This is a genomic window from Paraburkholderia solitsugae, assembly GCF_013177695.1.
GTDB lineage: Bacteria > Pseudomonadota > Gammaproteobacteria > Burkholderiales > Burkholderiaceae > Paraburkholderia > Paraburkholderia solitsugae.
In genome coordinates this window covers 1-56,748 of sequence record NZ_WOEY01000066.1, presented here as the reverse complement: position 1 = coordinate 56,748, position 56,748 = coordinate 1, and the positions used below count along the sequence as shown (strand labels likewise).

The window sequence follows — 56,748 nt, the reverse complement described above, 5'->3', positions numbered from 1 at the left end:
TGCTGCCATTTGCGAAAGCGCGAAGCAGACTGTCGAGCCTGTCGATACCCGATCGACAACGTCACGCTTCGTACGCGTTCGGCCTGAACTGTCTCGGGGTTGCGCCGACAAGTTTACGCATCATTCTTCTTAGGGCCGTTGCGTCGCTGTAGCCTACTTGTTCAGCAATCTGCTCGACGGTCATTCGACTCGTGGCAAGCAGCATGCGCGCCCTGCCAAGCCGAACGCTTTGCAACAGATCCTGCGCGCTACGCCCCGTAGCGGCCCGCACGTGACGCGTGAATGTTCGCTCCGACATGCAAAACTGCGCCGCCAGCTCCGCCAAACCGGGCAGTTCAGGTAGCGCGGCCTCTGCATACGCGATGACCTTGCCGATGAGCTCACTCCCGCTGGCGAGCAAAGACGGAGAGATGAACGGTGCCTGCGCCTGCCGGGCATCGACAAGAAGCACACGAGATAAGGCATCCGCTAGCGCCGGACCGAACCTGTCACGGAGCAAATACAAGAGCAAATCGGTTTGCGCGAGTGCTGCGCCTGCTGTCACGACTTGGCCGTCTTCAATCACCATGCGGTCTGCATCGACAGTGCAGCCTCTATCCAAACGTTGAAGTAGCGGCGCTAGCCACCACGACGTTGTCGCCCGGCGTCCGGCTAGCAGACCCGCCGCCTGCAGCAGGAAAACAGCAGAACAGGACGCCGCGACGATGCCGCCACGCCGCGCATGAGCCCGTAAAGCCTTAATTGCCGTCAGCGCGTCGTCTTGTCCCAAACGGCCCGGAATATCGAGCGGGCTTTCCAGCCCTAGCCCCGGCACGATCCAGATCGAGCCTTCGGCGCGCATGGTCTTCGGCAAAGGTTTCGCATCGATTGCGAGGCCATGCCCGAGTTGCACCCTGTTGCCAGCAGTCGAGTAGACACGCCATCGAGGGGGCGCGACGCCGACGCGTGCTGCCACCGACGCCGCAGCCGACAGAATGTCGAGTGTTAGCGCGACGCTCGAGGGATAGGCGCCGCCAAGAACGAGAATCGTGAAATCACAGAATGGCTGGATACGCATGAAAGATGTCCTGACAGACACTCGGATTCTGCGCATCCCCGGGCTTTAATGCAAGCTCCTGTACACAAATCATAAATGAAGAGGTTCAGTTGCCAAACATTCTCGTCAAGCTCCCCAAGGATTCCTTTCCCGACTCGCATCGCGACACGCTAGTACGCCTGCTTAATGACGCGGCTGCACGTGCAGAACAGATTCCCGACGACCCGAAGAAGCGCAGCTTATGCTGGGTCGTGATAGACGAAGTCGCGCCGGGATTCTGGACGTGCGGTGGCACAGATATGACAGCACAGCTTTTGCCGTGCATTGCGATGATTTATCTACCGGCTGGCGTACTTGACGCAGCCACCCGCGCCCACTACGTCAGCCTGGTCCACGATGCCTTCAGGCAGGCCTTACCCCCTGCGGACCGACGCCGGCTGGTTACGTCTGTGATCGTGCACGATGTCACGGAGGGCTCATGGGGAGTCAACGGCGCAATCTGGCGCCTCCCGGACTTCGCGGAAGCGGCCGGCTTTTCCCACCTGAAATCACTTTGTCATGCTAACTGACAATGCGATCGGGCGTTGCCGGCAAGATGATCATCCTGTGATCTGTTGCACTGTCATTCGGTAGCCGGTCAACGTCCGACGTGAGCGGCTAGCCGAAGAGTCTGCTTTTCCCTTGCACGCTCACGCCCCTATCCAGATTGCTACGCTTCGTGAAATAGCGGCCTGGTGACTCGCCGAACGCCTTGCGGAACATCGCGATGAAATTGCTCGGTGTCGCGTAGCCGAGTGCCTCGGCTACGCCCGCAACGGCCTCCCCGTTTGCGAGCCGTTCGAGCGCCAGCGCGAGGCGGGCCTGTTGGCGCCATTGCACGAAACTCATGCCCGTCTGCGCAAGGAAGTGCCTGCGCGCGGTTCGCACCGGGAGGCCGGCCCACAACGCAAGCTCGGCAAACGTTCTCTCGTCATCCGGATGCTCAATCAGAAGGTTCGCTATCGCGAGGAGCCGCCGCTCGGCCGGCATGGGCAGATGGAGCACTTCGTGCCGGGAGAGACGGATTTCGTCGAGCAGCACCGCAACGAGGCGTTCCTGCTCAGGCTGCAGAGGGTTCCGGCTGGTCCAGCTTGCCGCCCGGCGCACAAGCGCGCGCAGCATCTCGCTGACACCGATGGCGCATGGATCTTCCGGCAAGCCGGCGGTCACGTCCGGTCTTAGCATCACGCCCCAACCACTCAACGCCCCGCTCACGCTCGCCTTGTGATCGACGCCGGGCGGGATCCAGCCGGCGCGATGTGGCGGCAGCAGCCACGACCCGCGCGCGGTGCGAACGCGGACCAGGCCGCTCTCGATGTAGAAGAGTTGACCGCGCACGTGGCGGTGCCAATCGTATTCCCGCGTTCCAAGCCGGAACTCGTTTTCAGGCTCATCAGCGCCCCAGAAAGCAAAAAGCGCTGGGCCATCCGGACGATCGCTCTGATCTGACATGCGCTCACTTCCCCCGTTCGAAATTGGCCATTTTTCATTGTTTATCGTCCTACTGTCATTATCAGGCTACCACGGTTGGCGGTTAGCCTTGAAAGCATCCGAGGAGTGGAATGGCCGCGCTTGATCCGACTGGGAGGACGGATGCAGCATGCGCATTTTCTTCGTCGCATGTTTGTCAGCCAATAGCCATACAGCCCACATCCCCAACAGAATGGGATATGCCTGCCGTACAGGGAGGCATGCGTGGTTGCCGCAAGCAGCCGTTCCTGCAAAAGGAAAATCGTATGTTGATGCGTGACACAATCCCGACCGCCCTGAACCGGGGATCCGCCCTTCTTTCCGAAGACCCGCTGGCCACGGCCTCGCTGAAGACCTTCCACCATACGTTCGACATTTATCTAAAGGACTCGAACGCGTTCATGAATACGTATTTCTCGCGTTACTTCGAGTGGCAGGGTGTTTGCCGCGAGCGGTGGTTTCACGAGTGCATACACAATGACCTGCTGGGTTCGGACGGCATGTTCGTGACCAAACGCGCGCACCAGGAATACGTCCACGAAACCTTCCCGTTCCAGCATGTGGATTGCTACCTGAACACGGTGCAGGTCAAGCAGTGCTCGGCCTACCTGCTGTTTCGCTTCTGCGTGGATGGGCGCGAGGTTTCGCAGGGCTACCAGCAGATTCTGTATGTCGGACGGGACCGGAAGATCAGGCGCTTCCCGGAAGGGATCGTCGAGCGAGTCAAGGAGTATGAACTGCCGGTGACGGCACTGGCCGCCCGATAACAACGCCTGACTTTCGCCGTTGACTTTTACTATTAAGCGTAACCACTAACGTGCAACCTTAACTTTCACGCCTGACGCCGGCGCCTGGAACGCGCCGGCGATTGGCTCAGTGCGCGGTCCGCCGGCGAGCCGGGTACCGGCAATCGCACGGTGAAAGTGGTGTGCGCTTCGCGCATCGAAGTGCATTCGATACTGCCGCCCAGAAGCTCTGCCGCGCGGCGGCAGAATGCGAGCCCCATTCCCGCGCCGCTTCCGTGCCGCTTGGTCGAAAAGAAGGCGTCGAAGATATGCGGCAGCACATCGGGCGCGATACCCGGCCCCGTGTCGCGGAATCGCAGCACACAAAAGCCTTGCTCCTGAACCGCGCTGATGACAATCTCGCCCTCGCCGCTCACCGGAATAGCGTGCAATGCGTTTTTCAGCAGATTGAACAGGACAAAAACCGCCAGCGTGTCCGAGCCCGAAAAGCACAGGGTGGCGTCGATCGGTGCCACGGTCACACGCGCACGTTCGTCGCCACGGAACGGATAGCGCTCCAGCGCCGACGCCACACAGTGCAGCATGGAATGAGGGCTAAAACGGGTGCGGTCCAGACGATCCAGCGTAAAAGACGCGAGCGCCATTTCGACCATCGCGCTGGTGCCCGACACCTCCCGTCTGATCGCAGTGGCAAGCTGGCTGACACGTTCGGACTGGCCGGAATGCACTTGCTCGTCGTAAAGCCCATGCGTGACGGCCAGCCGGTACCCTTTGAATACCTGGGCCCACACGCTGGAGATTTCGTCGGCGTGCATGGCGATCGTCGCCAGCGGCGTCGCGATTTCGTGCGCGATGGTCGCCGCGAGCGCATAGGGGTGAATCAGGTGATAGCGGACAATCGTGATCGCGAGAAGCCCCAGGCTGAGAGCGATGAACAGCACACCCGGCGGATAGAACGCGTAGCCATAGTTGACCGCGTAGTCGACTGCCGCGAACGAGTATAGGCACAGGCTGGCAAAGCAGAGATCGAGGCGCCTGCGCGCCTGGCCGCCACCCTGCTTGCGAGCCGCGAGCAGAAGCTGGCCGCTGCGGCCGGCGAGCAATACGGTCTGCACCACGTGCAAAGGATGCAGCGGCCCGGCGCTCGGATAGTAGCCGAAGAAGTAGTGCCGGTAGCCGGCGATCACTTCGTCGCCGGGCAGCAGCGCGGCCAGCACAAGACACATGCCGTAAGACGCGAGCAATACCGGCTGCTCGCGGCGCCTCGCCGCCACCTCCGTGACGAAGTGATAGAACGTGGTCGGCAGAAAGAGAATGAAGAGATAACCGACCCGGACCAGCACGCTCGCAATGTGGGGATCTTCGGTCTGGAACAGCAAGGTCCATGTGCCCTGCCACGCAAACGTTGCCGCGCACATCAAAAGGAATGGCGCTGACAGACGCGTCACGCCTTGTGTGATGAGTACGTAAAGGCCGAACACCACGAACAGCGCAGACACAAAGGCAGTCGGAATGGCGTACATGTGGCTCAATGTGTCTGCAAACGTTGGTCTATTCCGGCATTGTTATAGTGGCGTACGCGAAGGGGCCAACCCGTCATCCGCGAGTTGGCTGATTCCGGTCACTCCGCCATTGCGCAAACGTCCGTGTGCTCAAACCCACGTCGGCCGGGTCTATGCGGGTCCAGCAATAGAAAGCGTCGTCCCAGTCCGGGATGGTTTGCGGTTTGACTGTCCTGAAGTGCGTTTCGGGACGGAAGGCCAGGTGCGGCCAGAAAACAGGCATCGACTCGCGCACCGCCATTTTCCTCAACAGATCCGCCGGCCCACTCTCATCGGCCAGGATCTCCGCCTGGGAGATCCAGTCATTCTCAGCCCACGCAAGGAAAACGCTCGGATTGCCCGCGCGGTCGAACATCAGGATGGCATTCTGCTCCGGACGCCAGTAATACTCGACGATGCCTTCAGCGGCCACCACCGCGTCGATGACCTTCCTCGTTCGCGGATCGCAATAGGTCGTGCCGTTTTCGCCTAAGCCCAACCAGCCTGCCTCTGAACAATGCCTGCCTTTGGCGTCTTTCAGAAAATGAACCAGTCTGCTGGCTGAATCCGCATCCGTTTTTCTCAGATACAGATCGACGATTCCGGCATTGAAGGCCTTTACCGCGACGGTCTCATCCGCGACGCCGGTCAGGAGCACCTTCGTGCAACGCAAATTGGATATGGACGAAAGGAATTCGACGCCGCTCATCCCGGGCATGTCGTAATCGACGACAACCGCGGCCACCTCCGCGAATCGGGAATCCCGGGCCAGGATGTCGCGCTCCGCCGAGCTTTCGACAAACCGCTCGAGGCCAGTCTCGCTCAGACAGGCCGACGCCGGCGCGAACTCCAGCGAATTCTCGCGGGCATGTTTGCGGATGAAAGCGAGTGCGGTTTGAGGCCGCGTGAAGAACAGATTGGTTGAAATATCCGGAAAGAATCTGCGCAATGCATCAAGATAGCTGTCGTTGTCGTCCACGAAAACGACAGAGGTCGGATAGAAAACAGGGGGGCGAATAAAATTGTTCATGTTTTTACGTGGAATATGTGGCGCGCCTTGCGCCGGCTGACACGCTGGCTCCTCTCACGCTGGCTCCCGGGCCGATTCCCGCTGAACCATATAGTACAAGGGTCTTTGCATGAACAGTGCAAACTTGCGCAACCTTTCCGCCATAGTATGCGAATGGGATAAAAAGGTTTCAGCTGGTCGATAAACGCCGCGCTCGCATCACCAGCGCGGCTTTTTCGCGAGCAGCGGGGTCATGGCAATGAGACCCAAAACGGGGCCTGGCAAGAGCAGCCAGGCGACGTGCACATCGAGCGCGTGATACGCGCTTGTTGACCAGAGAATTGAGCAGGCCGACAGGAAAAAGCCAAAGCTGTTTTGCAGGGTCAGCGCGCCGCCGATTTTGTCCGCGGGACACGCCCGCACGGACAGCGCCGAGAACTGCGGCGAGTCGGCCACCACGCTTACCCCCCAAACGAGCAGCAAAGCGAGTTGCAGCGAAGCGCCGAGCGTCGAAGCCAGCGGATAAACGGCGCATAGCGTACCTGAAGTCGCCAGTGCCAGTGCCGCCGTGCGCGCGCTGCCCGCCGACCGGCTCAACATGCCGCCTAATACACAGCCCGCCGCGCCGATGCCGATGATCGCGAACGACCAGAACGCCACCGCGCTGGCCGATGGCTGCACTGCCCCCGTCAACGCGTGTTGCACGAAGAGCGGCGTGAGCGTCCAGAACGCATACAACTCCCACATGTGGCCGAAGTATCCAAACGCCGCGGCCCGGAACTCGCGGATTCTGATCACCTCCCACACGCCGCCGGACAACGCCGGGCGACGCGCAGCGCCAGCGCGTGCATGCGGCCCTTCGCCGAGCATAAACACCAGCGAGGCGCCGACCACGGCGAGCCCGGACGACGCCAGCACTACCGTCTGCCACGGCACACTTGAGAACGCGGCACGAATCGCATGCACGGACGCCGTGCCGAGCGTCAGCATGGCGACTAGCAACGCAAGCGTTTGCGCCGCGCGCCCCGGCGCCCACGACACCAGCAATTTCATACCCAGCGGATAGATACCGGCGAGCGCCACACCCACGCCGAAGCGGAATACAAGTGCCGAACCGAGCCCCGCACTGCACAGTGCAAAGAGCGCATTCAGCGCCGCGCCGATCAGACCGCAGAGCGCGAACACGCGGCTTGTGGGCACACGATCGGCGATCCCGGTCGTCGCCGAGAGCAGCGTTCCGACAATGAAGCCCGCCTGCGTCGCGTTCGTGAGCCAACCTATGCCGGACGCGCTGAGATGCCAGCTCGCCTGCAATTCCCGCATCGCGCCGTTTGCGCTGAACCACAACGAGGTCCCGAGCAACTGCGCGACGGCAATCACCAGCACCGCGCGGTTCGCGGCGGCCGCCTGCCGGTCTGCCCGGTCGATCTCCAGTTCGTCCCTCACGCCGTCTCCTTCTGACTGCTTGTAAGCTCCACGCCGTACAGCGATTTTGCCAGGCTTTTGAGCGACGCCCAAGATTCGTGAACGTAGGCACGAGCCAATCATAAATTCACAGTCTATTGTCGCCTGCTCCGTTTGCCAGCGGCTCGGGCATGAAACACTCTCCAGGCGATTGGACCCATTCTCTGGATAATCCATCCAGGGCACGGGAGCTTATTTTGCGCCAGATGCCGCGTAGACTTGAATTCCCCGAACATCGAGGACATTCCCATGGCAGACCATTCCATCAAAGGCAAGGTTGTGCTCATCGCAGGTGGCGCGAAAAATCTGGGTGGCCTGATCGCCCGCGATCTCGCAGCCCAAGGCGCCAAGGCTATTGCGATTCACTACAACAGTGCCGGCAGTCAGGCTCAAGCCGATGCCACGGTCGACGCAATCCGAGCTGCGGGCGCCGAGGCGGTGGCGTTTCAGGCAGACTTGACCCGCGCCAGCGCGGTCGAGAAACTGTTTGCCGATGTGGTAGCCGCGGTAGGCAAACCTGACATCGCCATCAACACCGTCGGCAAGGTGCTGAAAAAACCGTTCGTTGAGATCAGCGAGGCTGAGTATGACGAGATGACCGCGGTTAATTCGAAAACTGCGTTCTTCTTTCTCAAGGAAGCGGGCAAGCATGTCAACGACAACGGCAAAATCGTCACGCTTGTCACGTCTCTTCTGGGCGCATTCACGCCGTTCTATGCCGCGTACGCGGGCACCAAGGCCCCTGTCGAGCATTACACGCGCGCAGCCGCAAAGGAGTTTGGCACGCGCGGCATTTCGGTCACCGCGGTAGGCCCGGGACCGATGGACACGCCGTTTTTCTATCCGGCCGAAGGCGAAGACGCGGTCGCATATCATAAGACCGCTGCGGCGCTATCATCGTTTTCCAAAACGGGCCTGACCGATATCAATGACGTGGTGCCGTTTATCCGTCATCTGGTCAGTGACGGATGGTGGATCACCGGCCAGACCATTCTCATCAATGGGGGCTATGCGACGAAGTGATGGTGCTTGCGACGGCCGGCAGCCTGTCGCCGGCCGACTCAGCAACTACCGCAAGACGGTGCCTGCGATGAAGGATGAGATCGAAAGCGGTGTATCAAGGCAATAACGTTCAATGGATAAACTTGATCAATACCGTGTCTTCAGTCGGCGGGTCACTTTCATCGAATGGTTCAAAGCCCTGATGCAACCGCATTTCGAACCGTGACGAGGTATTTCGATGGCGACGACGGGGTCATGACGCGTACGAAGCGTTATTGCGGACCGAAGTCTATGGCGACTTTACCGAAGTGAGACCCGCTCTCGAGAAAGCGGTAAGCAGCCTGAGTGTCTTCGAAGCTGAACGTCCGGTCGATAACGGGTTTGATTCCGCCCCCCTTGATCGCGCGAACCGTGTCAGCGAGATTGGCGGTAGAGCCCGTGTTGCTCCCGATGATGCGCAAGGTTTTCAGATTGATCGGAAGGACCGGAATGGAGAGTTCCATCCCACTGACAAAGCCAACCACGTAGACCGTCCCGGCAAAGGCCGCCGCATTTAGCGAGCGGGCAAAGGTGGCCGGTCCGACTGTTTCGACGATCAGATCAGCCCCGTCTCCGCCAGTCTCGTCGAGGACGACCTCATCCCATCCGGGCGTGGAAACGTAGTTGATCGTCACGTCCGCGCCCAGCTCACGGGCGCGCGCCAGTTTTTCGTCCGATGACGACGTGATGATCACTCGCGCACCCGCGGCTTTCGCGAACTGCAAGGCGAACAGACTCACGCCGCCCGTGCCCAACAGCACCACGACGGCACCTGGCCGGACGTTGCCCGCGACGATCGCATTCCACGCAGTCGTTGCCGCGATCGGGAGCGTGGCGGCTTCGACAAACGACAATTGCTCGGGGATGCGGGCTAAAGAGGTGGCCGGAACCACCGCATAGTCCGCGAGCGAACCCGGCATGGTCACGCCCCGCATACTCCCTGACGTGGAACGAGAGAGAGGACCAGAAGCCCAGTCGACAATCAGGCCGGGCACCACTCTGTCGCCCACCGACCATCCGCTGACATGGCTGCCCACTTCAACGATTTCTCCTGCGCCGTCGGTGCCTGGGATGAACGACGGCATATCGGCCTGTCCCAATCGCCCCGACCCGACCATCAGGTCAAGGTAATTCAGACTCGCGGCCCGCAAGCGGACCAGCACTTCGCCCGCTTCAGGCTTGGGTGTGGGTACATCGGCGAGGTGAAGTGAATCGATGGATAGCGATGTCAGCTGAAAGGCCCGCATGGGGAAAACCTCCGTAAGGGATGACCGCGAGGAGGACATCCTAACAAGGCGCCAACGCTATAATTCGCCGCAGAAACATAACATTACTGCGCACGGTGCATCAATGGACAGTGTTGAAGCGGACCAGAGCGAGGCATTCCTCGCGGTGCTTGAAACCGGCAGCTTCTCGGCCGCCGGACGTCGCTTGGGACGAGACGGATCAGTCGTCTCAAGACGCGTCGCCGCACTGGAAACGCGCCTTGGCATTCGGCTCCTCGAGCGATCGACACGCCGTGTTTCAGCGACAGAAGCGGGCCGCCTTTTCAGGGAACGGATACGCGAGGCCATGGATATGGTGCGTCACGCGCAAGAAACGGTCCGCGCGATGTCGTCCTTGCCTTCCGGGCACTTGCGGCTCAGTTTGCCCGTCGCGTTCGGCCGGATATGGATTGCGCCAAGACTCCCGGAATTTCTGGCCCGCTATCCGGGGATTCGGATCGATGTGAGTTACTCGGACCGGTACGTCGATCTCATCGCCGAAGGGTTCGACGTTGGCGTGCGAATCGGCGAAATGCAAGACAGCCGTCTGATAGGCCGCCGCCTCGCGACGACCCGGCGATTGCTCTGTGCTGCGCCCTCCTATCTCGACGCGCGGCCAGCGCTAACCGAGGCCGACGACCTGCTGCAACACGAATGCACCTGCTTTACGCGACTTTCCACCCATCCGGTCTGGCATTTGCATCGCGACGGCCGGAGCCGCGCGCTCAAGGTCAACAGCAGGCTCGAGATGGATGACGCGCAAGCTGTCGTTCAGGCGGCGCTCGCCGGCTCCGGCGTGATCATGGCAACTGACTGGCTGGTTGGACGTGAGCTCGCAGAAGGCCGACTCGTGCACGTTCTTCCCGACTGGCAGGTTCGGGGGGAGACGGGCGTGAGTGTGGTACGCGCGTCGATTAAACATGAGCCGGCAAAGACGCGTGCGTTTGTCGAATGGATTGCCGGGATATTTGCAAAACCACCGTGGCTTTAGCGGCGCCAGAGATAGCGGCAGGCCTCGCCTGCCTGCTACTTTTGTACGTCAGCGACGACGCCCCTCATCGTTGTGAAAAAGAACGTAACACGCGAACTTGCACCGAATGACGTGTGGCAGGTTTGTGTCATCTGCACGACACCCACGGACTGCACCATGTCAGCCTGGCTGCCACGGCGTCGAGACGGCGTCGATTCACCCAACTCCCCGCCTGCCTTGCGTTAGCCAGATTCTCGATTCCAGATTCGCGCGCCACTGAGAGGCGCATGACGCGTGGCGAAACACGAGTGTGTGGCCCGATAAACTGACGACGTGCTTTCAATCGCCCGTGCCATTGCAGCAGTTCCACAGGGAGCAAATTATGCATGATGTGGCAGATTCCGAGGGCTTGCGGCGCGCCAATGTGAAGTCAGTCCAGCAGTACATTGACGAACGCCCAATGTGGCCCGACGGGACCCATCTTCCGACGGTGCCGATGACGGGCATGCAATGGCGCATCTGGGCGCTCGCGGCAGCCGGTAAGTTCTTCGAAGGATTTGTTGTCTTTATGACAGGCGTGGCGCTTCCGCTGATTTCGCGCGAGTTCGGCATCGGCGCGGCACAGAACGGCCTCATCAGCGCCGCCAGCCTGATGGGCATCCTGGTCGGCGCGGTGGGTCTGGGCGGCATGTCCGACTACTTCGGACGCAAGCGGATGTTCATTGTCGAGATGATCATCTTCGTCGCGTTTCTGGTGCTGCTGGTACTTTGCACCAACTTCACCTCGCTCGTGATCTGCCTGTTCGGGCTCGGCGTGGCGCTCGGCTGCGACTACCCGACCGCGCACATGATCATCTCCGAAAGCATCCCCAGCAGCGCCCGCGGCAAACTGGTGCTGGCGGCATTCGGCTTCCAGGCGTTGGGCGCGCTGGGCGGTACGGCGGTGGGCTTTCTGGTCCTGTCGACGATCCCGACCCTCGACGCGTGGCGCTGGATGTACGGCACCGCGATCATCCCGGCACTGGCGGTGACCGTCGGCCGCTTCTTCATCACCGAAAGCCCGAGCTGGTTGCATATTCGCGGCGCGGTCGATCGCGCGGAAGCTGCGGCGAAACGCCTGCTCGTACGTACGCCGCAGTATCCGACCAGCATCGCGCTGTCGCGCGACATCGATGATGCCGCCAGCGGCCACGGCGGCAAGCAAAGTTTTTTTGCGCTGTTCGCGAAGCGCAACCTGCGCGCCACGATTCTTGCCTCGATCCCGTGGTTCCTGCAGGATCTCGGCACCTATGGGATTGGCATCTTCACACCCACCATCCTCGCCGCAGCGTTCGGCAGCAAACCGGACCATGTGCGCAGCATCACCGACCTGATCCTCAACGATATCCTCGCGGCCAAAGGCGCGGCCCTGATCACGATGCTGCTGATTGTCGGCATCATTTTCGCGGTTGTCCTCGCAGACCGGGTCGGGCGGATCTGGCTGCAGGTGATCGGCTTTATCGGCTGTGCGGCAGGTCTGCTACTCGCTTCGTTCTCCGATGGTTTTGAAGGCTCCACCAAGACGGTGGTGATTTTCGCCGGCTTCATGCTGTTCAACTTCATGACCAACCTGGGGCCTAATGCGCAGACCTATCTGCTGGCAGGCGAAGTGTTCCCGACCGCCATTCGCGGCACAGGTGCAGGGTTCGCCGCAGCAGTCGGCAAGATCGGCGCGGTGGCAACCGCGTTCCTGTTCCCGATTCTCCTCACAGGCATCGGCACGGGACCGCTACTCTACATTCTCGTGGGCACGTCGATTCTCGGCGCCGTGGTGACATGGATTTTCCGCATCGAAACAAATGGCGTGAGCCTTGACGAGATTGGACGCTAACGCGTTCACATCCTGCCGTGACGCTTGCACACAACCGACGGATTCCCCGTATCGCGACGGAGACATGCATGACTGAGCAACCTAAGAACCCGATACTGCGATCGCGCTGGCGGCAACTCGCCGCTGCACCGCTGTGCATCGCAGCGCTTACCTTGATGACGGGCGCGTTGGCCAACGCGCAGGACCTCACACTGAGCGAAACCGGCTCGACCTTGCTGTACCCGTTGTTCACGACCTGGGTGGATGCGTATATCAAGTCGCACCCCGGCATCCGGGTTAGCACCGGCGCGACCGGATCGGAAGCCGGTATCCAGGAGGCGCTGACGGGCAAGGTGCAGATCGGTGCGTCCGACGCCTATATGTCCGATGCCGATATGAGGCAGCACCCGCAGATCATCAACATCCCGCTCGCTATCGCTGCGCAGACGGTCAACTACAACCTGCCCGGCCTCAACGCGACGCATCTCAAGCTGGACGGCCCGGTGCTCGCAGGGATCTACACGGGCGCGATTCGCAACTGGGACGCGCCGCAGATCGCGGCGCTCAACCCGGGCGTGGCGTTGCCCCACCAGGCCATCGTGCCAATCCATCGGGCCGAAGGTTCCGGCGATACGTTCGTCTTCACGCAGTTCCTGTCGTTCTCGACACCGGCCTGGGAAAGCGACAAGGGGTACGGCACAACCATCGCGTGGCCAGCCGTGCCGGGGAGCGCAAGCGCGGTGGGCAATGCCGGCATGGTGCAGGCGCTGCAGACAACGCCCTGGTCGATCGGTTACGTCGGCATCAGCTTTAGCGACAAAGTCGCCGCGGCGAAACTCGGCACCGTGGCGCTCAAGAATGGCGCGGGCGAATTTGTCCTGCCCAACAAGGACACCGTCACGGCAGGCGCCGCCTCGCTCGGCCCGCGCACGCCACCTGACGAACGTCTGAGCCTCGTGTTCGCGCCGGCAACGGGCGCGTATCCACTCGTCAATTACGAGTATGCGGTGGTGTCGACGAAGCAACCCGACGCTACGAGTGCTGCCGCGCTGCGCAGGTTCCTGCTCTGGACCATCGTGCCCTCGGAGACGAACGAGGCGTACCTCGATACGGTGCACTTCATTCCGCTACCGCCGCATACGTGGGAGCTGAGCCAGGCGCAAATTCAATCGATCAGATAGCCCGCTGTTGGCGGCGTGACCCGACAACACGGGTACGTCGCCACACTTAGTCTTTACCCCATCGCCAGCGAGGCGGCTCTCCCTTCAGCCAGCACACGGCCACAAAGGCAAGACTCAACAGCGAGACCAGCAAGGCGAAAGTGAACGGATGATGAGCAGGTTGAAAACGTAGAACGACTACACCAAGCAACAAAACGTATGCGATCAGCGTCGCCCAACCTTGCCAGCGCACGGGAAACCCCCAACCCCAACCATAGCGTTTTGCCGGAAACCAGTATTCATGCGTGGGTGACATCGCGCAACCTCCAAAACATGTAGTGTCTCTGCTCGAACCAGACGCGCTCAGCTTGTAGCTCGAAGCTCGGATGGCTCGAGATAGAAATTCTTGTTCCCCGCGAGGCGCGCGACCATGAAGTCGATAAACGTCCTCACTCGCAGCGGCTGCTCGGTTCGATGGCGATAGTAGATGTAGATGGCCTCACGCTGGGTGACATGCTTAACGAGCAGCGGAACGAGTTGGCCCCGCCTGATAGGCAAGGTCGCCGAAAAGCTGCCGAGTTGACCGATTGCGAGTCCAGCCAGCACGGCTTGGGTCTCCGCGTCCGTGTCATTGACGCATAAGGTTGTCGCGATGTCACGATAGACGATCTCGTCACCAATCAGGAATTCCCACGGCGCCTGCTTGCCTGTATTCGCCCGTCGATAGCCCGTGCAACGGTGTCCGTCGAGTTCGTCAATGGTCCGCGGCGCGCCATGACGTTCGATATAGCGAGGCGCCCCGCAGATGATCAGTTGAATCGGCAAGAGCCGGCGCGCGATCGTGCCGCCCGAGGGCGGCGAGCCGCCACGAAAGCCCACGTCGGCGCGATCGCTGACGAGGTCGGTGAAGTGGTCGTCGAACTGCACATCCAGTTGCACATGCGGATGCAATTCGGCGAATTCAAGAAAATATGGCCACAGCACGGTGTGCCCCATGGCTCTTGGCGCGCTCACCCTTAGCGGCCCCGCAATCTCGTCTTTCGAGCGCCGCGCGTCGTCGAGCGCCGACGACAGGATCGCCAACGCAGGTCTCACGCTGTCCAGAAGCCCCTGCCCCTCCTCAGTCAAGCTCAGCTTGCGGGTGGTTCGATGGAAAAGCCGGACACCCAGCTCCTTTTCCAGTTGCATCACCGCGTGGCTCGCGGCCTGCGGCGAGATGCCCTGATCCACGGCTGCCTTACGCAGGCTTCCCAGCGCCGCGGCCCGGACGAATATCGTGATCGCGCGAACTTCGTTCATGGCCACCCGGATTAGCAAATAAAAGTTGATTATCAGTCTACCAATCGGCGGCTAGTTTGTGCCAATCGCTGCTCCTACTATTCGTTCACTTTCACTCGAAACGCAGGAGCAACATCATGGCCAACAACACAAACAACGGTTTCAAGCGAGTCTGGTTCATCACCGGTGCATCGCGCGGGCTCGGCGCCCTGATCGCCCAGGCGGCTTTGGCTGACGGCAACGCGGTCGTTGCTACCGGCCGCAATGCCGCAGCGATCGCCGAGCGCCTCGGTCACTCGCCGGCACTCCTCCCCGTGGAACTGGACGTGACAAACGAAGCTCAAGCGAAGGCCGCGGTTCAGGCGGCAGTTGAACAATTCGGCCGGATCGACGTTCTGGTCAACAACGCGGGCTTCGGTTTGCTTGGCGCCATCGAGGAGTCCAACGATGCCGACGTGCGACGCATGTACGACACCAACGTATTCGGTTTGCTGAATATCACGCGCGCCGTTCTGCCGGTGATGCGCGCGCAGCGGGCTGGCCACGTCATCAATATGTCGTCGATCGGCGGCTATCGGTCGGCACCCGGATTCGGCGCCTACAGTTCGACCAAGTTTGCCGTCGAAGGCTTGACCGAGGCATTGCGAGGCGAACTGAAGCCGCTCGGTATTCACGCAACGGTTGTGGAGCCCGGATACTTCCGTACGGATTTCCTGGATGCGTCATCGCTGGTTGTTGCCGGCAACGTGATCGCGGACTACGACGAGACGTCAGGAAACGTTCGCCGGGTCGCTGCCAGTCTGAATCACAAGCAGCCGGGCAACCCGGAGAAGCTCGCGGCAGCCATGATCGAACTGGTCGACGCACCAACGCCTCCGCTACGGTTGCCGCTTGGCACTGACACGCTCAGGGCCATCGCTGAGAAGAACGCCTATGTCACGCAGGAAACCGAAACCTGGAAGGCGTTGTCGGCATCGACTGACTTCCCCGCTTGATCGCGCTCAGATCGGATAGGCCGGCACCGGGCTTGCGTATGCGGCTTACCCCGTTGACCGGCCAAACAGGGAAAAACGCTTCGATGATTTGTGCGGTACGTCCTCACCGATGACGCCGAACTCGATGGGAAAGCGCATGTAGAAAACGTGTACGTTTTCGGCGCGCACGAGATCCAGGATCTGCCCGGCTTCCTTTTCAGTCACGGCAAGAATGATCTGCACCGGCTGATCGTCGAGCCTGAGCATGTGCGCCGCATGATGCGAGCCCGCGTGGCCGATGCCTTCAGCGCAATTGATCACGGTCGCGCCACCGATACCGAGTTGGTGAACCTCATGCAGCAGCCATTCGCATACGGTCTGATGGCCGTGCTTCCTGTTCTGCTCTGTATAGAACGTCAGTTGATAGCCGTTCATCGTGCATCTCCGCCGCCCAACGGGTCCTTGCGGCTCTGAGCGGCGCGCACGTGGCTGCGTCCACTACCCGGAGTCACTCCACCTTGCTCGACCGGGGCAGGCCCGGTCATCCACAGCTTGATTCATTCTAGTTCACCGCCGCGGCGACATACTCACGGCCGCCGCGACATACGATTGTGCCGCGCAGCAAGGGACCCGTCCGCTACTCGCCGCCCTCTCCCGCGTCGGCGCCAAGCACTTCATATTCGATCGGACAGCGTGTGTAGAAGAGTTGAACACCGCCGTGCCGGAGGCTATCGAGCAAGGCATCGATGCGACCATCCTCCGCGGCCACCGTGACCACGACGGGCTGGTCGACCAATTCAAAAAAGCGCGCCGCGTGGTACTTGCCATGCGCGTCGATGCATTCACTCACTTCGATCACCGTGGCGCCCTGAATGCCGGCTTTTTTTGCCGTGTGCAGAATCCATTCGACGACGGTCATGTGACTCTTGCGGTGGCTCTGATTGGCTGCAAACACTGTCAATTGACTGCCTTTCATGAGGCGCTCCGATGGGTTCCAGAAGAATGCATGAACCGTCGCTGCGTGGCGGACGGGTCAATATACGCACGGACACCTCGCGTGACAGGCACGTCCAACCTTGTCGTCATGATGATAAGCATAGGCAACCAGATTCAACGACGCCACGACCCATGCGGCAACTCGACGTCCCGCTTCGCCGCCGCCAATCCTTCGACGATGCCCGCGCGATCCAGCGCAATGCAGTAGACCGGCTTCGCACGCTCGAAGCGCCAGCTGTCGGCGAGCGCCCCGGCATCAACCGGATCGAAGCCTAACTGATCGAGAAGCCCGCTCACGATCTGTTTGGCATGCGCGTCGTCGCCGGCGAACGGCAGCGCCCGACGGTTCGGAGTACCGGCCGGCTTGCCGTCCGTTTCCAGGTCTTTCGCCAGAATCGCGTTGAAGGCCTTGACCACTCTGGCGCCCGGCAACGCGGCGGCCAGCATCTGACTGGTGGTCGTCGAGCGACGGTCGAGCGCTGCAATCTGGCCATCGCGTTCGGGATAGTAGTTGCCCGTGTCGATCACGATCTTGCCGTCGAGCGCCGCGACCGGCAGCGCATCGATGCTACTGAACGGCACGGCCACTATCACCACATCGCCAAACTTCGCCGCCTGGTCCGCCGTGCCGAGCGCACAGCCAATCGCCGCGGCCGTGCTGATCAAGGTTTGCGGATCACGGGAGTTGCTGATCATGACTTCGTGACCACCGTTCCTGGCGAGCGTCGCCATCGCGCGGCCGATAAAGCCGGCGCCGAGAATGCCTATTTTCATGTTTCACGACTCCATGTCGTTCTGGGGATCGCTCGGTTGAGCACGCCCCTCGGTGAGAAACACTATGATTCAAAACCTCAACCGGATAAACAGGCATAATTTGACGACTGTCGAAACCACTAGTGGGGAATAATGGACCGTTTGACCAGCATGGCCGTGTTCGTGAAAACGGCCGACAGCGGCTCGTTCGCCGCGGCCGCGCTCGCCTTCGGCATCTCCTCGCAGATGGCCGGCAAGCATGTCAGCACACTGGAAGAGCGCGTCGGCGCGCGTTTGCTCAACCGGACCACGCGCCGTCAGAGCCTCACCGAGATCGGTCAGATTTTCTACGAGCGCTGCAAGGCGCTGCTGGCGGATGCCGAAGCGGCCGAATCGGTCGCGCAGGAACTGTCCGCCTCACCGCGCGGGCGGTTGCGCATCACCGCGCCGGTTACCTTCGGCGCCTGCTGTCTCGCGCCGATGATTACGCGCTACCTGAAGGCCCATCCCGAAGTGCGGGTCGAGTTGGCCGTGACCGACCGCTTCGTCGATCTGATCGACGAAGGGTATGAAGCCGCGATCCGTCTCGGCTCGCTGTCGGATTCGTCGTTGATTGCGCGGCCGTTGATGCCTTACCGGCTGATCGCATGCGCGTCGCCCGGCTACCTGGCCGAGCGTGGCGAACCGCTTACACCGCAAGCGCTGGCGGAGCACGAGTGTCTGAGCTTCGTGTATACGAGCTTGCCGGTTGCGACCGAATGGCGTTTCGCCAATGCGCAAGGCGAACATGTTGTGCCGATCTCCGGCCGCTTTCAGGCCAACGATATGAAAGCGCTACTGACCGCCGCGCTCAATGGCGGCGGCGTGATACTCGCGCCCGAAGTGGCAGTGAAAGACGAACTCGCCGCAGGCCGGCTGGTGCGCCTGCTGAACGGCTATGAAGCGCCCGCGCGCCCCATGCATCTGGTCTTCCCGGCAAGCCGCGCCACCCCGAAATTGCGCGCGTTTATCGACCAGGTGGTGGCCGAATTCGGGCCGCACGCCGCGTGAAATGAGCAGTCTGGCTCGCCTGGCAGGCACCCTTCGCCGCCCGCCAATCTCCACCCATTGACCGCTAGAATTGCCGGCTTTGCCCGCTTTGGGCGCGCGACAAGGCAAAATACGGGTTTGCGCGCGCAAACGCGCCGCAAGACCGGATGAATCAGATCTCGGCGGCATGCTTGCCGCCGACCCTCGCAAAGACGCATGACAACGGCCCAGCAAGCCAATCTGGCACCTCTGGACCGTCGCGTGCGGCGCAGCCAGGACAGCTCGTCCTTTAACAGAGCCCCTCAGGAGCATTCATGACAGATTCGAACCCGTCTTTCCTCGGCAGGATTTCACTTGCCGTCAGTACGTTTTTCAGCATCCTCGGCGATGGCGAATTCGCCGCCGGGGTGCTGCGCCTGCGTAAGAGTGGCGCCGCTGCCGCGAGCGCCGCAGCGGCACCCACGCCTGCGCCTGCCGCCGCGCCGGCCCCCGCGCCGCAACCGGCGCCCACGCTGAAGGAAGCAACCCCGGACGCCGCGCTCCAACTGCTCGGCCTGTTGCAACGCGACGCGCGCTTCATCGATTTCGTCGAAGAAGACATCAAGAACTATAGCGACGCCGACATCGGCGCCGCCGCCCGTCTCGTGCACGAGGGCTGCCGCGCGACGCTGCGCGAGCATTTCACGATCCGTCCGGTGTGCGACGAAGCCGAAGGCAGCCGCGTGACGCTGGCCGAAGGGTTCGACGCCACCTCGGTTCGCCTGACCGGCAATGTCGTCGGCAAGGCGCCGTTTAACGGCAGCATCAGCCACCGCGGCTGGCGTGTCGACGAAGTGCGTCTGCCGAAGCTGACCGCCAGCCACAACGCCAAGGTGATCGCACCAGCCGAGGTGGAGCTATGAGCGACGCACGCTTCTCAATCGGGATCGACCTGGGTACCACGCACTGCGCACTGTCCTACGTGGACACGACCGCCAGCGACGGCGAGAAAACCGCCCAGGGCGTGCTGCCGATCGCACAACTCACGGGCCCTGGCGCGATCGACAATCTCGATCTGCTGCCCTCGTTCCTCTACCTGCCGCATCCGGACGAACTTGCCTCGGGCGACCTGTACCTGCCGTGGACCGGTCAGCGCGAATTCGCGGTCGGCGAGTTCGCTCGCAGCCGCGGCGCGGCCACGCCGATCCGGCTCGTGTCGAGCGCCAAGAGCTGGCTGTGCCATCCTGGCGTCGACCGTCGCGCGGCGATTCTGCCTAACGACGCGCCGCCTGAAGTCGCGCGCGTGTCGCCGCTCGAAAGCTCGGTGCGCTATCTGACGCACCTGCGCGAGGCGTGGGACCACGCACATCCGGACGCACCGTTCAGCGAGCAGGACATCACGGTGACGATCCCGGCGTCGTTCGATCCGGCCGCGCGCGAGCTGACCGCCGAAGCTGCGGAAGCCGCCGGCTACGGCCGCATGACGCTGCTCGAAGAACCGCAAGCCGCGCTGTATAGCTGGATTCAGAAGAGCGGCGGCCAGTGGCGCAAGCAGGTCAAGGTCGGCGACATCATTCTCGTGGTCGACGTGGGCGGCGGGACAACCGACCTCTCGCTGATCGCCGTGATCGAGCGCGAAGGCAATCTCGAACTGCATCGCGTCGCGGTCGGCGAGCACATTCTGCTGGGCGGCGACAACATGGACCTCGCGCTGGCTCACGTGGTGGCACGCAAGCTTGCCGCTCAAGGCACCCAGGCCGACGCATGGCAACTGCGCGCCCTCACCTATGCCTGCCGCTCGGCGAAGGAAACGCTGCTCAGCGAGCCCAACACGGATACCGTGCCGCTCGTCGTGCCGAGCCGCGGTTCGAAGCTGATCGGCGGTTCGATCCGCACCGAGCTCACGCGTACGGAGTTGACCCAAACGATTCTCGAAGGCTTCTTCCCGCAGGTAGAGAGTGCAGCGCGTCCGGTGAGCCGCGCGCGTGCCGGTCTGACGCAACTCGGCCTGCCGTATGCGCAGGACGCGGGCATCACGCGGCATCTGGCGGCCTTCCTCGGCCGTCAGGTAGGCGCGCTCGCCGAACTCGAAGGTTTGCGCGATATCGCCACCGGGGAAGGCGCGAGCTTCCTGCACCCCACCGCCGTGCTCTTCAACGGCGGCGTGTTCAAGTCGCCGCTGCTGGTCGAACGGATCATGGGCACGCTCAATGGCTGGCTCGCCGCCGAAGGCGCGCCGCAAGCGCGCCTGCTCGAAGGCGCGGATCTCGATCTCGCCGTCGCGCGCGGCGCGGCCTACTACGGCTATGTACGGCGCGGTCAGGGTGTGCGCATTCGTGGCGGCACCGCACGCGCGTACTACATCGCGATCGAGTCGGCGATGCCCGCCGTCCCCGGTCTCGAGCCTCCGATCCAGGCACTGTGCGTCGCGCCGTTCGGCATGGAGGAAGGCACGGACGCCGAATTGCCGGCGCAGGAGTTCGGACTCGTCGTCGGTGAGCCGGTGCACTTCCGCTTTTTCGGATCGTCGGTGCGTCGTCAGGATCAGGTCGGCACGCTGCTCGACTTCTGGAGCCCCGACGAGTTGCAGGAACTGGAAGAAATCCAGGCGACGCTGCCGTCCGCCGGCCGCACCGCCGGTGAAGTCGTGCCGGTGAAGCTGCATGCGCGCGTGACGGAGGCCGGCACGCTCGAACTCGAAGCGGTGCCGCGCGGCACCGACGAGCGCTGGAAAGTCGAGTTCGACGTGCGCGGCAGCGCCAATGCATGACTGAAATGAAGCGCTACAGCGTCGGTATTGATCTCGGCACCAGCAACACGGTGCTGGCCTACGCCGCGGCGGGCTCGCAGGAGATTCGCGTCTTCGAGATCGATCAGTTGGTGAGTCTCGGCGAGGTCGCCGCGCGGCCGCTGCTGCCTTCGGTGCGGTATCACGCGGCACCGGGCGAACTGAGTGCTGGCGATCTGCAACTACCGTGGAGCGCGACTGACAGTTCGATCGGTAGCGCTGATGGAAGTCAGCAGGATCAGCCGGTGGTGATCGGCAGGCTCGCGCGTGCGCTCGGCGGGCAGGTGCCGGGACGTCTCGTGGCAAGTGCGAAGAGCTGGTTGTCGCACGCCTCGGTGGACCGCGTCGCCCCGATTCTGCCATGGGGCGCCGCGGACGATGTCCGCAAGGTCTCGCCGGTCGAAGCCAGCGCGAGCTATCTGGCGCACGTGCGAGCGGCCTGGAATCAACGCTTTCCGGATGCACCGCTCGAAGCGCAGAACGTCGTGCTGACGGTGCCCGCTTCTTTCGACGAAGGCGCGCGAGCGCTGACGGTGGAAGCCGCGCGGATGGCGGGCCTCCCCACGTTAAGGCTGCTGGAAGAGCCACAGGCCGCGTTCTACGACTGGCTGTTTCATCATCGCGAGCGTCTGGCGACTGAACTGTCGGGGACACGGCTCGTGCTGATCTGCGACGTGGGCGGCGGCACCACCGACCTCACGCTGATCGAAGTCCAGATGCGCGACGGCGAGCCGGCGCTCACCCGTATCGGTGTGGGCAACCATCTGATGCTCGGCGGCGACAACATGGACCTCGCGCTCGCGCACCGGGTCGAGGCGCGCTTGCCTCAAGCGGGCAACGAACGCACGCGTTTGTCGGCGGCGAGTCTGTCGCAACTGGTCGAGCGTTGCCGCGGCGCGAAGGAACAACTGCTCGGTCCGCACGCGCCGGAGTCGGCTTCGATCACCCTGCTCGGCGCGGGCTCGAAGCTGATCGGCGGTGCGCGCACGGTGCAGGTGACGCGTGAGGAAGTCGAGCAGATCATCGTCGACGGATTCTTTCCGGCGGTGGCATCGAACGAACGGCCCGGCAGGCCGCGCGGCGCGATCGTCGAATTCGGCCTGCCCTATGCCACCGATGCAGCGGTCACGCGTCATATCGCGGCGTTTCTGAGCCGTTTCGCGGCGCAGTCGCGCAAGGCGCTGGGCGCCTCTCCAGGTTCATCTGACGCGTGCGAAGGTCAGGAGGAACCTTTGCCGGTGCCCGACACGCTTCTGCTAAACGGCGGCGTGTTTCGCGCTGAGGCGCTCACGCAACGCCTGTCCAGCACCCTGGGCACATGGCGCGGCGAACCGCTCAGCGTGCTGCACAACGACAATCCCGACGTCGCCGTGGCGCGCGGTGCGGTCGCTTATGCCCTCGCCCGCACGGGTCAGGCGCCGAAAATCGGTGGCGGCTCGGCGCGCAGTTACTTCCTCGTGCTGGACGAAACCGGTCGGGGTGAAAGCGACACCGAACCGGCGCAACGCGGCCTCTGCCTGCTGCCGCGCGGCACCGAAGAAGGCCAAGAGATCCGGATCGAAGACCACACGTTTGCGCTGCGCCTCGGGCACCCTGTGCGCTTTCACCTGGCCTCTTCAAGCGCGGACACGGTCTATCGACCCGGCGAATTGGCTGATCTCACGCAAGGCGATTTCGTTCGACTGCCACCCATCGCGACGATCGTGCAAGCGCGTGGCGCGAGCACCGTGCGCGGCGAAACCGCGGTACAAATCGCCACCTCCCTCACTGAAGTGGGCACGCTCGAAGTCCACTGCATCGAACTCGACAATCCTGCGCAACGCTGGCTGCTCGAATTCCAGTTGCGCCGCGAAGATGCCCAGGTGAACCTGTCGGCGGATCCGGCACAAGCCCGACACCCCGCGCTCGACAAAGCGATCGAGCAGATCGACCGCTGCTTCGGCTCGCGCACGCAAAACGTCGACCCCAAGGAAGTCAAGCGCCTGCGCTCGCAACTCGAACAGTTGCTCGGGCCACGCGAGGGTTGGAACAGCGCGCTGCTGCGCGAACTGTTCGGCGCGTTGTGGGAACGCGCGCGCCGCCGCCGGCGCTCGGCGGATCACGAACGGATGTGGCTGAATCTGGCCGGCTATTGCGTACGGCCGGGCTTCGGCTATCCGCTCGACGAATGGCGCGTGGAACAACTCTGGTCGCTCTTCGACGACGGCATCCAGTACGTCAACGACAGCCAGGTCTGGTCGGAATGGTGGACGCTATGGCGCCGCGCGGCGGGCGGCCTCGACGAAAGCGCGCAACTGCGCGTGCTCGACGCGATGGCCTATCTGCAAACGGCCGCGCAATCACGCCATAAGCTGCCGTTCGACGTGTCGAAAACCGGCTTCACCGACATGGTCCGGCTGAGCGCATCGCTCGAACGCATTCCGGTCGAACGCAAGATCGAACTCGGCGAGTCGGTGTTGACGCGGCTAAAGAAGCCCGCGGAAAACCATCAAAGCTGGTGGGCGGTCGGCCGCATCGGTGCACGGCGGCCGTTCTATGGCAGCGCGCACAGCGTCGTACCGCCGGACATCGCGGCGCTTTGGCTGAACACGATCCTTGCGCTCGACTGGAAGAAAGTCGACCCTGCGGCGTTCGCCGCCGTGCAGATCGCCCGCATGACCGGCGACCGCTCGCGCGACCTGCCCGAAGACTTGCGCCATGCCGTCGTGCGCAGGCTCGAAGCGGCCAATGCGCCGCGCGCATGGATCACCATGGTCAGCGAGACCGTGGAACTCGATAACGCCGACGAAGGCCGCGTGTTCGGCGAATCGCTGCCCGCCGGGCTGAAGCTGATCGCGGCAACGCCAACACCTTCGCAATAGCGTCCCGTTGCGTAGCGGACGTCGGTCAATTGGCTTCCGTACAGACAGGCCGCGTTCCAGGACAGACTGTCCTACGCCATCGTCACCCGGTTTCTGCCGCCGTGTTTCGAGCGATACAGCGCCCGATCCGCGCTCGCGAAGCCCTCGCGGTGGGCCATCCGGGACGCCTCGTTCATCCGCGTCAACGAGGCGCCGACGCTCACCGTCACCATGCCGAGCGGCGAAGCGCGATGTTCGATCGCCAGATCCTCGACGCCCTGCCGCAATGCGTCGAGCGTGTCTTCAAGTACCGCCGGCTGCGCTTGCAGCACCAGCAGGCCGAATTCCTCGCCACCCAAGCGCCCGGCGACGATGCGCTCGCCGTCGGCCGCCGCTTGCATCACCGAGGCCACCTTGCGCAAACAATGATCGCCCGCCTGGTGGCCGTAGGTGTCGTTGTATTGCTTGAACCAGTCGACGTCGACCACGACCGAGCCCATCATCTCGCCATCGCGCGCCTCTTTCCACTTGTGCGCGATGCTTTCCAGCAGGAAGCGGCGGTTATACAACTGGGTGAGCGGATCGATCGCGGTCGCCGTGCGCATTTTCAGATCGTTTTCGATCATCGCGCGCAGGTGGTAAAACACGCCTCTTTGCGAAGCATCGAGGTGGCCCGGCGCGGGGTCCATCGCGCACAGCGCCCCGACGATCTCGCCGTTCGGCGCGCGCAGTGCAATCGCGGCGTAAAACCGCACGAAGGGATGGCGCTGCACCAGCAGGCATTCGCCGAAACGGGCATCGTCGTGCGCATCCTCGATGACGAACAGCTCGGCGTCGCGCACCGCATAGTCGGCCAGCGAGTGAGCGCGGGTGATGAGCGGCATCGCCATGCCGACTTCGGCCCGGTAATGCTGGTTCTCCGCATCGAGCAGCGTGATCGCGGTGATCGCCGCGCCGGTCACGCTCTTCAGGATTTCCGCCGCGTGGGTGAAGCATTCGCGCATCACCTGATCGTCATGTAACAGCCAGTCAATGACCGATGATTCCACTTCGGGTTCGCCGGTGGTGGACGGATCCACCGACATCCGGCTGGACAAGCGGTCGTTACTGTAAGCGAGTTGCACGGCTGGGTTCCCGGGTGTGATTAGCTTATGTCAACGGCATATGCACCCGAAACTTGAGCGCGAGGCGCGCGCCGCATGCGGATCGTCAGCGCCGCGCGCGATCCAGCCGGGACGATCGCCCATGGCACCGCGAAGTACAATTCACGCGCCAGCCGCGCGCCGCCTGCGTCTTCTCACAAAATCAGGCAGCGCGTCTAATCAACAGACAATTGCATCCGCTCAGGCGCAATCTGAATCTCGCCACGCGCCTCAACGAACACGTATTTCGCACCACCATGATCAATCTTTTTCAGGCCATGCAGGCTTTCGTCAAGGTCGCCGACGCAGGCAGCTTCGCGCAGGCCGCGCTGCAACTCAATGTCTCGACCTCCGTCGTGACGCGCCACGTGTCGAGCCTCGAGAAGCACCTTGGCATCCGGCTGTTCCAGCGCACCACGCGCAAGGTCGTGCTGACCGAAGCCGGCGCGGATTATGCCGACGGCTGCCGCGTTCTGCTGGCGGAACTCGAAGAGGTCGAATCACGCGCGACCACCACCTCGAAGGATGTCGCGGGCGATCTGCGGATCGTGGCATTGGGCAGCTTCTCGTTGTTCCGGCTCACACCACTTTTTGCGGAGTACCAGGCAAAATTTCCGCACGTGAATCTGCGCGTCACGCTCACCGAAAGACGCGTCGATCTGCTTGAAGGCGGCTTCGACGTGGGTATCGTGACCGAACACATGATCCGTTCGGAATCGCTCGTGGCGCGCCGTCTCATCAACTCGCACGCGGTGCCGGTGGCGGCCGCTGCCTATCTGGCCGAGGCCGGCTATCCGGCAACCCCGGCCGATCTCGCGCAACATCGGGTGATCGCCGCGCCGCTCGACAGCAGTCCGCAGACCTGGGTATTCAGCAACAACGGCGGCAACGGCGGCGAAGAAAGCATCACGCTCGATCCGTCGTTCACGGTCAATAGCATGATCATGCAGAAGCAGGCGGCGCTCGGCGCAATGGGCATCGCTTTGCTGCCGCTCGAAATGGTCAGCGATGAATTGCGCGCCGGCACCCTGGTGCGGATCCTCAACGACTACACCGTGCTCAATGGCGACGTCGCGGTCTCACTCGTTTATCCAAGCCGCGAGTTCGTGCCGCGCAAGATCCGCGAATTCATCGATCTCGCCGTCGGCTATTTCAACTGAAATGACAAAAGCAAAGGTCCGGCCAGCGGAATTGAAAGAACAGTAGGGCTGCTTATATGAATGACCTTAGTCAGCCCTACTCCACCCGCTCCCATTTCCGCTCTGACGGCTGAGACCGCGACACTCGCGGCGGCAAGCTGTCCGCGCTGCTATTTCAAGCTAAATGCGGGTTGTTATTCAAGGCCGTTCGCCTCGCGCCAACCGCGCATCGATCTCGCGCACAACAGGCATCAGATCAGCCACGCTATCAATCACATAATGCGCCCCGGCGGCCTGCAGCTTCTGCATCGCCGCCTTGCGCCGCCAGGCAAATTCATCCGGTGCCAGGGCCTTGACATCGTCCTCGGCCATGCCAAACGCATTGCCGCTCACTGCAACGCCCACCGCCCACGTGCCGCCATTGATCCCTTCCTCGATGCCTACCTCGGTGTCGTCTACCTTGATGGCATCCTTCGCGCGCCACACACCCAACTCCGGCAACGTCTTGTAGATCATGTAGGGCGACGGACGCCCCTCCGGCGTATCACCGGTACACACCAGACTATCCGGCGCGAAACCCTGGGCCGCCGCGCCAGGCAGGATCTCAGCCATGATTTCGCGCGTATAGCCGGTGGTCGTGCCGATCCTGATGTCGTCGCTGCGCAGCGCGCTCGCCACTTCCGCCACGCCCGGAATCACCGAGCTGTAGCTCGCGGCCACCGCGATGTTCTTCGGCACGAAGACGTCGTACACGGCGTCGATGTCCACCTCGCCCGGCATACGGCCATACTTGTCGGCCCATGCTTGCGACACGCGCGGCAATGCCATCAGCGCCGCAATGTGCGGGCGCTTGGCCATGCCCATCGGGCCACGCGCTTCGTCGATCGTGATCGACAGACACGCCGAACTGCTCAAACGTCTCGACAAATGCGCCCATCGGCGCCAACGAACCATAATCGACCACCGTGCCGGCCCAGTCGAAAATTACTGCTTTTACGTGTTTCATTTACATCGATTCTCAGGAGGTTGTGAAGCTCGCGCGGCGTGCCGCACGTTTGTATGACCGTCGGTATGACTGACTGCTTGTCTGGCTGATACTTGACCCTCGCATCAGGGCCGTCCTGCTCAAGCGGCTTCGGCCAGCGTCTTGCGCTCTTCTATCGCCGCGGCCGGCGGCGCGGCGTGCCCGACACCCATCGCCTGGAGGGATTGTGCACATGCCTGCACCACGCGGTGCATCACGCGCTCATCCACCTGGCCGATGCAGCCGATGCGGAAGCTGTCCACCACCGTCAGCTTGCCCGGATAGATGATGAAACCCTGCGCCTTCATCAATTCATAGAAACGCTCGAACTTGAACGACGGATGGGCCGGCGAGAAAAACGTCACGATGATCGGCGAGCGCCAACGCGCGTTCAGCAGCGGTTCGAAACCGAGTTCACGCATGCCCGCGACCAGCACGTCGCGGTTGTTCGCGTAACGCGCGAGACGCCCGGCCTGGCCGCCTTCGAGCTTATGCAGACGCAGCGCCTCGATAAACGCGGCAACCGTGTGCGTAGGCGGCGTGAAGCGCCATTGACCGGTGCGGTTCATGACGTCCCACTGGTCGTACACGTCGAGCGAGAGCGAGTGGCTGCGGCCCTTGGCTTCCTGCAATGCGTTCTTGCGGGCGATCACGAAGCCGAAACCGGGCACGCCCTCGATGCATTTATTCGCCGACGAGACAAAGGCCTCGCACGGAATCTGACGCACATCGAGCGGCACCGCGCCGAACGCGCTCATCGAATCGATCAGCAGCTTGCGGCCTTTTTTCGCGGTGGCGGCGGCGATTTCTTCGATCGGATTGAGAATGCCGGAGCTCGTTTCACAGTGCACCGCGACCACGTGCGTGATGCGCGGATCGGCGTCCAGCATGCTCTCGACTTCGGCGCCGCGCGGCGGCAGGTAGTCGCCCTTGTCGAGCACCGTGCAGGCGCGGCCGAGATAACCGAGGGTGGTCGCAATGCGCTTGCCATAGGCGCCGTTGGCCAGCACCAGGGCGTGGCCATCGCGCGGAATCAGGCTGCCGAGCATGGCTTCGACGCAGTAACTGCCGCTGCCCTGGAGCGGCACGCAGTCGTACTCGCCCGCTGTGTCGCCGGCAATCTCCAGCAGGCTGCGGCGCAGTTGGGCGGTCATGGCGCGGAAGTCGCCGTCCCACGAGCCCCAGTCGCGCAGCATCGCTTCCTTGGTCGAGAACGCCGTGGTCAGCGGTCCCGGTGTCAACAGATACGGCTCGCCCTTGGCCGGCGCGGCACACTTCGCTGTGGAAGGCATGGCGGACACTGTCGGGGATCTATCGATCGCGCTTTCCATGTTCGGAATCTCCGGTATCGCTGTTTCGGTCGTGACACAGTGCCCAAAGGCTGTCCATTGGTAAAATCGATATAATTGATGCTGATATCGTTAAAACTTATCTCTTGACGAGGCAGACGTGCAATACGCGCAATTGCGAGCGTTTCATGCGGTCGCGGAACATGGCGGGTTTTCCAGAGCGGCGCAGGCGCTGTCGCTCACGCAGCCGGCGGTGTCGGATCACGTGAAGCGGCTCGAGCAGGATTATGGCGTCAAGTTGTTCGAACGCGGCCCACGCGGCGTCGAAACCACCGAACTCGGCCTGCGTCTCTTTATCGTGACGCGACAGATGCTCAGTTGCGAGCGCGACGCGCGACAACTGCTCGAATCGGCGGGTGGGCTCGAGTCCGGCTCGCTCTCGCTGGTCGCGGACGCGCCCGATCTGGCCGTTACACTGATCGGCGCGTTTCGCCAGCTGCATCCTGGGATCGTCGTGACGCTGTCGATCGCCAATGCCGCGGACTGCATGCAGCGCGTGCTGTCGAGCGCGGTTGACGCCGCCATTACCGCCGCGCCGCAGGTGCACAGCCGGCTCGAGTCGCGCGTGCTGCGGCGCGATCCGCTCGTGGCGATGGTGCCGGCACGCTATCCGGTGGCGAAAAAACGCAAGCTGAGTTACGCGGAGCTTGTGCAGCAGCCGATGATTTTTCGCGAGCCGCAATCGGTCACGCAGCAGTTGCTGGAAATCGAATTGGTGCGCGAGTCATTGCAGGTCGAACCGGTGATGTACGTGGACGGGCGTGAAGCGCTGGAGGAAGCGGTCGCCCAAGGCATGGGGGTCGGCGTCATTGCGCGCGCCGAATTCAATGAATCGCGGCGGATCAAAATGATTCCGCTGCAGGATTGCCAGGTGCAGATGATCGAATCGCTCACGCGGCTCGCCGGGCGGCCGGGATCGAATCTGCTGGATGCGTTGTTTGCGGTGGAGTTGACGAGCGCCGCTACTGTGACGGCTCAATAAAGCGGTAGGCCACCGGGCAAGCGCTGCCCGGCAGCGTTTTTCAGGCTGACGCGATACGGTGAGCGCGTGCCGTGACGGTGCATAGCCTCACCACACAAACGCACGACCCCACGCTGCGCGCCAATCCTGTTAGCGCGAACCGCCACTGGCGATCAGGCTTTCGCCGGTCATCCAGCGCGAATCGTCGGAGGCGAGGAACACGGCGACGTCGGCGATATCGTCAGGCTGGCCGATACGGCCAAGCGGTGTTGTGCTGACCGCCCACTGCTCGAAGTCCGAACCGATGAAGCCGGCACTATGCGTGCCTTCAGTTTCCACCATGCCGGGATTCACGGAGTTGACGCGAATCTTGCGCGGGCCGAGTTCACGTGCGAGCACGCCGGTGATAGCGTCCACCGCGCCCTTGGTGGCGGTATAGACCGCGCTGCCCGGCGGCGTGATGCGGCTGACGACCGAACTGACGTTCACGATGCTGCCGCCTTCGCCCAGATGCTTGACCGCCGCTTGCGTGACCAACAGCAGACCCAGCACGTTCACATCGAATTGCTTATGGAAATGCGCTTCGGTGATCGCTTCGATCGGTGCCATCTCATACACGCCGGAGTTGTTGACGAGAATGTCGAGGCGGCCATACGTTTCGACTGCCGCATCGATGATGCCTGTCGCGTCGGCGGCCTTGGACACATCGCCCGCAACGGCCACGGCCTTGCCGCCCGCCGTGGTGATTGCAGCGACCACATCGTCCGCGCCGGCCTTGCTGGACGCAAAGTTCACCACCACCGACGCGCCCTGCGCTGCCAGTGCTTTCGCAATCGCAGCACCGATGCCTTTCGATGCGCCCGTTACAACCGCGACCTTACCTGTGAGCTTGCTCATGATCGTGTCCTTTGGATGAAGTGCGCGCCGACGCGCTGCCGCGAAGATTCGCTGCGCTGACGTCGATGGAGCCGGAAAACCCGTGGCGCTTTCACTGGACACAATGTAGGCACACACGCCGTAGGGATAAAGCGGCTGAAGGCGAATAGACACGTCGGATGAGCCGAACAATCGGCAAGGCGTTGGGAAAGATCGCGCAAACAAAGGCCGGCTCGGCGAGCGGCGGTCCTCCTTACGCTACGCGCTAACTGAACGGCTCGCGCCGCGTTGACAGACGATGGGCCTCACGGCTCACTGGTTTCCGCGTTTACGAAGCAACGCGAGCTGAATACGCTGAAACAGTCGGAGAAGGCACTCGTCCGGCATCTGGCGGGGAGCTGAGGATGCACGGTCAGCCCTGTATTATGAATCAGGCTTATTACGAAACCGATTTTTAATCGATTTGCCTGATTCTCTGCCGTTTCTTATCCTTGACGCACAACCGGACACCTCGCCATGCATGCGGTGTCCGCCCTGCCCCTCTCGGTCCCTTAGACGGCAAGATCATGGAAAGAAACACCTTCAACGTTCGCGTCGACAGCGTGCGTGACGAAGCACACAGCGTGCGCTCGTTCAGCGTCTCGCGGCTGGACGGCCAACCGTTCGACCACTACGAACCCGGCGCGCACATCGACGTCACCGGCCCCTCGGGCGTCACACGGCAGTATTCGCTATGCGGCGACCCGGACCATCGTGAAGCGCATCTGTTTGCCGTCAAGCGCGAAGACGCGTCGCGCGGCGGCTCGCGCTCGCTGCACGACGACGTGACTGTCGGCAGCGAATTGACGATCGGTGCGCCGCGCAATCTGTTCCAACTCGCGCCCGATGCGAGCGTCCACATTCTGATCGCGGCGGGCATTGGCGTGACGCCGCTGTTGAGCATGGCCTATCGGCTGCTCAAGCAGAAACAGTCCTTTGTATTGCATTATTTCGCGCGTAGCGCGGAGCATGCGGCGTTCTTGCCGCTGCTGTCGCGCGCACCGTTCAGTGATTTCGTGCGATTTCATTTCGGCGTCGAGCCACAGCAACTGGATACGGCGCTGGCCAAATGCGTGGCAAGTGCGCGCGAAGGCACGCACCTCTATACCTGCGGCCCGGGTCCCTTCATGGAGCGTGTGGTGGCGGTTGGCGAAACGCGGGTCACTGCTGAGGCAATCCATCTCGAACGTTTCGCCGCCGAGCCCGCTTCGGCGACTAGTGGCGAAGCGAACGCGCTCGATGCATTCGACGTGCGGATCGCCAGCAGCGGTGCAACGGTACGCGTGGATAAACACACGACGATCGTCGCCGCGCTGGCGTCGATCGGCATCGAAGTCGACACGTCATGCGGCGAAGGGGTATGCGGGACCTGCATGGTCGACGTCGTAAGTGGGACGCCCGAACATCGCGACCATTGCCTGAGTAAAGCCGAACGCGCCAGCGGCACGGTGATCTGCTGCTGCGTCTCACGCGCGACGTCACCGCTGCTGGTGCTGGATCTTTAAGACTCAATCTTCAATGCAACCAGGTGCTGCATTCGCAGCACCTTCTCTCTGCCGCCCTTACCGGTCGTCGTCGCGAATCGACGAGGCATGCCGGCACAGCGCGCGCACTTCGACGTCCATATACGGAAACAGCGGCAACTGGCTCAGCACGTCATGCAGATGCGCGGGGCTGTCCACATCGAACACGCTGATATTCGCGTAGCGCCCGGCGATGCGCCACAAGTGCCGCCATACGCCTTCCTCCTGTAACTTCTGCGACATCGCTTTCTCATCGGCCTTAAGACGCGCGGCGCGTTCCGCGTCCATCTCAGGCGGCAGGTTGACGGTCATCTCAACGTGAAACAGCATGCTTACTCTCCCTTCTTGATCGGCAATAAAAAAACCCCTGACTACCCGGCAAACTACGCCGCGCAGCCAGGGGCGACAGATTCATACAACGTCTATGCTTTTCCAGTCGTCATAGCGACGACGTCTCAGGCTTCGGCGCGTGCGCGCTCCACTTCAGCGCCCGGCAGGTTGTCGCGCTCCTTGAACAGCGTGAAGTCGAAATCGATCAACGCGAACTGGCCTTCGACACCATAGGGCTTGCCTTCCGCGCCCTCGGCCTGCTTGACGGCCGGGACGAGGCCGTCGCGCGTGGCGAACGCGAAGTCGTCCCACAGATACGGATCGCCGTCGATGTTGATCTGCGTGGTCAGCTTGCGGCAGCCTGGCGCCGAAACGAAGAAGTGGATATGTGCCGGACGATGCCCATGACGGCCCAACTGATCGAGCAACAACTGCGTCTGCCCTTGCGGCGGCACCGAGTAACCCACCGGCACCACGCTGCGGAAACTGTACTTGCCCTCGGCATCCGTGCGAATCGAGCGGCGCAGATTGAAGGCCGGCTGCGACTTGTCAAAGTACGAGTAGTTGCCGAGATGATTCGCGTGCCACACTTCAACCAGCGCATTCGCCAACGGCTTGCCGTCTTCGCCGAGCACGCGGCCGCGCATCACCAGTGTCTGACCCGGATCGGTGCCGTCATCCAGTCGTGCATGACCGTCGGACACCGGTGCGCCTGCCACATACAACGGACCTTCAATGGTGCGCGGCGTGCCGCCTTCGATACCGGCCTTGGTTTCCGCTTCGTCCAGACGCAGGTCGAGAAAGTGCTCGAAACCGAGGCCCGCAGCCAGCAAGCCGAGCTCGCCGCTCTTGCCCGCGTCGCCGAGATAATTCAGCGCGGTCCAGAATTCGGCCGGCTGCACGTCGAGGTCTTCGATCGTATAGAACAGATCCTTGATGATGCGATTGACGATCTGCTTGGTGCGCGGATTGCCTTCGTGGGTGGCGCTGTCGTTGATCTTCTGCAGCAGCGCGTCGATGGATTGCTTGTTCATGGGGTATCTCCTTCGTTTGATGTTTCTGACGGCTAGCGGATGAACCGTCAGTTGAGGGTCACGCTTGCGCCCTTGCGCGTATCGCGCCGCAAGCGATCGATCTTGGCCCAGTCGAGCGTGATGCCAAGACCCGGCCCTTGTGGAAGATGCAAAGCAAAATTCTCGTAGCGCAGCGGTTCAGTGAGAATCTCTTCGGTCAGCAGCAACGGCCCGAACAGTTCAGTGCCCCACTTCAGTTTGCCGAAGGTGCTGAAGAGTTGCGCCGAGGCGATCGTGCCCACGGCGCCTTCGAGCATCGTGCCGCCGTACAGGTCGATGTTCGCGGCAAGCGCAATGGCCGCCACCTGCGCGGCGCCAGTCAGGCCGCCCGATTGCGCGATCTTCACGGCGAATACGTCGGCGGCACGCGCACTGGCAACGGCGAAGGCATCCGCCGGACCGTGCAGCGTTTCGTCGGCCATGATCGGCACCTGAGCGAGATCGGTCAGACGCTTGAGGCCCGCGCGGTTCTCCGCGGCGATCGGCTGCTCGATCAGCGCAACACCCGCATCGGCAAAACGCTTGCCGGCCCAGATCGCTTCGGATTCAGTCCATGCCTGGTTCACGTCGACACGCACTTCGCCGCGTCCTTCCAGCGCTTTCTGAATGGCCACGACGTGCGCGACGTCGTCCGCCACCGCCCGCGAGCCGATCTTCAGCTTGAACACGCGATGGCGCTTCGCTTCATACACGCGCTCGGCTTCGTCGATATCGCGGGTCGTGTCGCCACTCGCGAGGGTCCACGCAACGTCCACCGAATCGCGCACGCGGCCGCCGAACAACTCCGACAGGGGCACGCCGAGGCGCTGCGCCTGAGCATCGAACAACGCGGTTTCAACCGCGGATTTGGCAAAACGGTTGCCCTGAAACAGCGCGCGCAGCTTCGCCATCGCCGCGCCTGGACGGCTCGCGTCCATGTCCTTGAGCAGCGGCGCGAAGTACGTATCGATGTTGACCTTGATACTTTCCGGGCTTTCCTCGCCGTATGCGAGGCCGCCGATGGTCGTACCCTCGCCCACGCCGACCACGCCGTCGGCACAGCGGATACGTACTAGCACCAGCGTCTGGCAGTTCATCGTCGCGACCGAGAGCCGGTGGGGACGAATCGTCGGTACGTCGACGAGAATCGTCTCCACGCTCTCGATCTTCACGGGTGTTGCTATCATTCGTTGCCCTCCTGCACTGCTTAAACGGGAGCCCCATAGTAAAAACAAACCCACGAAGCAGTCCAACACCGATTCCGACTACTTCCATACCGTAGGGGTATGCATGGAACTTCGCCAACTCCGCTACTTCATTGCGGTCGCGGAAGAAATGAACATCACGCGGGCCGCCACTCGCCTGCATATGACGCAACCGCCGCTTAGCCGCCAGATCCAGCAGATCGAGGAGAGCATTGGCCTCCCGCTGTTCGAACGGGGGTCACGGCCGCTGCGGCTGACCGAAGCCGGCCGCATTTTCTATGCACAGGCCAAGCGGTTGGTCGACGAAGCCGACGAACTCGCTCCGCTCACGCGACGGCTCGCGCAACTGGCCGAGCGCATCGTGATCGGTTTCGTACCGTCGACGCTCTATGGCGCGCTGCCCGCAGTGATCCGTGCGTTTCGCGAGGCTGCGCCGCATATCGAGTTGTCGCTGATTGAAATGTTTACGATCGAACAGCTCGGTGCCCTTAAAGGCGGTCGTATCGACGTCGGCTTCGGCCGTTTGCGTTTCGACGATGCACAGTTGGCGCGCGAAGTACTTGTCGAAGAACGGATGATTGCCGCACTGCCGCAAGACCATCCGCTCGCGCGCCAGAAGAAGCCGCTGACGCTTGCCCAGCTCGCGCAGGAAACCCTGATCATCTATCCGAGCACGCCGCGGCCGAGCTATGCGGACCAGCAACTATCGGCGATGCATGACCATGCGCTGGAGCCCAAGGCCGTTCATGAAGTGAGGGAATTGCAAACCGCGCTGGGGCTGGTTGCGGCGCAAGTCGGCGTGTGTCTCGTGCCGGAAAGCGTGGAGGGTTTGCGCGCACATGGCGTGGTGTACCGGCCGGTTCCGGCCGCCAATATCGCGTCGCCGATCATCATGAGCCGCCGCCTGCAGGATGAGTCGCCGACTACGACGTTGTTGTGTTCGCTGGCGCGGGAGTTGTTCAAACGGGTTTGAAGGGCGGCGTGCGGTGGGCCGCCGGCGTGGCACATGCATACGCCGCACGCCACGCCTCACATCGAGTGGATCCGCGTCTCAGTCGGCATGCTGCCGGTCGAAATCCCATACGGCCGGGAAGCCCATCAGGTCGCACATCTTCGCGAACGAGTACATTGCGTCCTGCTCCCCATTAGTGCCCTTGAGCGCCTGAATCTGGGTGTAGACGTGCTCCAGCGCGTGCGTCACTGCCAGAAAGCCCGACGCCGGATAGATCGCCAGCGAAAACCCCAGCGCCTCCAGTTCCGCCGGTGTCAGTTGCGGCGTGCGGCCGCCTTCCACAATATTGACGAGCAAGGGCTTGTCGAACGATTTGCCGATCTTCTCGAGTTCTTCAGGCGTCTCCGGCGATTCGATGAAGATGATGTCGGCGCCGGCACGGGCGTAGGCTTCGCCGCGTCGCAACGCCTCGTCGAGACCGAGGCTGGTACGCGCATCGGTGCGGGCGATGATCTGAAAGTCCGGGTCAACACGCGTCTCGACCGCGACCTTGATCTTCCTGACCATGTCGTCGGCGGCAATCACGCGACGGCCCGGCGTGTGACCGCACTTCTTCGGAAACTCCTGGTCTTCGAGCTGGATGCCGGCCGCGCCTGCGCGTTCATAACCGCGCACGGTATGGGCTACGTTAAGCAGGCCACCGTAACCGGTGTCGCCATCGCAAATGATCGGCGTGTCGCTGGCCGCGCAGAACGCGGTGACACGATTGAGCATGTCGGTATAGGTGGCGAGACCCGCATCGGGCACACCCAGATAGGACGCCACCGTGCCATAGCCGGTCATGTACAGGCAGTCGAACTTCATGCTGTCGGCCAGCCGCACCGAGATCATGTCGAAGACACCCGGGGCGACCACGATTTCTGGTTGCGACAAGCGGGCCTTGAGGTTGAGACGGGCACTATTGCGAATCATGGCGAATTCCTTGACGTCCAGATGCGGTTAAAGATGTTGTTTGCCGGGCATCTCGTGCCCGGTTGCGAGCGGCAGCGCATCCGTTTCCGGAGCGATGTCTTCCAGCGAACGTTGATTGGTTTCGATGCCCAATGCGATCAGGACCACCACGAGCACGGCGAGCGCGCCGACAATCACGGAGAGCACGTCCTTGATGCCGCCGGTGGCATACATCAACACGACCACCTGCGGCGCGGCGATACCTGCCAGGCGGCCGGCACAACCCGCCACGCCGTTGGCGCGCATCCGATTCTCCGTCGCGAACAATTCCGGAATGTAGGTGGCAATGCCGAGCGCGACCATCAGATAGGTCAGCGTGAACAGAATGAAGCCCAGCAGCGTGGCCATCTCCACGCTGCTCGAGTGTCCGTACAACCAGCCGATCACGGCCGCCAGCGTGGCGACGCCAATCAGGCCGTTCTTGCGCCCGACCTTGTCTGCGATCAGCACGCCGACCAGCGCGCCGGCCGGGCCGCCCAGCGACATCAATGCGGTGTAGCCGAGCGACGATGCGACGCCGTGACCCTGCTTCATCAGGAAGGTCGGCACCCACACGATGAATCCGTAGATCACGATATTGATCGCCACCTGCACGCAAACCGACAGGAACATGCGGTGCAGCAAGGGACGCTGGAACAGACTCAAAAGCGTGGTGCTTTGCGTGGCGACGGGTTTCGATTCGACGATCGGCGGCAACGCGTGCCCCGGCCGATCCCGCGCTACCTCCGTTTCGATGGCTGTGAGGAGCGCGTCGGCCTCCGCGTGGCGACCCTTCGATTCGAGCCAGCGTGGCGATTCCGGCATCTTCTTGCGAATCACCCAGATGATCAACGCGCCGACGCCGACCATCCCGAACATGGCGCGCCAGCCGATCGAAGGAATGATCAGAAAGCCGAGGAATGTGGAGAAGAACAGTGCCGAGTTCGTAATCAGCGAAAGATAGGCGGACCATTTACCGCGCACGGATGGCGGAATGAACTCGCCGACCGAGCCGTAGCCCACGACGATTTCCGCGCCGAGACCGAGGCCCATGAAGAAGCGGCAGACGATGAGCCAGGTCATATTGGGTGCGAGCGCGCCGGCAATCGAGGCGAGGCCGAAGATCAGCAGATTGAACTGATACGTGAACTTGCGGCCTTTGGCATCGCCGAGCACGCCCGCCGTCAGTGCGCCGAGCAGCATGCCGATGAAGGTCGACGAGAGGAAGGTTGCATTGAGCTGCATGGTCGACCAGCCGCTGCGGGTCAGTGCGCCAAGCACGCCACCGGCGAGGTAGATGTCGAACGAGTCGAGAAACATCCCGCCGCCGATCAGCCACAGGATGCGGCGATGAAAGGGGGATAGGGGCAGCCGATCCAGTCTTGCGCCAGCGCTCGCCGTAATCATCATGTTGTCTCCAATGTCGTTGATGGTCGGCGTCGCTCAGTCGTGCTGCTGATTTGCGACGCAGATTGCCGCTATTTCATCTTCGCCAGTACCGATTGCTCTGCCGCAAGGATGTGGCAGCGTGTGATGGCTTCGGTCCAAGCCTGGTTGCGTTGTTCAAGCGCCTCGACGATCTCGAAGTGCTGGCGGGCACTGCGCCGGCGATCTTCGGCGCCATACGTGTCGAACGTCCACTTGATCAGGGGCATCTCCTTCATGGACTTGAGCGCGTTATCCAACCGCACGTTGCCGGCCGCTGCCGTCACGATGGCGTGAAAGGTGCCGTTCGCGGCAAACCATTGTTCGGTGGTCTCGGGTGTCGCCTCGCGTGCCGCGATGACGCTCATCCGCTCGGCCAGTTCGACCAGCGTGCCGATGTCCTCCGGCGTAATGCGCAGGGCCGCCCGGCCCGCCAGATACGGCTCGACCAGCAGCCGCGCCTCGAAAATCTCCTCGACGTCGCGTGTCGACCAGTGCTTAACGCGTGCGCCATAGTTCGGCTTGATCTCCAGCCAGCCCTCGGAAGCGAGGCGTTGCAGCGCTTCGCGCACCGGTGTCCGGCTCACCCCCATCGACTTGGCGATCTGGGCTTCGCGCAGGTATTCGCCCGGGGCGTACTGACTGTCGCCCAGCGCTTGTTTCAGCGCGGCGTACACGTCTTCACTGGAAAATCGGCTGGGGGAAATTTCGGTGATTGTATGCAATGTTGTCGTATCATCCAGTGATTGAGGCGTTTTTCAGCCGTTTGATGGACTCATTGTATGCCAAGTTGTTTCGGTGATCGGCCTGGGGATTCTCCTGGGGGCCGGGGGAAGTGTCACGTTGCGGGCAAATTCGCCGACGCACCCGATGAATCCCGGTCAGACCTCGGGCCCGTCTTACCGCTCGTCGAACCGCCGCACGATATCCCCCATCAGATTGCGCAACCACACGTTGCCCTCGTCCTGATCGAAATGCTCGTGCCAATGCATCGTGACGGCCGCCATCGGCAACGTGACAGGCAACGCGTAGAGTTGAAAACCGCCGTCGCGATTGAAAATCTGCGCGAGACGCCGCGGCAGCGTCGCGAATAGATCAGTGACGGCCAGCACGCTCGGCAAGGCCACGAAGTGCGGTAATTCCAGCGCAATATGCCGGCCGACACCTTGCGCGCGAAACGCGTCGTCGAGCGCGTAGTGGCTGTGCTCGACCGAGGTGATCTGCACGTGCGACGCGTCCACAAACGTCTTCATGCTCAACTCTTTCGTACGTGGCAAGCCACGCCGCTTGCGCGTCATGCAAACGTAAGTCTCCTCGAACAACAGTTGATGGCGCGTGCGCGCGGTCAGCGTCGGCAGATTGCCGATCGCGAAATCGAGCCGGCTCGCGCGCAACGCATCTTCGATTGCTTCGACCGGCAGAGGCTCGATACGCAATTTCACGCGCGGCGCCTGCTGGTGCAAGGCCTCACAAATCGGCGGCAAGTACGCCAACTCGCCGGCATCGGAGAGCGACAACCTGAACGTACGCGTGCTCACGGCCGGATCGAAGTGCTCCGCGTAACGCAGCGCTTCCCGCACCGTATCCAGCGCCCGCGCGACGATGCTCGACAGTTCGAGCGCGATCGGCGTGGGCTGCATGCCGGCGCGCGTGCGAATAAACAGCGGATCGTCGAACAAGGTCCGCAAACGCCCTAGCGAGTAACTGATCGCCGGCTGCGACAACGCAAGCCGCTGGCCGGCCCGTGTGAGGCTGCGCTCTTCGACGATCGCCTGGAAAACGCGCAGCAGATTGAGGTCGACGTGGTCTAGCGAATTCATCGAGATATCCATGGAATTGATTTTATATTTTATTTTAGATCAATTTGACGCATATCAGTCGATCCGCGAGACTCTGCTTCATCGACCACCCCACCTACAAACACGATGAGCGATTCCTCATATCAGACCGTCGACACGAGCGCCTTGTATCAGCGCGCGCAGTCCGACCGCGTCGCCCCGTCGCTGTACTACGACCCGGCGGTTTTCGAAACCGAACTCGAACGCATTTTCTACAAGACGTGGATCTGGGTCGCGCACGAAAGCGAATTGCCCAATCCGGGCGACTTCCGCACCACCACGATCGGCCGCCAGCCGGTGATCGTAGTGCGCGACAAGAGCGGCGCCGTCAACGTGCTGCAAAACCGCTGCCGCCATCGCGGCGCGACCGTGTGCGAGCAGCACAAGGGCAATGCGAAAGGCTTCACGTGTCCGTATCACAGCTGGACCTATGGGCTTGATGGCGCATTGCGCGCGCTGCCCTACGGCGACGGTTATGAAGGCGTGATCGACAAGACCGAGTTACCGCTCGCTAGTCTGCGGGTGGGCATCTATCAAGGTCTGATCTTCGCGAGCTTCAATCAGGAGATCGAGCCGCTCGAAGGCTTCCTCGGCGGCGCCAAGCCGTGGATCAACCTGTTCATGAAGCAAGGCGCGGGCTATCCGATCAAGGCGAACGGCGAGCATCGCTTCCGCTTCAACGGCAACTGGAAGATCCAGCTCGAAAACACCACCGACCTGTATCACTTCCCGGTCGTCCACAAATCGTGGATGAAATCGATCGACGACGAAACCGCCGCCGCAATCACGAGCTTCATGACGAGCGACGAAGCGTTCTGCCGCTCGCTCGGCAACGGCCATAGCCTCGCCGTGCTGGTGCCGGAACTCGTCGATCTCGACAAGGACGATGGCGCGCCGATCCCCGAGCGCTTCGAAGAACTTGCCGCCACGCTCGCGAAAAAACACACGCCTGACGAAGTGCGCCGCATCGTGCGTTCGCTGATGGGGGTTGGCTTCAACCTGAATCTGTTTCCGAACCTTGCGCTGTCGATGGCATTTTTCCGCGTGCTGCGGCCCATCTCAGCCAATGAGACGGAAATCCGTCACGTCGCCCTTGCCATGGATGGCGGCCCCGACGAAGCGAACCGCGTGCGCCTGCGCATCCACGAACACTTCCAGGGTCCGTTCGGATTTGGCAGCCCGGATGATGCCGAAGCATGGGAACGCGTGCAACGCGGCTCGCATGCCGGCCCCGATCTGCCGATCCTCGTCAACCGCGGGCTGAATCGCGAGAGCACGGCGCCGAACGGCGAAAAAACCGCCCACGCCACCGACGAAACCGGCATGCGCGAAGCGTACGCGCAATGGCGCACGATGATGGAGCAAGCATGATGGACAACAGGAACACGCTGTTCTCGCAGCAGACCTTTGCCGGCGCGATCGAACTGATCTGGCGCGAAGCCGAATTGCTGGACCGCAAAGATTATCGCGAGTGGCTTTCGCTGTGGGACCCGGCAGGCTTCTACGTGGTGCCGATCGATCCCGATACCACCGACTTCGCCGCCACGCTGAACTACGCGTACGACGATCAGGACATGCGTGAGAAACGCGTGCAACGCATGACGTCGGGCTATTCGGCCTCGGCAAGCGACGCCGCCCGCACCGTACGCACGGTCTCGCGTTTCACCCTGACGAGCGATACGAGCGATGAGGTCGAGGTGAACTCGGCGCAAGTCATCGTCGCGTACAAGCGGGCCAAGTCGACCCTGTTCGCGGCAGATCTCACGCATCGCATCAGTTTCGCGAGCGGCGAGCCGCGCATCGTGCAGAAGGTGATCCGCCTGATCGATTCGACCGAGGCGCTCAGCGCCATCGGGTTCCTGTTGTAGTAGACCCGTGATTGACGACGATACCAGCGAAGCAAAACGATGCCCACACTAGAGGTTTATCTCCCAGCCGGTCACCCGGAAGCGCGTAAAGCACACCTGATTGCCGGTCTGACTCAGGCCACGGTCGATGCGATCGGCGCACCCGCTGAATCAGTGCGGATTCTGCTGAGCGAATTGCCGCCGCACGATTTCGGCCTCGGCGGCAAGAGCCCGGCGGATCACGCAGGCAGCCGCGCATCGCTGCTGGTGATCGTCGCGATCCTGATTGCAGGCCGCACGCTCGCGCAAAAGACCGCGCTGATCGCCGCGCTCAGTGAAACGAGTGCCTCTATGCTCGACTCGCCGCTCGACGCCGCCCGCGTGATGATCAAGGACATTCCGAATACCGACTTCGGCATCGGCGGCCAGACAGCGAAGTCACTCGGGCGCTAGCGTCCCTTCCCCCCACAAGCGAACCAGCGAGCACGACGATGCCCCACGACACGCTTTCTTCCACGACCGGATCGCCCGCCATCCCCGCGGCGCCAGCGACCTCGCGGACACTGCGGCGGATCATCGTCGCCTCCGTACTCGGCAACGCACTCGAGTGGTACGACTTTTTTCTGTACGGCACGGCGGCGGCCCTGATCTTCGGTCCGTTGTTCTTCCCGCTGCACGGCGACCCGCTGATGGGCACCCTCGCCGCCTTCGCGGGCTTCGCGATAGGGTTTCTAGCGCGGCCGCTGGGCGGCATCGTATTCGGCCACATCGGCGACCGGCACGGCCGCAAGCGCGCGCTTGTCGTGACACTGATGATGATGGGCGTGGCGACGTTCGGCATCGGTCTGTTGCCGACTTTCTCGCAAATCGGTTTTCTGGCGCCGGCCGCGCTCGTCTGTTTGCGGATCGTGCAAGGCATTGCATCCGGCGGCGAATGGGGCGGCGGCGTGCTGCTCATTAGCGAGAGCGCACCCGCCAATCGTCGCGGCTACTACGCGTCGTTCAGTCAGTTGGGTGTGGCAGGCGGCTTCGTGTTGTCCGCGGCCGCTTTTTATCTGGTACAGCGGCTGCCGGTGGAAAGTTTCATGTCCTGGGGTTGGCGCGTGCCGTTCCTCGCGAGCGTGCTGATTTTCGGCGTCGGTGTGTATATTCGCCGGAGCTTGCCTGAGAGCCGCGACTTCGCCGCGGCCAAACCGAAGCACATGCCCGTGCTGACCGTGCTGCGCAATCACCCGAAGCAGGTGTTGCAGGCAATGGGCCTGCGTGTCGCCGAAAACGGCGGCACGTACATCTTCCTGTCGTTCGTGCTGGTGTACGGCAAGACGATCGGCGTGCCGGTTTCGGTGATGCTCGGCGGCGTGATGATCGCCATGCTGATCGAACTCGTCACGATCGTGCTGTGGGGCCGCCTATCGGATGTGATCGGACGCCGGCCGGTGTATATGATCGGCGCGCTTGGTCTCGTCGTGATCGCATTTCCGGCGTTCTGGTTGATCGACACGCATGAACCGCTGCTCGTGTTCCTGTCGCTCGCACTAGGCTTGCCCTTCTGCCACGGCGCGATGATCGGCACGCAGCCCGCGTTGATGGGCGAACTCTTTCCTACCGAGGTCCGCTATTCGGGCATGGCGCTGGGCCACGAAATTGCGTCGGTATTTTCCGGTGGACTCGCGCCGCTGGTCGCTATCGCGCTGTATTCGAAGGTGCATGCGTCGTGGTCGGTTGCGCTGATGCTGATCGGTTTCGGCCTCATCACCGCGATCACGCTCGCGACCATTCCGAAGAACATCAACACGACGCACGATTGAGATGCGATCAGCGGCGAGGCGTGACTGCGAGTGGCAGCGTAAAACTGCATTGGAGCCCACCCTGTGGTGCCGGCTTGGCCCAGATCTCGCCACCGTGCCGCGTGACGATGTTTTTGCACAGCGACAAGCCGATGCCATTGCCGGCCGCCTTCGACGACGAAAACCCGTCGAACAGCCGGCCATGCGCGTCGGCGGGCACGCCTGTGCCGTTATCGATGATCTGCACGAGTGCATACTTGCCCCGCAAACGGGTGACAAGGCGCAATTCACCGCGTCGTGCCGCCGTATTGGTGTACCCCATCGTGCATTCCGTCAACGCCTCGATCGCATTGAACGCCAGATTCAGGACGACCTGGCCAATCAACACACGTTCGCAATGCACCGGCAAGGCTTCCGATGCCTGCTCGATGGAGACCCGAATCCCCGCCTCTTTGGCGCGCAATTCGATGAAGTACGCTGCGTCCGCAATGATGTCGCGCAAATCCGCATCCGTCTCGCTCGGCTCACGTTTGACAACGTAATCGCGCACGCTTTTGATGATAACGGCCGCATGCTCGGCCTGACGATCGGCGCTGCGCAGGCCCCACAACGCGTCGTCGACGGAACCGGGTTGCGCGAGCCGCCGGATCGCGCCTTCGATGAAATTGCGCACCGCGGCGAGCGGCTGGCTCAATTCGTGCGCAATGGCGGTCGCCATTTCGCCCATCGCGTTGTAGCGCCCCGCGTATTCCAACAGCCGCGCCTCATTACGGCGTGCCTCTTCGACGGCGACTTCGTCCGTGATGTCGCGAAAGTGCAGCAGGCGGCCGTTGAGGTCGTCTTCGATTTCGATTCTTCTGCACGTGATGCGCAGCCAGCCCGGCGTACCGTCGCGGCGCGTGATGCGATAACGCTGCGGCGCCGAAGGCTGGATGCGCGGTGCGCTGGCGAGTTGTTCAAGCAGGCGGTCGCGATCAGACTCGCCGCAATAGTCGAGCACGTCGCCCATCGCCGCGCCCTCCTCCAGACCCAGCACGCGCCGGCCGGATTCGCTGACGAATTCCACTTCGCCTGCGGGTGTCAGTACGGCGACGCCCTCACCGAGATCCTGCATGAACTCGCGCAGCCGCGACTCGTAGCGCCGCAGCGTCTGCTTGAGCGTGTCTTCGACGCTGATGTCGCGGAACTGCACCATCACCACCGCGCGCTCGCGCAGCGGCACGTAGGTGGCAATGGCCTCGGACAGCATGTCAGCCCCCGTGCGCGAGCGGTAACACCACTCGTAGACCTGCGGGCCTTCGGTGATCGCGCGGTCCATTGCGCCGACGCCGATCTCGCGCCGGTACTTCGGCACCGGACGGGTCATGTCTTTCGCCTTGAGCGGCAGCAATTCTTCAAGCGTAAAGCCGAGCGCTTCGCAGGCCGCGCGATTGGCCCACACGATCGCCTTCGTTTCGGCGTCGTGCAGCAGCACGCACAGCGTCAGTGCATCGAGCAGGCGGTGGAAATCTTCTTCGGCGGGGAAATTCATCGGGCGAGGCACGGGAAAAATTCGATCACGTATGGGAAAGAACATAACACCAGTCGGCGCGATTCGCGTCTGAAGATTTCTTTAGATACCCCCGGCGCGTTACCTAAAAACGCATCCCCCGTCCCAATTGAAGCGTTCTTTTTGCATTTCTAGACTGGTCTCACCCTGCACGCGTCGTCGCCTGCTCTGTCGCCCGCGACCGAATCGTGCCCCGTGTTTCAGCCGATAACGAATCAAGGAGATGCCCCGCCATGTCAGACACCGCCACCGACACCGCCGTCGCAGACGCCAGCCGCGACACCACGCGTTTGCCGCTCGCCGACGTCATCACCGAAATCGCCGCACGGCGCGAAGAGTTCGATCGCCTGTCACATGTGCCGCGTGAAGTCATCGCCAAGCTCAAGCTCGCGGGCGTGTATCGCGCGGCGACACCACGGCGTTTCGGCGGCGATGCGCTCGCGCCTACCGCGTTTCTCGACATGATCGAACGCATCGCGGTAGCGGATGGTTCGGCCGCGTGGGTCGCGAGTTTCGGCTCGGCGAACGTGTATCTCGCGGCCTTGCCTCTGGCGACGCAGGCGCATATCTACGCCGACGGTCCCGATCAGGTGTTTGCAGGCGGCCTCTTCCCCGTGCAACCCGCGCAGCCTGCCGACGGCGGCTGGCGTGTGAATGGCACCTGGAAATTCGCGAGCGGCTGCAAAGGCGCGGATTGGCTCGGCGTAGGAATCGCTACCAGCGCCCCTGGCGTGCCCGGCAAACCACGCACGGCCGTGTTCCGCCCGCATCAGGTCGAGATCGTCGAAAACTGGGACGTGGTCGGTATGCAAGGCACCGGCAGTCACGATCTGCGCGTCACCGATCAGTTTGTCGCCGACGACTGGACCTTCGTGCGCGGCGGCGAACCGTGCGTGGACGAACCGCTGTATCGCTACCCGACTATCGCCTACGCGGCGCAAGTACTGGCCGTGGTAAACCTCGGCCTCGCCCGCGCGGCGCTCGATGTCGCCAACCAGATGGCCGGCGGCCGCAAGACGACGACCGGCGCGCCGCAACTCGCCGACCGTGCGTACTACCGGATCGAACTGGCGAAGGCCGAAGCGCAACTGCGCTCGGCCCGCGCGTTCTTCTACGACACCACCGACACAGTCTGGCAATCGATCCTTGCCGGCAACCCCGTTACGCCGGAGCAGATCAGCCTGCTGCGCCTCGCCGCGACACAGATCGCCCGCGAGGGCGCCGACGTCGTGCAGCGCGCCTATCGGCTCGGCGGCACGATGGCGATCTACCGCACGCATCCGTTGCAGCGCCTGCTGCGGGACTCGATGGTGGTCACCCAGCACGCGTTTCTCGGCGAAGGCAACTTCGACGGCGCCGGTGCGGTGTTCGTCGGCGTGCCGCCGATTCCAGGCTACCTGTAAGTCATTTTCTGTCTTTGGCCTTTAACCGATTTCATGGAGAACCACACGATGTCCGATAACCAGAAGCTGCCCTTGCGCGTTCTGTTCTGCTGCGGTGTGACGCAGAATTTTTTCGACTTGCCGCGCGAGAAAATCGGCGAAGTCTGGCAGGCCTACGGCAAGATGCTGGCTGCGGTCGAATCGATGGACGGCGTCAGCGTGCTCGGCATCATGGACGATGATCGTCTCACCGTCGGCAATGCCGACAACTCGCCGTGGACCTTCTACATCATGGCCGATGTGCGCGACTTCGATACCGCCGTGGCGGTGTGCAATCTGTATCGCACCACGCCGGTCGGCGAGTACAACCTGTGGCGCTACGGCAAGATCGAAGCGCGCGTCGGCCGCGCGCTGGAAGTGCCGCCGCAACATGCCAACGCGGCTTGAGCCGGCCGGAGCATGACGTGATGAACGAGACCCCGGATACGCTTGCCATGTTGGTCGAACGGCTCGCCGCTCTCGAAGCCGAATCCGCGGTGCGCCGCACGATGGCACGCTACATGGCACTGTGCGACGTGCCCTCAGGCGCACTCGAAGGCGAAACGCTCGCGGCCCTCTTTACCCCCGACGCGATCTGGGAAGGCATTGGCCCACAGTACGCAAGCAAGTTCGGCCGCCTCACCGGTCACGCGGACATTCTCGCGATGCTCACGCGCTACTTGCCGCCGTCATCGCATTTCTCGGTTAACGTGCACTTCCTCACGTCGGAAACTATCGATGTGCATGGCGCGACCGCGAAAGGCCGCTGGATCATGCTACAAGCATCCGGCTATGTCGACGCGCAAGCGGAACTGATCTCGGCGCGCCTCGACGTTGATTTCGCGCCCGCCGGCAATGGCCGCGACTGGCTCATCACGCACTTTCGCACCGAGCGCCTTTTCGATGCACCCTGGCAAGTCAATGCAAGGAAACTGAACCCATGAACGAGTTTATCCAGGCCTTGTCGCTAGGCGGAACAGGTCCGACCATCGCGATCAAGGACACGATCGACATCGCCGGCTACGCGACCACCGCCGCGAGCCGCGCGTTGGCGGACACACACCCTGCCGTCCAGCACGCGGAAGTCGTGGAACGATTGCTCGATGCCGGCTGGCACATCGTCGGCAAAGCGAATATGCACGAACTGGCGTTCGGCATGACCGGTATCAACGACTACACCGGCACACCGCAAAATCCGCAGGACGCCTCGCGTATTCCCGGCGGCTCGTCGAGCGGTTCGGCCGCGGCCGTTGGCTTGAAGCTTGCCGATGCCGCGCTCGGCACGGACACCGGCGGTTCGATTCGCGGCCCCGCTGCGTGTTGCGGCGTGATCGGTTTGAAGCCGACTTGCGGGCGCGTCTCCCGGCGCGGCGTTGCACCGCGTGAATCGACGCTCGACTGTGTCGGGCCGTTCGCGCGCGACATGCAGACAATCGTTGCTGTCATGCAGGCGATCACCGGCGACTTCGACATGCGTGCAGCCCATGCGCCACAAACAGGCGCGTGGAACGTCGGTATCGTGCAGGTGGACGCAACGCCGGAAATCCTCAAAGCCGTTACGCGCGCGGTACGCCAGGCCGACGGCACTGCGCGCACGGTGAACCTCGCTGGCCTTGCCGCTGCCTTCGAAGCAGGCGTCTCGATCATCAACGCCGAAACCTCCCGTGCTTTCGGTCACCTGGTGGCAACCGGCAAGCTCGGGGCCGATCTCGACGCCCGGCTGCGCGCCGCTGCGAAAACAACTGCGGCGCAATGCGATGCGGCAGAGTCGGTACGCAAGCAATTCACTGCGGCCGTCGATCATGCGCTTGAAAGCGTGGACGTACTGATTCTCCCCACACTACCCGCGCTGCCGATCACACTCGACGAAGCACGCGGCGGCACGTCGGTCATCGCCATGTCGTCGTTGATCCGGCCGTTCAATCTGAGCGGCCATCCGGCACTGAGCTTGCCCTTGCCGATCGACGGCTCGCCGCTCAAGGCGGGCTTGCAGATCGTCGGGCGCAGAGGTGCGGATGAACAGGTCTGCGCGATCGCGGCGCACTTCGAAGCAGCACTTGCCGCTTAAAGTAGGCGGCAGCAGTTTTCTCACGGAGTAGAAGCAATGCAGAAAAGAGTCGTACTCGTCACCGGCGCGGCACGTGGTCTCGGCGCCGCGATTGCCACACGCTTTCATGCAGCGGGCTATGCGGTAGCCATCGGCGACATCGCGTTCGATGCCGCACAAGCCGTCGCCCGCGACCTGAACGCCGATGGCTCGAGCGCCTTCGCGCTGAATCTCGACGTCACCTCCAAGACTTCATTCGAAGCCGCACGCGATGCGATCCTGCAACGCTGGGGCCGCATCGACGCCTTGATCAACAATGCGGGCGCATCCAAAGTCGTACCCGTCATGGAGATCACCGCCGAGCAGTTCGATCAGGTGATCAACGTCAATCTGCGCAGCGTGCTGTTCGGCTGCCAGGTGTTCGGCCAGTATTTCGCCGATGCCGGCGCCGGCCGCATCGTCAACATCGCCTCGCTGGCGGGACAGAATGGCGGATCGGCCACCGGCGCACACTATGCCGCGGCCAAAGGCGGCGTCGTCACGTTGACCAAGGTGTTCGCGCGCGACCTCGGCGCAGCCGGCGTGACCGTCAACGCGATTTCGCCCGGGCCGATGGACCTGCCGATCGTGCACGAGAGCGTCGCGGCCGACAAGCTGAAGGCGGTCATCGCCAACATTCCGGCAGGACGTCTGGGCTCCGCGGATTATGTCGCCGATGTCGCGGTGATGCTGGCAGCGGAGAACGCTTACTTTGCGAACGGCGCGTGCTGGGATGTGAACGGTGGGCTGTTCATGCGTTAAGTGTACGACGCAGCCGTGGTAGGTCGCATGCGTGAGATTCGTCGCACGCGTGGAATGCGCCAGCGGCAATGCTCACGCAGCGGTGTGCCTCAACGAGGCACTCCGTTCGCGGACGCATCCTGATCCCACACCGCCATCACGTCGCGCACCAGCATGGCGATCGACGCCGCGCCGAGCTTGTCTTTGATGCTTGCACGATGCACGTCGACGGTCTTCACACTGATCGACAGATCAGAGGCGATGCGCTTGCTGCCCTTGCCGTCGATCACGCCGCGCAGCACTTCTTTTTCGCGTGCCGTCAGCGATTCCAGGCGCTTCTTCAACTCGCGCTGCTTCTGATTGGCGGCGTGACGTTGCATGGCGAGTTTCAACGCACGCTGCACGCGGTCAAGCATCTGCTGCGAGTTATACGGCTTCTCGACGAAATCGATCGCACCGTTCTGCAAGGCGCGTACCGACATGGGAATGTCGCCGTGACCACTGACGAAAATGATCGGCAGCGTTGCACCTTGACGGTTCAGCTGCGCTTGCACGTCGAAGCCGCTTTGCTCCGGCATCCGCACATCGAGCACGAGACAGGCGGGCACGCCGGGATCAAAGGCGTTCAGAAATTCATTTGCATTGGCGAAGCCCGCCGACTTCACACCGACCGATTCGAGCAGCCACGCAAGCGACGTGCGCATGCCGTTGTCGTCGTCGACGATATAGACGATCGGTGCGAGCGACGGTGCGGACTGAGGCGAGTGGGACATGGAGTAAGCGCGGAGTAAGCCGGAGCGGTTCGGGGAATGTGCGATTCGAAGCGTCTTGCCGGCTCATGATAACCAGTGGAAAAAGCGCTGCAAAGCGATAGTTACCCTGTAGCGCGGATTAATGGTCTTCATAGGCTTGTCGTTCAGACACGCATTGGGGAAAGCTTTAGACGGATTGGGAAAGACGGCCCTACGTTCACCGCTCGCGCGGATTTTTTTCCCTACGTCAATTGATTACGCTTGAATCCAGATCCCTACCGCGCCCCCAGGAACCCAGAACATGAAGCCGAACCAGCAATCGATCCCCGCATCCGACACCGATGCGACGGCAAAACAGCAATTCCGTCAGGCCATGGCGCATCTATCGGCGGCCGTGAACGTCATCACGACAGCCGGCCCGCACGGGCGCTGCGGCGTCACCGCGAGCGCCGTGTGCTCCGTCACGGATACGCCGCCCACCTTGCTTGTCTGTCTGAATCGTTCGAGCGCGATGCATGCCACCTTCGAGCGCAACCGCTACGTGTGCATCAACGTGTTGCCCGGCGAGCACGAATTGCTCGCGCGCCACTTCGCGGGCATGACGCAGGTGCCGATGGAAGAACGCTTTGGCTGGCCAATCTGGGATGACGGCACGCACGGTGTGCCGGTATTGCGCGACGCACTCGCGAGTCTGCAGGGCGAGATCGTCGATCTGAAGGAAGTGGGCTCGCACTCGGTGATGTTCGTCAAAACCACCTGCATCAGCGTGCGCACTGACGGCGATGGCTTGATCTACTTCGATCGCAACTTCCACCGCATCAAGCGCTCGGCATCGCATTGAGCGCGACAGGCGCAATTGAGGGCGGCCGCAGCACAGGGCCCGTTTAAACCACGCCCGCGCTATCGGTATCGAACTGAAACTGCGGCACAGCCGCGACGGCTTCGACGAAACAGTCGATCAGATAATCGCAGGCCGACGTATTCAATGCGTCACGCCGCGAGATGATGCCGACCGACACGCACGGCAATGTTTCACGCACCGGTATCGAAACGATCCGCTCGCGAATCCAGTCTGTTTCCAGAAAACTCCTCGGACAGCACGACAGCAGATTGCTATTCACCGACAGCGAAAAGCTGGCACTGAACGAGCTGCACTCCACGACCACATGCGGTGCGCTTGCCCCATGCCGCACGAAAAAATCCTGAAGCGACTGACCGATGCTTTCCGGCGTGGTGTTCAGCATCCAATCCGCACCTTCCAGATCCGCGATCGATTCCGCATGGGCCAACGCGTGTCCCTTACGCGCGGAGATAATCAACTCGCCTTCGAGCAATGAGCGGAACACGAATTCCGGCGCAAGCTTTTTTTCATCGACGATCGCTATCACAAAGTCGAGCGAGCCATCGCGCAGCCGGGCCAACGCCGCCGTCAGAAACCCCTCCTGAACCGAGAGTCGCGTCTTCGGCATGCGCTGCCGGAACGAGTGAATCGCGCGCGACAGAAACTTCAGCGACACCAGCGGCGTGACCGCACACGACACGGTACCGCCCGCCTGACCGGACAGCTGGATCACATCGTCCTTCGCATGCTGCATCTCCGCGAGGATGAGCTTCGCACGCGCACACACGGCCTGGCCGAACTGCGTGAGTTGCGCGCCGCGCGCGCTGCGTGACACCAATGGCACGCCCAACTCCTGTTCAAGCTCACGAATCGCCTTGGTCAACGCGGGCTGGGACAGACACACCGTTTTGGCCGCGGCGCGAATGCTGCCGTGCTGGGCAATCGCCACTAAAGCGCGCAACTGGTTGTATTTCACGGGTGAGCGGTCGGTTAAACGGTTAGAGAAAGGGGGACCACGGTCGGCGTCAGGCAGAGGCTGACGGCTTGAATCGATGGTACACCGCGAGAAAACCCCCGGCCATGCTCCCAAATACCCATTGCCGCGCGGCCCGCCGCGACGGCAATCCCAGCCCCAGCCGGGTGCGATAACCCAGCGTTATCACAATAAGAAAAAGCAAATTCAGAACGCCTTTTTGACTCCCTAGACTTTTCCTGTCGTCGTCATTGAAGGCGCTCCGCTCGATCAACGCGCTCTCGAACCGATCTTGAAGCGGTCTCGAAACGATACCGAAGCATCACGGATTGATTCACCCCCAGAGGAATCCCGTTCATGAAGTCACCTTCACTCAGTTCTACGTTGCACGATGCCAGTCAGAGCGCGAGGCATGGCGCCTCGACCCGCGGGCTGATCGTTGCAACGACGATCGGCAACGCATTCGAATTCTTCGATCTCACCGTCTACAGCTTCTTTGCCGTGCTGCTCGGCAAGCTGTTCTTCCCGCTCGCTTCATCGCAGCAGCAACTCTTACTCTCGGTCGGCACGTTCGGCATCGGTTTCATCGCACGGCCGCTCGGCGGTGTGCTGTTCGGGGTGCTGGCAGACCGCTTCGGCCGCCTCGCCGCGATGAATCTCACGCTCGTAACGATGGCGGTCGGCACCGGCCTCATCGGCGTGATGCCCACCTATGCGCAAATCGGCATCGCGGCGCCGCTCGCGATCGTCGCCGCGCGTTTGCTGCAAGGCTTTTCCGCCGGCGGCGAAGTCGGCGTCGCGACCACCCTGCTCGCGGAACGCGCCTCTTCCACGCGACGCGGCTACATCACGAGCTGGCAGTTCGCGAGCCAGGGCGCGGCGGCGCTGGCTGGCTCGCTGGTCGGTTTCCTGCTGTCACACTTCCTCGACAAGGCTTCGCTTGAAGCCTGGGGATGGCGCATTCCGTTTCTTGCCGGCGTGCTGATCGCGCCTCTCGGCCTTTATCTGCGCTCGCGTCTGGGGGGCGAAACGGATGCGCCTGCCGATGCCGCGCGCGACTCCGCCGGCGTGCTGCAAACTGTTCTGCAGCGCGATTGGCGCTTCGTCCTGGTCGCACTTTTTCTGGTGGTCGGCGGCACGTCGGCGCATTTCATCGTGATCTATTACATGTCGACGTATGCGATCAAGGTGCTGCATTTGCCGATGGATGCCGCGCTCTGGTGCGGGATTCTCGCAGGCGCAGTGATGCTGGTGATGTCGCCGGTGGGTGGCATCTGGTCCGACACGTACGGCCGCAAACGCGTTGCCTTCATCTCGCGCGTGCTTCTGACCGTGCTCATTCTGCCGGGGTTCTATCTGATCCAGCATTCGCCTTCGGTCAGCACCTTGTATCTGGTGGTCTGCGCACTCGCAGCGCTGCACTCCGTCAACGCAGGCGCGAACGGCGCGATGCTGCCGGAGATGTTCCCACGCAGCACGCGCGCAACGGGGCTGTCGCTTGCGTACGCAGCAGGCGTGTCGATCTTCGGCGGCTTTGCGCAATTCATCGTGACGTGGCTGATTCAGGCGACCGGGAATCCCGCCGCGCCCGCATGGTACGTGATCGTCTGCGGGGTGCTCTCGCTGGTCGCGCTGCTATTCGTGGTCGACCGCACGCGTCAAGACATCTAGGCCGCCGCACAAGCGTCATCCACTCTTTAACACCACGAAATTCTCATGTCAGACACTCTTCACGCCGATACACGGCTCGCTGCGAACAGCGAACTCTGCGACCTGTCCGCTCGCACACTACTCGATCTTCAGCGCAAGAGAGAAGTGAGCGCCGTCGAAATTCTGAATGCGCACCTCTCACGCATCGAGGCCGTGAACCCGCAGGTCAACGCCCTGGTGACGATCGCCGACGAATCCACCCTACGCAGCCGTGCCGCCGAGATCGACAAGTTATGGGCGCGCGACGTCTGGCAAGGTCCGCTGCACGGCTTGCCTGTTTCGCAGAAGGACCTGACCGCGACGCGCGGCGTACGCACCACATTCGGTTCGAAAACGTTCGAGCATCACGTACCCGAGCATAGCGCGCTAATCGCGCGTCGCTGCGATGCCGCGGGTGCGCTGATGATCGGCAAATCGAACACCCCTGAATTCGGCGCCGGTTCGCATACCTTCAACGACGTGTTTGGCGTCACACTCAACCCGTGGGACCTGAGCAAATCGGCCGGCGGGAGCAGCGGCGGCGCCGCCGCCTCCGTTGCGTGCGGGATGAATCCGCTTGCTTGCGGCAGCGACATGGGTGGTTCGCTGCGTAATCCTGCCGCGTGGAATGCGGTGGTCGGCTTACGTCCGTCGCCGGGGCGCATACCGCGCGCACCGGATTTGAACGGCTGGGCGACGCTCGGCGTAGATGGGCCGATGGCGCGCGATGTCGCCGATACCGCCTTGCTGCTTAGCGCGATCTCCGGTCCCTCCGGCGAAACCGCGACCGAAATCAGCGAACCGGGTTCACGCTTCGCACAACCGTTGCAACGCGACTTTCGCGGCACACGTATCGCCATGTCGGTCCAGCTCGCCGGTCTTGCGGTCGATCCCGAGATTCAGCGTACCGTGCAGGCCCAGGCCGCCGTATTCGAGGCAATGGGCTGCGACGTGGAATTCGCCGACCCTGACCTCGGCGACGCGGAGGACGTGTTCCGCATGGAGCGCGCGTGGATGATTGGCAGCCTGGTCGATCGGTTCGATGCCGATGCACGCGCCCAACTGAAGCCGGAAATCGAAGCGGAGTGCCGCTTGCATCGCTCGTTATCCGCGGCGGATCTGGGCGATATGTTCGTGCGCAAGACGGCCTTGTTCGAGCGCATGCGCCGCTTCATGGACAACCACGCGTATTACGTGCTGCCCGCCACACAGATGCTGCCCTTCGATGCCGACTTGCGCTGGCCCACTGAATTCATGGGCAAGCGTTATGACTCGTACATCGACTGGATGCGGATCTGCTGGTATCTGTCCTCGACCGAATCGCCGGTGCTTGCGTTGCCGTGCGGTTTTAGCACATCAGGTTTGCCCATCGGCTTGCAGATCGCCGGACGCTTTCGCGACGACTGGGGCCTGCTGCAATTCGGCCACGCCTATGAGACCGCCGCGGCGCACGGCACCTTGCGGCCGCCGATCATCACTGGGCGCCATTAAACGCTGCTCACTCCGAGGTTCTTCCAGTAGCCGGTTTCGCCGCCGGCTGCTTGCAGGCAAGCAACGCGTGGCTCGCGGGAGCGAACACGTCCGTCACTTTTCGCACTTTCTCTAACTTGGGCGTCAGACCACATGAAAAAAACGCTACTGGCAGTCAGCCTCGCCGCTACCTTTCCGGCAGTGGTGCATGCACAGAGTGCCGTCACGCTATACGGCATTATTGATGAAGGTGTGAGTTATACGAGTAATGCGGCGACGGCCAACGCCAACGGCAGCGTCTCGGGCCACAGCGCGGTTCGCCTGCTGAGCGGCGTGATGCAGCAAAGCCGCTGGGGCATGCGCGGCACGGAGGATCTTGGCGGCGGCTTGAAAGCGATCTTTATGCTGGAGAACGGCTTCGACGCCAGCACCGGCAAGCTCGGCCAAGGGGGGCTGCTGTTTGGCAAGAAGGCGTGGGTGGGCTTGTCGGGGCCGTTCGGCACGGTGACACTCGGCCGTCAGTACGACACGAACGTCGATATTCTTGGCCCGTTTGAGGTGGGTGATCAATGGGGTGGCTATATGGCGGCGCATCCTGGCGATCTCGACAACTTCAATAATACGAACTCGACGAACAACGCGGTCAAGTTCACCAGCAACACGTATGGTGGTTTGACGGTGGAAGGCATGTACAGCCTGGGCGGTGTCGCGGGTGATTTTTCGCGCAACCGGATCTGGTCGGTGTCGGCGGGGTATGTGAATGGGCCGTTGGCGCTTGGTGTGGGGTATCTTGACGTCGCCAATCCGAATACGTCGTTCTTCGGCAGTACGGGGAGTCCTGCTGCTACTGTGAATGGCGTGCCGGGGAGCAATATGGCGTCGCCTGTGTATTCCGGGTATGCATCGGCGAAGTCACTGCATGTGATTGGTGCTGGGGCGTCCTATCTCTTCGGTGCGGCCACGTTCGGTGCGACTTATTCGAATACGAGTTTTCGCGATCTTGGGGATCTTTCTTCGGGGCCGAATCCGGCTGGTTTGAGCGGCAATGCTACGTTGAATAATGCGGAGGTGAACTTCAAGTATCAGATCGCGCCTGATTTGCTGTGTGGCGTGGCGTATGACTATACGAAGGGGAGTTCGGTTAAGGGTATGACGGGGGCGACTTATCAGCAGGTCGCTTCGGGAATCGATTATTTTGTTTCCAAGCGTACCGATGTGTATCTGATTGGGGTTTATCAGAAGGCCTCTGGGACGGATTCGACTGGGAGACAGGCCGTCGCCGCTATCAATGGGCCTTCTGCGTCGGCGGATGATAAGCAGGCTGTTGTGAGGATTGGGATGCGGCATAAGTTTTGATTTTTTTGCCTGCGAGGTGCTTTTTTCTGTGTGCCTACGGCGTTGGCCTTTCCTTGATTTGATATTGGACTATTAGCGTCGCCCCTGTGCGGGGCAGGCACCTACTTTTCTTTGCCTGCCGCAAAGAAAAGTAGGCAAAAGAAAGCGGCTCAAACCGCCAGTTC

General features: G+C 62.3%; 52 protein-coding genes and 1 pseudogene. 28 read left to right on the top strand and 25 right to left on the bottom strand.

Annotated features, from left to right (window positions below):
- Positions 1-61: 61 nt before the first annotated feature.
- Positions 62-1,057 carry a GlxA family transcriptional regulator gene (locus tag GNZ12_RS17265; RefSeq protein ID WP_172311846.1) on the bottom strand — a complete coding sequence of 332 codons (996 nt, stop codon included), beginning with the start codon at positions 1,055-1,057 and terminating at the stop codon, positions 62-64.
- A gap of 89 nt (positions 1,058-1,146) precedes the next feature.
- On the opposite strand from GNZ12_RS17265, the gene GNZ12_RS17260 reads away from it, so the two are divergent.
- The gene (locus GNZ12_RS17260; RefSeq protein WP_172311844.1) at positions 1,147-1,605 is read left to right on the top strand and encodes a tautomerase; all 459 of its coding nucleotides are present in this window, start codon (positions 1,147-1,149) and stop codon (positions 1,603-1,605) included.
- Positions 1,606-1,693: 88 nt separating this feature from the next.
- Here GNZ12_RS17260 and GNZ12_RS17255 read toward each other — a convergent pair whose 3' ends face one another.
- Entirely contained in the window at positions 1,694-2,527 is an 834-nt protein-coding gene (locus GNZ12_RS17255; RefSeq protein ID WP_172311842.1) for an AraC family transcriptional regulator, read from the bottom strand.
- Positions 2,528-2,811: 284 nt separating this feature from the next.
- Here GNZ12_RS17255 and GNZ12_RS17250 point away from each other — a divergent pair, with 284 nt between their 5' ends.
- Positions 2,812-3,312, top strand: a complete 501-nt coding sequence (locus tag GNZ12_RS17250; protein WP_172311840.1) for an acyl-CoA thioesterase — start codon at positions 2,812-2,814, stop codon at positions 3,310-3,312.
- A gap of 65 nt (positions 3,313-3,377) precedes the next feature.
- On the opposite strand, the gene GNZ12_RS45295 is transcribed toward GNZ12_RS17250, so the two are convergent.
- From GNZ12_RS45295 to GNZ12_RS17235, 3 genes are all read right to left on the bottom strand, one after another.
- The gene (locus tag GNZ12_RS45295; RefSeq protein WP_172311987.1) at positions 3,378-4,814 is read right to left on the bottom strand and encodes a sensor histidine kinase; all 1,437 of its coding nucleotides are present in this window, start codon (positions 4,812-4,814) and stop codon (positions 3,378-3,380) included.
- A 73-nt stretch (positions 4,815-4,887) separates the two neighbouring features.
- Positions 4,888-5,862: a response regulator gene (locus tag GNZ12_RS17240; protein ID WP_172311838.1), complete on the bottom strand. Its 975-nt coding sequence runs from the start codon at positions 5,860-5,862 to the stop codon at positions 4,888-4,890.
- 198 nt (positions 5,863-6,060) lie between these two features.
- Complete coding sequence (locus GNZ12_RS17235) at positions 6,061-7,287, bottom strand: MFS transporter (protein ID WP_328806022.1); 1,227 nt, start codon at positions 7,285-7,287, stop codon at positions 6,061-6,063.
- A 267-nt stretch (positions 7,288-7,554) separates the two neighbouring features.
- On the opposite strand from GNZ12_RS17235, the gene GNZ12_RS17230 reads away from it, so the two are divergent.
- A complete protein-coding gene (locus GNZ12_RS17230; protein ID WP_172311834.1) occupies positions 7,555-8,328 on the top strand; it encodes an SDR family oxidoreductase in 774 nt (257 codons plus the stop codon).
- A gap of 251 nt (positions 8,329-8,579) precedes the next feature.
- On the opposite strand, the gene GNZ12_RS17225 is transcribed toward GNZ12_RS17230, so the two are convergent.
- Positions 8,580-9,593, bottom strand: a complete 1,014-nt coding sequence (locus GNZ12_RS17225; protein WP_172311832.1) for a zinc-dependent alcohol dehydrogenase family protein — start codon at positions 9,591-9,593, stop codon at positions 8,580-8,582.
- A gap of 103 nt (positions 9,594-9,696) precedes the next feature.
- Between GNZ12_RS17225 and GNZ12_RS17220 the strand changes: the two genes are divergently transcribed.
- The 3 genes from GNZ12_RS17220 to pstS all read left to right on the top strand — a co-directional run bounded on the left by GNZ12_RS17220 (position 9,697) and on the right by pstS (position 13,611).
- Positions 9,697-10,602, top strand: a complete 906-nt coding sequence (locus GNZ12_RS17220; RefSeq protein WP_172311830.1) for a LysR family transcriptional regulator — start codon at positions 9,697-9,699, stop codon at positions 10,600-10,602.
- A gap of 361 nt (positions 10,603-10,963) precedes the next feature.
- Positions 10,964-12,451, top strand: a complete 1,488-nt coding sequence (locus GNZ12_RS17215) for an MFS transporter (protein ID WP_172311828.1) — start codon at positions 10,964-10,966, stop codon at positions 12,449-12,451.
- A gap of 68 nt (positions 12,452-12,519) precedes the next feature.
- Positions 12,520-13,611 (top strand): phosphate ABC transporter substrate-binding protein PstS, encoded by a 1,092-nt coding sequence (gene pstS, locus GNZ12_RS17210; RefSeq protein WP_172311826.1) that lies wholly within the window; start codon positions 12,520-12,522, stop codon positions 13,609-13,611.
- Between the two features lie 46 nt (positions 13,612-13,657).
- On the opposite strand, the gene GNZ12_RS17205 is transcribed toward pstS, so the two are convergent.
- Entirely contained in the window at positions 13,658-13,906 is a 249-nt protein-coding gene (locus GNZ12_RS17205; RefSeq protein ID WP_172311824.1) for a hypothetical protein, read from the bottom strand.
- Between the two features lie 47 nt (positions 13,907-13,953).
- On the bottom strand, positions 13,954-14,889 hold the full coding sequence (locus GNZ12_RS17200) for a LysR family transcriptional regulator (RefSeq protein ID WP_172311822.1): 936 nt from the start codon (positions 14,887-14,889) through the stop codon (positions 13,954-13,956).
- Positions 14,890-15,005: 116 nt separating this feature from the next.
- Between GNZ12_RS17200 and GNZ12_RS17195 the strand changes: the two genes are divergently transcribed.
- The gene (locus GNZ12_RS17195) at positions 15,006-15,863 is read left to right on the top strand and encodes an oxidoreductase (protein WP_172311820.1); all 858 of its coding nucleotides are present in this window, start codon (positions 15,006-15,008) and stop codon (positions 15,861-15,863) included.
- A gap of 45 nt (positions 15,864-15,908) precedes the next feature.
- Here GNZ12_RS17195 and GNZ12_RS17190 read toward each other — a convergent pair whose 3' ends face one another.
- The 3 genes from GNZ12_RS17190 to GNZ12_RS17180 all read right to left on the bottom strand — a co-directional run bounded on the left by GNZ12_RS17190 (position 15,909) and on the right by GNZ12_RS17180 (position 17,612).
- A complete protein-coding gene (locus GNZ12_RS17190) occupies positions 15,909-16,277 on the bottom strand; it encodes a DUF190 domain-containing protein (RefSeq protein WP_172311818.1) in 369 nt (122 codons plus the stop codon).
- 202 nt (positions 16,278-16,479) lie between these two features.
- On the bottom strand, positions 16,480-16,818 hold the full coding sequence (locus tag GNZ12_RS17185; protein ID WP_172311816.1) for a DUF190 domain-containing protein: 339 nt from the start codon (positions 16,816-16,818) through the stop codon (positions 16,480-16,482).
- Between the two features lie 134 nt (positions 16,819-16,952).
- Complete coding sequence (locus GNZ12_RS17180) at positions 16,953-17,612, bottom strand: NADPH-dependent F420 reductase (RefSeq protein WP_172311814.1); 660 nt, start codon at positions 17,610-17,612, stop codon at positions 16,953-16,955.
- 132 nt (positions 17,613-17,744) lie between these two features.
- Here GNZ12_RS17180 and GNZ12_RS17175 point away from each other — a divergent pair, with 132 nt between their 5' ends.
- The 4 genes from GNZ12_RS17175 (at position 17,745) to GNZ12_RS17160 (ending at position 24,248) form a co-directional block, all read left to right on the top strand.
- Positions 17,745-18,641: a LysR family transcriptional regulator gene (locus GNZ12_RS17175; protein ID WP_172311812.1), complete on the top strand. Its 897-nt coding sequence runs from the start codon at positions 17,745-17,747 to the stop codon at positions 18,639-18,641.
- A 293-nt stretch (positions 18,642-18,934) separates the two neighbouring features.
- Complete coding sequence (locus GNZ12_RS17170; protein ID WP_172311810.1) at positions 18,935-19,522, top strand: DUF2760 domain-containing protein; 588 nt, start codon at positions 18,935-18,937, stop codon at positions 19,520-19,522.
- The gene (locus GNZ12_RS17165; protein WP_172311808.1) at positions 19,519-21,369 is read left to right on the top strand and encodes an Hsp70 family protein; all 1,851 of its coding nucleotides are present in this window, start codon (positions 19,519-19,521) and stop codon (positions 21,367-21,369) included. The genes GNZ12_RS17170 and GNZ12_RS17165 overlap by 4 nt, the downstream gene beginning before the upstream one ends.
- Positions 21,366-24,248 carry an Hsp70 family protein gene (locus GNZ12_RS17160; RefSeq protein ID WP_172311806.1) on the top strand — a complete coding sequence of 961 codons (2,883 nt, stop codon included), beginning with the start codon at positions 21,366-21,368 and terminating at the stop codon, positions 24,246-24,248. Before GNZ12_RS17165 ends, GNZ12_RS17160 begins: the two co-directional genes overlap by 4 nt.
- Positions 24,249-24,319: 71 nt before the next feature.
- Here the strand turns inward: GNZ12_RS17160 and GNZ12_RS17155 are convergent, their stop codons facing one another.
- The gene (locus GNZ12_RS17155) at positions 24,320-25,351 is read right to left on the bottom strand and encodes a GGDEF domain-containing protein (protein ID WP_328806021.1); all 1,032 of its coding nucleotides are present in this window, start codon (positions 25,349-25,351) and stop codon (positions 24,320-24,322) included.
- A 275-nt stretch (positions 25,352-25,626) separates the two neighbouring features.
- Between GNZ12_RS17155 and GNZ12_RS17150 the strand changes: the two genes are divergently transcribed.
- Entirely contained in the window at positions 25,627-26,529 is a 903-nt protein-coding gene (locus GNZ12_RS17150) for a LysR family transcriptional regulator (protein WP_172311804.1), read from the top strand.
- Between the two features lie 177 nt (positions 26,530-26,706).
- Here the strand turns inward: GNZ12_RS17150 and phnX are convergent.
- Both phnX and GNZ12_RS17140 read right to left on the bottom strand, forming a co-directional pair.
- Positions 26,707-27,514: pseudogene (phnX, locus tag GNZ12_RS17145) on the bottom strand (phosphonoacetaldehyde hydrolase).
- A 119-nt stretch (positions 27,515-27,633) separates the two neighbouring features.
- On the bottom strand, positions 27,634-28,863 hold the full coding sequence (locus GNZ12_RS17140; protein ID WP_235993772.1) for a 2-aminoethylphosphonate--pyruvate transaminase: 1,230 nt from the start codon (positions 28,861-28,863) through the stop codon (positions 27,634-27,636).
- 118 nt (positions 28,864-28,981) lie between these two features.
- On the opposite strand from GNZ12_RS17140, the gene GNZ12_RS17135 reads away from it, so the two are divergent.
- On the top strand, positions 28,982-29,863 hold the full coding sequence (locus GNZ12_RS17135) for a LysR substrate-binding domain-containing protein (RefSeq protein ID WP_172311802.1): 882 nt from the start codon (positions 28,982-28,984) through the stop codon (positions 29,861-29,863).
- A 129-nt stretch (positions 29,864-29,992) separates the two neighbouring features.
- On the opposite strand, the gene GNZ12_RS17130 is transcribed toward GNZ12_RS17135, so the two are convergent.
- On the bottom strand, positions 29,993-30,739 hold the full coding sequence (locus tag GNZ12_RS17130) for a glucose 1-dehydrogenase (RefSeq protein ID WP_172311800.1): 747 nt from the start codon (positions 30,737-30,739) through the stop codon (positions 29,993-29,995).
- Positions 30,740-31,284: 545 nt separating this feature from the next.
- Between GNZ12_RS17130 and GNZ12_RS17125 the strand changes: the two genes are divergently transcribed.
- A complete protein-coding gene (locus GNZ12_RS17125; RefSeq protein WP_172311798.1) occupies positions 31,285-32,262 on the top strand; it encodes a PDR/VanB family oxidoreductase in 978 nt (325 codons plus the stop codon).
- A gap of 57 nt (positions 32,263-32,319) precedes the next feature.
- On the opposite strand, the gene catC is transcribed toward GNZ12_RS17125, so the two are convergent.
- The 3 genes from catC to catB2 all read right to left on the bottom strand — a co-directional run bounded on the left by catC (position 32,320) and on the right by catB2 (position 34,849).
- Positions 32,320-32,610: a muconolactone Delta-isomerase gene (gene catC, locus GNZ12_RS17120; RefSeq protein WP_074283446.1), complete on the bottom strand. Its 291-nt coding sequence runs from the start codon at positions 32,608-32,610 to the stop codon at positions 32,320-32,322.
- A gap of 125 nt (positions 32,611-32,735) precedes the next feature.
- Positions 32,736-33,644 carry a catechol 1,2-dioxygenase gene (gene catA, locus GNZ12_RS17115; RefSeq protein WP_074283445.1) on the bottom strand — a complete coding sequence of 303 codons (909 nt, stop codon included), beginning with the start codon at positions 33,642-33,644 and terminating at the stop codon, positions 32,736-32,738.
- 47 nt (positions 33,645-33,691) lie between these two features.
- On the bottom strand, positions 33,692-34,849 hold the full coding sequence (gene catB2 / locus GNZ12_RS17110; protein WP_172311796.1) for a muconate cycloisomerase CatB2: 1,158 nt from the start codon (positions 34,847-34,849) through the stop codon (positions 33,692-33,694).
- Between the two features lie 103 nt (positions 34,850-34,952).
- Here catB2 and GNZ12_RS17105 point away from each other — a divergent pair, with 103 nt between their 5' ends.
- A complete protein-coding gene (locus GNZ12_RS17105; RefSeq protein ID WP_172311794.1) occupies positions 34,953-35,840 on the top strand; it encodes a LysR family transcriptional regulator in 888 nt (295 codons plus the stop codon).
- 78 nt (positions 35,841-35,918) lie between these two features.
- Here the strand turns inward: GNZ12_RS17105 and GNZ12_RS17100 are convergent, their stop codons facing one another.
- From GNZ12_RS17100 to GNZ12_RS17085, 4 genes are all read right to left on the bottom strand, one after another.
- Positions 35,919-36,791: an isocitrate lyase/PEP mutase family protein gene (locus tag GNZ12_RS17100; RefSeq protein ID WP_172311792.1), complete on the bottom strand. Its 873-nt coding sequence runs from the start codon at positions 36,789-36,791 to the stop codon at positions 35,919-35,921.
- Positions 36,792-36,818: 27 nt separating this feature from the next.
- Positions 36,819-38,219: an MFS transporter gene (locus GNZ12_RS17095; RefSeq protein ID WP_172311790.1), complete on the bottom strand. Its 1,401-nt coding sequence runs from the start codon at positions 38,217-38,219 to the stop codon at positions 36,819-36,821.
- A gap of 68 nt (positions 38,220-38,287) precedes the next feature.
- The gene (locus GNZ12_RS17090) at positions 38,288-38,959 is read right to left on the bottom strand and encodes a GntR family transcriptional regulator (RefSeq protein ID WP_235993771.1); all 672 of its coding nucleotides are present in this window, start codon (positions 38,957-38,959) and stop codon (positions 38,288-38,290) included.
- Positions 38,960-39,133: 174 nt separating this feature from the next.
- Entirely contained in the window at positions 39,134-40,054 is a 921-nt protein-coding gene (locus GNZ12_RS17085; RefSeq protein ID WP_172311788.1) for a LysR family transcriptional regulator, read from the bottom strand.
- A 105-nt stretch (positions 40,055-40,159) separates the two neighbouring features.
- On the opposite strand from GNZ12_RS17085, the gene GNZ12_RS17080 reads away from it, so the two are divergent.
- From GNZ12_RS17080 to GNZ12_RS17065, 4 genes are read left to right on the top strand one after another with little or no spacing between them, the layout of a single operon-like run.
- Positions 40,160-41,443 carry an aromatic ring-hydroxylating oxygenase subunit alpha gene (locus tag GNZ12_RS17080; RefSeq protein ID WP_172311786.1) on the top strand — a complete coding sequence of 428 codons (1,284 nt, stop codon included), beginning with the start codon at positions 40,160-40,162 and terminating at the stop codon, positions 41,441-41,443.
- Entirely contained in the window at positions 41,440-41,940 is a 501-nt protein-coding gene (locus tag GNZ12_RS17075) for an aromatic-ring-hydroxylating dioxygenase subunit beta (RefSeq protein ID WP_172311784.1), read from the top strand. The genes GNZ12_RS17080 and GNZ12_RS17075 overlap by 4 nt, the downstream gene beginning before the upstream one ends.
- Before the next feature lie 39 nt (positions 41,941-41,979).
- The gene (locus GNZ12_RS17070) at positions 41,980-42,372 is read left to right on the top strand and encodes a tautomerase family protein (RefSeq protein WP_172311782.1); all 393 of its coding nucleotides are present in this window, start codon (positions 41,980-41,982) and stop codon (positions 42,370-42,372) included.
- A gap of 38 nt (positions 42,373-42,410) precedes the next feature.
- Complete coding sequence (locus GNZ12_RS17065; RefSeq protein WP_172311780.1) at positions 42,411-43,727, top strand: MFS transporter; 1,317 nt, start codon at positions 42,411-42,413, stop codon at positions 43,725-43,727.
- Positions 43,728-43,734: 7 nt separating this feature from the next.
- Here GNZ12_RS17065 and GNZ12_RS17060 read toward each other — a convergent pair whose 3' ends face one another.
- Entirely contained in the window at positions 43,735-45,237 is a 1,503-nt protein-coding gene (locus GNZ12_RS17060) for a PAS domain-containing sensor histidine kinase (RefSeq protein ID WP_172311778.1), read from the bottom strand.
- A 251-nt stretch (positions 45,238-45,488) separates the two neighbouring features.
- On the opposite strand from GNZ12_RS17060, the gene GNZ12_RS17055 reads away from it, so the two are divergent.
- The 5 genes from GNZ12_RS17055 to GNZ12_RS17035 are packed head-to-tail and all read left to right on the top strand — an operon-like array spanning position 45,489 to position 49,524.
- On the top strand, positions 45,489-46,658 hold the full coding sequence (locus tag GNZ12_RS17055; protein WP_172311776.1) for an acyl-CoA dehydrogenase family protein: 1,170 nt from the start codon (positions 45,489-45,491) through the stop codon (positions 46,656-46,658).
- Positions 46,659-46,706: 48 nt separating this feature from the next.
- On the top strand, positions 46,707-47,084 hold the full coding sequence (locus GNZ12_RS17050) for a hypothetical protein (RefSeq protein ID WP_172311774.1): 378 nt from the start codon (positions 46,707-46,709) through the stop codon (positions 47,082-47,084).
- Positions 47,085-47,104: 20 nt separating this feature from the next.
- On the top strand, positions 47,105-47,620 hold the full coding sequence (locus GNZ12_RS17045) for a nuclear transport factor 2 family protein (RefSeq protein WP_172311772.1): 516 nt from the start codon (positions 47,105-47,107) through the stop codon (positions 47,618-47,620).
- The gene (locus tag GNZ12_RS17040; protein WP_172311770.1) at positions 47,617-48,744 is read left to right on the top strand and encodes an amidase; all 1,128 of its coding nucleotides are present in this window, start codon (positions 47,617-47,619) and stop codon (positions 48,742-48,744) included. The genes GNZ12_RS17045 and GNZ12_RS17040 overlap by 4 nt, the downstream gene beginning before the upstream one ends.
- 36 nt (positions 48,745-48,780) lie before the next feature.
- Complete coding sequence (locus GNZ12_RS17035; RefSeq protein WP_172311768.1) at positions 48,781-49,524, top strand: SDR family NAD(P)-dependent oxidoreductase; 744 nt, start codon at positions 48,781-48,783, stop codon at positions 49,522-49,524.
- Positions 49,525-49,613: 89 nt separating this feature from the next.
- Here GNZ12_RS17035 and GNZ12_RS17030 read toward each other — a convergent pair whose 3' ends face one another.
- The gene (locus GNZ12_RS17030; RefSeq protein WP_172311766.1) at positions 49,614-50,276 is read right to left on the bottom strand and encodes a response regulator transcription factor; all 663 of its coding nucleotides are present in this window, start codon (positions 50,274-50,276) and stop codon (positions 49,614-49,616) included.
- A gap of 280 nt (positions 50,277-50,556) precedes the next feature.
- Here GNZ12_RS17030 and hpaC point away from each other — a divergent pair, with 280 nt between their 5' ends.
- A complete protein-coding gene (hpaC, locus tag GNZ12_RS17025) occupies positions 50,557-51,096 on the top strand; it encodes a 4-hydroxyphenylacetate 3-monooxygenase, reductase component (protein ID WP_172311764.1) in 540 nt (179 codons plus the stop codon).
- 43 nt (positions 51,097-51,139) lie between these two features.
- On the opposite strand, the gene GNZ12_RS17020 is transcribed toward hpaC, so the two are convergent.
- Entirely contained in the window at positions 51,140-52,072 is a 933-nt protein-coding gene (locus GNZ12_RS17020; protein WP_172311762.1) for a LysR substrate-binding domain-containing protein, read from the bottom strand.
- A 354-nt stretch (positions 52,073-52,426) separates the two neighbouring features.
- On the opposite strand from GNZ12_RS17020, the gene GNZ12_RS17015 reads away from it, so the two are divergent.
- The 3 genes from GNZ12_RS17015 (at position 52,427) to GNZ12_RS17005 (ending at position 56,584) form a co-directional block, all read left to right on the top strand.
- Positions 52,427-53,740: an MFS transporter gene (locus GNZ12_RS17015; RefSeq protein WP_172311760.1), complete on the top strand. Its 1,314-nt coding sequence runs from the start codon at positions 52,427-52,429 to the stop codon at positions 53,738-53,740.
- 45 nt (positions 53,741-53,785) lie between these two features.
- Positions 53,786-55,249: an amidase family protein gene (locus GNZ12_RS17010; protein WP_172311758.1), complete on the top strand. Its 1,464-nt coding sequence runs from the start codon at positions 53,786-53,788 to the stop codon at positions 55,247-55,249.
- Positions 55,250-55,381: 132 nt separating this feature from the next.
- A complete protein-coding gene (locus GNZ12_RS17005; protein ID WP_172311756.1) occupies positions 55,382-56,584 on the top strand; it encodes a porin in 1,203 nt (400 codons plus the stop codon).
- The last annotated feature ends 164 nt before the right edge of the window (positions 56,585-56,748 follow it).

Coding starts and splice junctions, on each gene's coding strand:
- GNZ12_RS17045 (WP_172311772.1), top strand. CDS start 47,105: ATGAACGAGACCCCGGATACGCTTGCCATGTTGGTCGAACGGCTCGCC.
- GNZ12_RS17015 (WP_172311760.1), top strand. CDS start 52,427: ATGAAGTCACCTTCACTCAGTTCTACGTTGCACGATGCCAGTCAGAGC.
- GNZ12_RS17125 (WP_172311798.1), top strand. CDS start 31,285: ATGGAAAGAAACACCTTCAACGTTCGCGTCGACAGCGTGCGTGACGAA.
- GNZ12_RS17095 (WP_172311790.1), bottom strand. CDS start 38,219: ATGATGATTACGGCGAGCGCTGGCGCAAGACTGGATCGGCTGCCCCTA.
- GNZ12_RS17190 (WP_172311818.1), bottom strand. CDS start 16,277: ATGAACGGCTATCAACTGACGTTCTATACAGAGCAGAACAGGAAGCAC.
- GNZ12_RS17170 (WP_172311810.1), top strand. CDS start 18,935: ATGACAGATTCGAACCCGTCTTTCCTCGGCAGGATTTCACTTGCCGTC.
- GNZ12_RS17205 (WP_172311824.1), bottom strand. CDS start 13,906: ATGTCACCCACGCATGAATACTGGTTTCCGGCAAAACGCTATGGTTGG.
- GNZ12_RS17200 (WP_172311822.1), bottom strand. CDS start 14,889: ATGAACGAAGTTCGCGCGATCACGATATTCGTCCGGGCCGCGGCGCTG.
- GNZ12_RS17050 (WP_172311774.1), top strand. CDS start 46,707: ATGTCCGATAACCAGAAGCTGCCCTTGCGCGTTCTGTTCTGCTGCGGT.
- hpaC (WP_172311764.1), top strand. CDS start 50,557: ATGAAGCCGAACCAGCAATCGATCCCCGCATCCGACACCGATGCGACG.
- GNZ12_RS17265 (WP_172311846.1), bottom strand. CDS start 1,057: ATGCGTATCCAGCCATTCTGTGATTTCACGATTCTCGTTCTTGGCGGC.
- catC (WP_074283446.1), bottom strand. CDS start 32,610: ATGCTGTTTCACGTTGAGATGACCGTCAACCTGCCGCCTGAGATGGAC.
- GNZ12_RS17175 (WP_172311812.1), top strand. CDS start 17,745: ATGGACCGTTTGACCAGCATGGCCGTGTTCGTGAAAACGGCCGACAGC.
- GNZ12_RS17130 (WP_172311800.1), bottom strand. CDS start 30,739: ATGAGCAAGCTCACAGGTAAGGTCGCGGTTGTAACGGGCGCATCGAAA.
- GNZ12_RS17195 (WP_172311820.1), top strand. CDS start 15,006: ATGGCCAACAACACAAACAACGGTTTCAAGCGAGTCTGGTTCATCACC.
- GNZ12_RS17100 (WP_172311792.1), bottom strand. CDS start 36,791: ATGATTCGCAATAGTGCCCGTCTCAACCTCAAGGCCCGCTTGTCGCAA.
- GNZ12_RS17055 (WP_172311776.1), top strand. CDS start 45,489: ATGTCAGACACCGCCACCGACACCGCCGTCGCAGACGCCAGCCGCGAC.
- GNZ12_RS17215 (WP_172311828.1), top strand. CDS start 10,964: ATGCATGATGTGGCAGATTCCGAGGGCTTGCGGCGCGCCAATGTGAAG.
- catB2 (WP_172311796.1), bottom strand. CDS start 34,849: ATGATAGCAACACCCGTGAAGATCGAGAGCGTGGAGACGATTCTCGTC.
- GNZ12_RS17035 (WP_172311768.1), top strand. CDS start 48,781: ATGCAGAAAAGAGTCGTACTCGTCACCGGCGCGGCACGTGGTCTCGGC.
- GNZ12_RS17010 (WP_172311758.1), top strand. CDS start 53,786: ATGTCAGACACTCTTCACGCCGATACACGGCTCGCTGCGAACAGCGAA.
- GNZ12_RS17140 (WP_235993772.1), bottom strand. CDS start 28,863: ATGGAAAGCGCGATCGATAGATCCCCGACAGTGTCCGCCATGCCTTCC.
- GNZ12_RS17065 (WP_172311780.1), top strand. CDS start 42,411: ATGCCCCACGACACGCTTTCTTCCACGACCGGATCGCCCGCCATCCCC.
- GNZ12_RS17105 (WP_172311794.1), top strand. CDS start 34,953: ATGGAACTTCGCCAACTCCGCTACTTCATTGCGGTCGCGGAAGAAATG.
- pstS (WP_172311826.1), top strand. CDS start 12,520: ATGACTGAGCAACCTAAGAACCCGATACTGCGATCGCGCTGGCGGCAA.
- GNZ12_RS17250 (WP_172311840.1), top strand. CDS start 2,812: ATGTTGATGCGTGACACAATCCCGACCGCCCTGAACCGGGGATCCGCC.
- GNZ12_RS17230 (WP_172311834.1), top strand. CDS start 7,555: ATGGCAGACCATTCCATCAAAGGCAAGGTTGTGCTCATCGCAGGTGGC.
- GNZ12_RS17080 (WP_172311786.1), top strand. CDS start 40,160: ATGAGCGATTCCTCATATCAGACCGTCGACACGAGCGCCTTGTATCAG.
- GNZ12_RS17160 (WP_172311806.1), top strand. CDS start 21,366: ATGACTGAAATGAAGCGCTACAGCGTCGGTATTGATCTCGGCACCAGC.
- GNZ12_RS17075 (WP_172311784.1), top strand. CDS start 41,440: ATGATGGACAACAGGAACACGCTGTTCTCGCAGCAGACCTTTGCCGGC.
- GNZ12_RS17240 (WP_172311838.1), bottom strand. CDS start 5,862: ATGAACAATTTTATTCGCCCCCCTGTTTTCTATCCGACCTCTGTCGTT.
- GNZ12_RS17225 (WP_172311832.1), bottom strand. CDS start 9,593: ATGCGGGCCTTTCAGCTGACATCGCTATCCATCGATTCACTTCACCTC.
- GNZ12_RS17185 (WP_172311816.1), bottom strand. CDS start 16,818: ATGAAAGGCAGTCAATTGACAGTGTTTGCAGCCAATCAGAGCCACCGC.
- GNZ12_RS17180 (WP_172311814.1), bottom strand. CDS start 17,612: ATGAAAATAGGCATTCTCGGCGCCGGCTTTATCGGCCGCGCGATGGCG.
- catA (WP_074283445.1), bottom strand. CDS start 33,644: ATGAACAAGCAATCCATCGACGCGCTGCTGCAGAAGATCAACGACAGC.
- GNZ12_RS17005 (WP_172311756.1), top strand. CDS start 55,382: ATGAAAAAAACGCTACTGGCAGTCAGCCTCGCCGCTACCTTTCCGGCA.
- GNZ12_RS17040 (WP_172311770.1), top strand. CDS start 47,617: ATGAACGAGTTTATCCAGGCCTTGTCGCTAGGCGGAACAGGTCCGACC.
- GNZ12_RS45295 (WP_172311987.1), bottom strand. CDS start 4,814: ATGTACGCCATTCCGACTGCCTTTGTGTCTGCGCTGTTCGTGGTGTTC.
- GNZ12_RS17085 (WP_172311788.1), bottom strand. CDS start 40,054: ATGAATTCGCTAGACCACGTCGACCTCAATCTGCTGCGCGTTTTCCAG.
- GNZ12_RS17165 (WP_172311808.1), top strand. CDS start 19,519: ATGAGCGACGCACGCTTCTCAATCGGGATCGACCTGGGTACCACGCAC.
- GNZ12_RS17220 (WP_172311830.1), top strand. CDS start 9,697: ATGGACAGTGTTGAAGCGGACCAGAGCGAGGCATTCCTCGCGGTGCTT.
- GNZ12_RS17255 (WP_172311842.1), bottom strand. CDS start 2,527: ATGTCAGATCAGAGCGATCGTCCGGATGGCCCAGCGCTTTTTGCTTTC.
- GNZ12_RS17070 (WP_172311782.1), top strand. CDS start 41,980: ATGCCCACACTAGAGGTTTATCTCCCAGCCGGTCACCCGGAAGCGCGT.
- GNZ12_RS17060 (WP_172311778.1), bottom strand. CDS start 45,237: ATGAATTTCCCCGCCGAAGAAGATTTCCACCGCCTGCTCGATGCACTG.
- GNZ12_RS17150 (WP_172311804.1), top strand. CDS start 25,627: ATGATCAATCTTTTTCAGGCCATGCAGGCTTTCGTCAAGGTCGCCGAC.
- GNZ12_RS17030 (WP_172311766.1), bottom strand. CDS start 50,276: ATGTCCCACTCGCCTCAGTCCGCACCGTCGCTCGCACCGATCGTCTAT.